This is a genomic window from Streptomyces sp. NPDC038135 (assembly GCF_055601245.1).
Genome location: NZ_JBVJXS010000001.1, coordinates 520,965 through 576,844, shown reverse-complemented (window position 1 = coordinate 576,844; position 55,880 = coordinate 520,965). Strand labels below are relative to the sequence as shown.

Annotated in this window: 52 protein-coding genes and 1 riboswitch (2 of these 53 cut by a window edge); of the genes, 33 read left to right on the top strand and 19 right to left on the bottom strand. The window is 72.9% G+C overall.

The features are described 5' to 3' along the window. From ACZ7JA_RS02705 to ACZ7JA_RS02660, 10 genes are all read left to right on the top strand, one after another. Positions 1 to 424, top strand: partial view of a helix-turn-helix domain-containing protein gene (locus ACZ7JA_RS02705; RefSeq protein ID WP_470806916.1) — the 3' end only. 767 nt of this gene lie to the left of the window's left edge; the window shows 424 of its 1,191 coding nt (coding positions 768–1,191); the start codon falls outside the window, past its left edge; it ends in the stop codon at positions 422 to 424. A 538-nt stretch (positions 425 to 962) separates the two neighbouring features. Continuing rightward, positions 963 to 1,952, top strand: coding sequence for a malate dehydrogenase (locus tag ACZ7JA_RS02700; RefSeq protein WP_351670263.1), 990 nt, complete (start codon positions 963 to 965; stop codon positions 1,950 to 1,952). A 172-nt stretch (positions 1,953 to 2,124) separates the two neighbouring features. Then, the gene (locus ACZ7JA_RS02695; RefSeq protein ID WP_389445998.1) at positions 2,125 to 3,900 is read left to right on the top strand and encodes a hypothetical protein; all 1,776 of its coding nucleotides are present in this window, start codon (positions 2,125 to 2,127) and stop codon (positions 3,898 to 3,900) included. Continuing rightward, a complete protein-coding gene (locus ACZ7JA_RS02690) occupies positions 3,887 to 4,240 on the top strand; it encodes a hypothetical protein (RefSeq protein ID WP_389446001.1) in 354 nt (117 codons plus the stop codon). The genes ACZ7JA_RS02695 and ACZ7JA_RS02690 overlap by 14 nt, the downstream gene beginning before the upstream one ends. 10 nt (positions 4,241 to 4,250) lie before the next feature. Then, on the top strand, positions 4,251 to 5,402 hold the full coding sequence (locus tag ACZ7JA_RS02685) for a hypothetical protein (RefSeq protein WP_470806914.1): 1,152 nt from the start codon (positions 4,251 to 4,253) through the stop codon (positions 5,400 to 5,402). 180 nt (positions 5,403 to 5,582) lie between these two features. Then, entirely contained in the window at positions 5,583 to 7,103 is a 1,521-nt protein-coding gene (locus ACZ7JA_RS02680; protein WP_351670251.1) for an aldehyde dehydrogenase family protein, read from the top strand. A 74-nt stretch (positions 7,104 to 7,177) separates the two neighbouring features. After that, positions 7,178 to 8,710, top strand: coding sequence for a GMC family oxidoreductase (locus ACZ7JA_RS02675; protein WP_351670248.1), 1,533 nt, complete (start codon positions 7,178 to 7,180; stop codon positions 8,708 to 8,710). Continuing rightward, the gene (locus ACZ7JA_RS02670; RefSeq protein WP_351670245.1) at positions 8,707 to 9,864 is read left to right on the top strand and encodes a quaternary amine ABC transporter ATP-binding protein; all 1,158 of its coding nucleotides are present in this window, start codon (positions 8,707 to 8,709) and stop codon (positions 9,862 to 9,864) included. The genes ACZ7JA_RS02675 and ACZ7JA_RS02670 overlap by 4 nt, the downstream gene beginning before the upstream one ends. After that, on the top strand, positions 9,864 to 11,810 hold the full coding sequence (locus ACZ7JA_RS02665; RefSeq protein ID WP_470806911.1) for an ABC transporter permease: 1,947 nt from the start codon (positions 9,864 to 9,866) through the stop codon (positions 11,808 to 11,810). Before ACZ7JA_RS02670 ends, ACZ7JA_RS02665 begins: the two co-directional genes overlap by 1 nt. Position 11,811: 1 nt before the next feature. Then, a complete protein-coding gene (locus ACZ7JA_RS02660) occupies positions 11,812 to 12,771 on the top strand; it encodes an ABC transporter substrate-binding protein (protein WP_351670239.1) in 960 nt (319 codons plus the stop codon). 6 nt (positions 12,772 to 12,777) lie between these two features. Here the strand turns inward: ACZ7JA_RS02660 and ACZ7JA_RS02655 are convergent, their stop codons facing one another. Next, a complete protein-coding gene (locus ACZ7JA_RS02655; RefSeq protein ID WP_470806909.1) occupies positions 12,778 to 13,500 on the bottom strand; it encodes an isocitrate lyase/PEP mutase family protein in 723 nt (240 codons plus the stop codon). A gap of 26 nt (positions 13,501 to 13,526) precedes the next feature. Continuing rightward, on the bottom strand, positions 13,527 to 14,027 hold the full coding sequence (locus ACZ7JA_RS02650) for a carboxymuconolactone decarboxylase family protein (RefSeq protein ID WP_389303781.1): 501 nt from the start codon (positions 14,025 to 14,027) through the stop codon (positions 13,527 to 13,529). Positions 14,028 to 14,073: 46 nt separating this feature from the next. On the opposite strand from ACZ7JA_RS02650, the gene pdxR reads away from it, so the two are divergent. Beyond that, a complete protein-coding gene (pdxR, locus tag ACZ7JA_RS02645; protein ID WP_389303783.1) occupies positions 14,074 to 15,462 on the top strand; it encodes a MocR-like pyridoxine biosynthesis transcription factor PdxR in 1,389 nt (462 codons plus the stop codon). A gap of 183 nt (positions 15,463 to 15,645) precedes the next feature. Here the strand turns inward: pdxR and ACZ7JA_RS02640 are convergent, their stop codons facing one another. Continuing rightward, positions 15,646 to 16,476, bottom strand: coding sequence for a DMT family transporter (locus ACZ7JA_RS02640; RefSeq protein ID WP_389304113.1), 831 nt, complete (start codon positions 16,474 to 16,476; stop codon positions 15,646 to 15,648). A 119-nt stretch (positions 16,477 to 16,595) separates the two neighbouring features. Between ACZ7JA_RS02640 and ACZ7JA_RS02635 the strand changes: the two genes are divergently transcribed. Continuing rightward, positions 16,596 to 16,937 (top strand): hypothetical protein, encoded by a 342-nt coding sequence (locus ACZ7JA_RS02635; protein WP_351670227.1) that lies wholly within the window; start codon positions 16,596 to 16,598, stop codon positions 16,935 to 16,937. A 12-nt stretch (positions 16,938 to 16,949) separates the two neighbouring features. Continuing rightward, positions 16,950 to 18,134: a glutathionylspermidine synthase family protein gene (locus ACZ7JA_RS02630; protein WP_351670224.1), complete on the top strand. Its 1,185-nt coding sequence runs from the start codon at positions 16,950 to 16,952 to the stop codon at positions 18,132 to 18,134. Between the two features lie 41 nt (positions 18,135 to 18,175). Here ACZ7JA_RS02630 and rocD read toward each other — a convergent pair whose 3' ends face one another. Continuing rightward, the gene (gene rocD, locus ACZ7JA_RS02625) at positions 18,176 to 19,450 is read right to left on the bottom strand and encodes an ornithine--oxo-acid transaminase (protein WP_389303785.1); all 1,275 of its coding nucleotides are present in this window, start codon (positions 19,448 to 19,450) and stop codon (positions 18,176 to 18,178) included. Positions 19,451 to 19,494: 44 nt separating this feature from the next. Then, positions 19,495 to 19,583, top strand: a riboswitch (ZMP/ZTP riboswitch). A 32-nt stretch (positions 19,584 to 19,615) separates the two neighbouring features. Here rocD and ACZ7JA_RS02620 point away from each other — a divergent pair. Next, complete coding sequence (locus ACZ7JA_RS02620) at positions 19,616 to 21,067, top strand: glycine hydroxymethyltransferase (protein ID WP_389303786.1); 1,452 nt, start codon at positions 19,616 to 19,618, stop codon at positions 21,065 to 21,067. Between the two features lie 3 nt (positions 21,068 to 21,070). On the opposite strand, the gene ACZ7JA_RS02615 is transcribed toward ACZ7JA_RS02620, so the two are convergent. Beyond that, entirely contained in the window at positions 21,071 to 21,751 is a 681-nt protein-coding gene (locus tag ACZ7JA_RS02615; protein ID WP_470806905.1) for a hypothetical protein, read from the bottom strand. A gap of 168 nt (positions 21,752 to 21,919) precedes the next feature. On the opposite strand from ACZ7JA_RS02615, the gene trpS reads away from it, so the two are divergent. Together trpS and ACZ7JA_RS02605 are read left to right on the top strand one after the other, a co-directional pair. Beyond that, entirely contained in the window at positions 21,920 to 22,930 is a 1,011-nt protein-coding gene (gene trpS, locus ACZ7JA_RS02610; RefSeq protein ID WP_470806904.1) for a tryptophan--tRNA ligase, read from the top strand. 147 nt (positions 22,931 to 23,077) lie between these two features. Beyond that, positions 23,078 to 23,656, top strand: coding sequence for a 2'-5' RNA ligase family protein (locus ACZ7JA_RS02605; protein WP_351670209.1), 579 nt, complete (start codon positions 23,078 to 23,080; stop codon positions 23,654 to 23,656). A gap of 46 nt (positions 23,657 to 23,702) precedes the next feature. On the opposite strand, the gene ACZ7JA_RS02600 is transcribed toward ACZ7JA_RS02605, so the two are convergent. Then, positions 23,703 to 24,458 (bottom strand): decaprenylphospho-beta-D-erythro-pentofuranosid-2-ulose 2-reductase, encoded by a 756-nt coding sequence (locus tag ACZ7JA_RS02600; protein ID WP_351670206.1) that lies wholly within the window; start codon positions 24,456 to 24,458, stop codon positions 23,703 to 23,705. Positions 24,459 to 24,599: 141 nt separating this feature from the next. Here ACZ7JA_RS02600 and ACZ7JA_RS02595 point away from each other — a divergent pair, with 141 nt between their 5' ends. Then, the gene (locus ACZ7JA_RS02595; RefSeq protein ID WP_351670203.1) at positions 24,600 to 25,508 is read left to right on the top strand and encodes a YihY/virulence factor BrkB family protein; all 909 of its coding nucleotides are present in this window, start codon (positions 24,600 to 24,602) and stop codon (positions 25,506 to 25,508) included. On the opposite strand, the gene ACZ7JA_RS02590 is transcribed toward ACZ7JA_RS02595, so the two are convergent. Then, positions 25,456 to 26,688, bottom strand: a complete 1,233-nt coding sequence (locus ACZ7JA_RS02590) for a D-alanyl-D-alanine carboxypeptidase family protein (protein WP_470806901.1) — start codon at positions 26,686 to 26,688, stop codon at positions 25,456 to 25,458. The two genes, ACZ7JA_RS02595 and ACZ7JA_RS02590, sit on opposite strands and share 53 nt — an antisense overlap. A 172-nt stretch (positions 26,689 to 26,860) precedes the next feature. Between ACZ7JA_RS02590 and ACZ7JA_RS02585 the strand changes: the two genes are divergently transcribed. The 3 genes from ACZ7JA_RS02585 to ACZ7JA_RS02575 all read left to right on the top strand — a co-directional run bounded on the left by ACZ7JA_RS02585 (position 26,861) and on the right by ACZ7JA_RS02575 (position 30,199). Beyond that, entirely contained in the window at positions 26,861 to 27,100 is a 240-nt protein-coding gene (locus tag ACZ7JA_RS02585; protein WP_351670197.1) for an SCO4848 family membrane protein, read from the top strand. Between the two features lie 16 nt (positions 27,101 to 27,116). Beyond that, complete coding sequence (locus tag ACZ7JA_RS02580; RefSeq protein ID WP_389446021.1) at positions 27,117 to 28,418, top strand: metallophosphoesterase; 1,302 nt, start codon at positions 27,117 to 27,119, stop codon at positions 28,416 to 28,418. A 236-nt stretch (positions 28,419 to 28,654) separates the two neighbouring features. Further along, positions 28,655 to 30,199: an ABC transporter substrate-binding protein gene (locus ACZ7JA_RS02575; protein WP_351670191.1), complete on the top strand. Its 1,545-nt coding sequence runs from the start codon at positions 28,655 to 28,657 to the stop codon at positions 30,197 to 30,199. Between the two features lie 18 nt (positions 30,200 to 30,217). Here the strand turns inward: ACZ7JA_RS02575 and ACZ7JA_RS02570 are convergent, their stop codons facing one another. The 9 genes from ACZ7JA_RS02570 to ACZ7JA_RS02530 form a co-directional block, all read right to left on the bottom strand. After that, complete coding sequence (locus ACZ7JA_RS02570) at positions 30,218 to 31,003, bottom strand: TetR/AcrR family transcriptional regulator (RefSeq protein WP_351670188.1); 786 nt, start codon at positions 31,001 to 31,003, stop codon at positions 30,218 to 30,220. A gap of 9 nt (positions 31,004 to 31,012) precedes the next feature. Beyond that, positions 31,013 to 31,507: a thiol-disulfide oxidoreductase DCC family protein gene (locus ACZ7JA_RS02565; protein ID WP_351670185.1), complete on the bottom strand. Its 495-nt coding sequence runs from the start codon at positions 31,505 to 31,507 to the stop codon at positions 31,013 to 31,015. Beyond that, positions 31,504 to 31,911 carry a hypothetical protein gene (locus ACZ7JA_RS02560; protein WP_351670182.1) on the bottom strand — a complete coding sequence of 136 codons (408 nt, stop codon included), beginning with the start codon at positions 31,909 to 31,911 and terminating at the stop codon, positions 31,504 to 31,506. The genes ACZ7JA_RS02565 and ACZ7JA_RS02560 overlap by 4 nt, the downstream gene beginning before the upstream one ends. Before the next feature lie 107 nt (positions 31,912 to 32,018). Further along, positions 32,019 to 32,429: a VOC family protein gene (locus ACZ7JA_RS02555; protein WP_351670179.1), complete on the bottom strand. Its 411-nt coding sequence runs from the start codon at positions 32,427 to 32,429 to the stop codon at positions 32,019 to 32,021. 176 nt (positions 32,430 to 32,605) lie between these two features. Further along, a complete protein-coding gene (locus ACZ7JA_RS02550) occupies positions 32,606 to 33,385 on the bottom strand; it encodes a succinate dehydrogenase iron-sulfur subunit (RefSeq protein ID WP_351670174.1) in 780 nt (259 codons plus the stop codon). Continuing rightward, positions 33,385 to 35,139 carry a succinate dehydrogenase flavoprotein subunit gene (sdhA, locus tag ACZ7JA_RS02545; protein WP_351670171.1) on the bottom strand — a complete coding sequence of 585 codons (1,755 nt, stop codon included), beginning with the start codon at positions 35,137 to 35,139 and terminating at the stop codon, positions 33,385 to 33,387. The genes ACZ7JA_RS02550 and sdhA overlap by 1 nt, the downstream gene beginning before the upstream one ends. A gap of 19 nt (positions 35,140 to 35,158) precedes the next feature. Continuing rightward, positions 35,159 to 35,641 (bottom strand): succinate dehydrogenase hydrophobic membrane anchor subunit, encoded by a 483-nt coding sequence (locus ACZ7JA_RS02540; RefSeq protein ID WP_351670168.1) that lies wholly within the window; start codon positions 35,639 to 35,641, stop codon positions 35,159 to 35,161. 5 nt (positions 35,642 to 35,646) lie between these two features. Then, the gene (sdhC, locus tag ACZ7JA_RS02535; RefSeq protein WP_308290908.1) at positions 35,647 to 36,027 is read right to left on the bottom strand and encodes a succinate dehydrogenase, cytochrome b556 subunit; all 381 of its coding nucleotides are present in this window, start codon (positions 36,025 to 36,027) and stop codon (positions 35,647 to 35,649) included. 188 nt (positions 36,028 to 36,215) lie between these two features. Next, positions 36,216 to 36,788, bottom strand: a complete 573-nt coding sequence (locus tag ACZ7JA_RS02530; protein WP_351670165.1) for a 2-oxo-4-hydroxy-4-carboxy-5-ureidoimidazoline decarboxylase — start codon at positions 36,786 to 36,788, stop codon at positions 36,216 to 36,218. Positions 36,789 to 36,942: 154 nt separating this feature from the next. Between ACZ7JA_RS02530 and ACZ7JA_RS02525 the strand changes: the two genes are divergently transcribed. The 4 genes from ACZ7JA_RS02525 to ACZ7JA_RS02510 all read left to right on the top strand — a co-directional run bounded on the left by ACZ7JA_RS02525 (position 36,943) and on the right by ACZ7JA_RS02510 (position 40,557). Further along, positions 36,943 to 38,568, top strand: coding sequence for a beta-N-acetylhexosaminidase (locus ACZ7JA_RS02525; RefSeq protein ID WP_470806897.1), 1,626 nt, complete (start codon positions 36,943 to 36,945; stop codon positions 38,566 to 38,568). Between the two features lie 77 nt (positions 38,569 to 38,645). Further along, positions 38,646 to 39,314, top strand: a complete 669-nt coding sequence (locus ACZ7JA_RS02520; protein WP_450745696.1) for a DUF4328 domain-containing protein — start codon at positions 38,646 to 38,648, stop codon at positions 39,312 to 39,314. Positions 39,315 to 39,403: 89 nt separating this feature from the next. Further along, the gene (locus tag ACZ7JA_RS02515) at positions 39,404 to 39,961 is read left to right on the top strand and encodes a hypothetical protein (protein WP_351670156.1); all 558 of its coding nucleotides are present in this window, start codon (positions 39,404 to 39,406) and stop codon (positions 39,959 to 39,961) included. A gap of 206 nt (positions 39,962 to 40,167) precedes the next feature. Continuing rightward, positions 40,168 to 40,557, top strand: a complete 390-nt coding sequence (locus ACZ7JA_RS02510) for a hypothetical protein (RefSeq protein WP_404024307.1) — start codon at positions 40,168 to 40,170, stop codon at positions 40,555 to 40,557. Positions 40,558 to 40,649: 92 nt separating this feature from the next. On the opposite strand, the gene ACZ7JA_RS02505 is transcribed toward ACZ7JA_RS02510, so the two are convergent. Next, positions 40,650 to 43,256 (bottom strand): FG-GAP-like repeat-containing protein, encoded by a 2,607-nt coding sequence (locus tag ACZ7JA_RS02505; protein ID WP_389446421.1) that lies wholly within the window; start codon positions 43,254 to 43,256, stop codon positions 40,650 to 40,652. 286 nt (positions 43,257 to 43,542) lie between these two features. On the opposite strand from ACZ7JA_RS02505, the gene ACZ7JA_RS02500 reads away from it, so the two are divergent. The 5 genes from ACZ7JA_RS02500 to ACZ7JA_RS02480 all read left to right on the top strand — a co-directional run bounded on the left by ACZ7JA_RS02500 (position 43,543) and on the right by ACZ7JA_RS02480 (position 47,891). Next, positions 43,543 to 44,037: a hypothetical protein gene (locus tag ACZ7JA_RS02500; RefSeq protein WP_450750953.1), complete on the top strand. Its 495-nt coding sequence runs from the start codon at positions 43,543 to 43,545 to the stop codon at positions 44,035 to 44,037. A gap of 112 nt (positions 44,038 to 44,149) precedes the next feature. Beyond that, complete coding sequence (locus ACZ7JA_RS02495) at positions 44,150 to 44,785, top strand: RNA polymerase sigma factor (protein WP_351670144.1); 636 nt, start codon at positions 44,150 to 44,152, stop codon at positions 44,783 to 44,785. A 121-nt stretch (positions 44,786 to 44,906) separates the two neighbouring features. Continuing rightward, positions 44,907 to 45,782, top strand: a complete 876-nt coding sequence (locus ACZ7JA_RS02490) for a hypothetical protein (protein WP_470806895.1) — start codon at positions 44,907 to 44,909, stop codon at positions 45,780 to 45,782. A gap of 262 nt (positions 45,783 to 46,044) precedes the next feature. Next, positions 46,045 to 46,707, top strand: a complete 663-nt coding sequence (locus tag ACZ7JA_RS02485; RefSeq protein WP_351670138.1) for an RNA polymerase sigma factor — start codon at positions 46,045 to 46,047, stop codon at positions 46,705 to 46,707. Beyond that, a complete protein-coding gene (locus ACZ7JA_RS02480) occupies positions 46,707 to 47,891 on the top strand; it encodes a hypothetical protein (RefSeq protein ID WP_470806893.1) in 1,185 nt (394 codons plus the stop codon). The genes ACZ7JA_RS02485 and ACZ7JA_RS02480 overlap by 1 nt, the downstream gene beginning before the upstream one ends. Positions 47,892 to 48,113: 222 nt before the next feature. Here ACZ7JA_RS02480 and ACZ7JA_RS02475 read toward each other — a convergent pair whose 3' ends face one another. Continuing rightward, positions 48,114 to 48,998, bottom strand: coding sequence for a L,D-transpeptidase family protein (locus ACZ7JA_RS02475; RefSeq protein ID WP_470806892.1), 885 nt, complete (start codon positions 48,996 to 48,998; stop codon positions 48,114 to 48,116). 81 nt (positions 48,999 to 49,079) lie between these two features. Here ACZ7JA_RS02475 and ACZ7JA_RS02470 point away from each other — a divergent pair, with 81 nt between their 5' ends. After that, the gene (locus ACZ7JA_RS02470) at positions 49,080 to 50,660 is read left to right on the top strand and encodes an acyl-CoA mutase large subunit family protein (RefSeq protein WP_470806890.1); all 1,581 of its coding nucleotides are present in this window, start codon (positions 49,080 to 49,082) and stop codon (positions 50,658 to 50,660) included. 69 nt (positions 50,661 to 50,729) lie between these two features. Continuing rightward, complete coding sequence (gene leuE / locus ACZ7JA_RS02465) at positions 50,730 to 51,380, top strand: leucine efflux protein LeuE (RefSeq protein WP_351670126.1); 651 nt, start codon at positions 50,730 to 50,732, stop codon at positions 51,378 to 51,380. A gap of 168 nt (positions 51,381 to 51,548) precedes the next feature. Here the strand turns inward: leuE and ACZ7JA_RS02460 are convergent, their stop codons facing one another. Further along, a complete protein-coding gene (locus ACZ7JA_RS02460; protein WP_351670123.1) occupies positions 51,549 to 52,721 on the bottom strand; it encodes an acyltransferase family protein in 1,173 nt (390 codons plus the stop codon). Positions 52,722 to 52,985: 264 nt separating this feature from the next. Here ACZ7JA_RS02460 and ACZ7JA_RS02455 point away from each other — a divergent pair, with 264 nt between their 5' ends. Beyond that, entirely contained in the window at positions 52,986 to 54,443 is a 1,458-nt protein-coding gene (locus ACZ7JA_RS02455) for a hypothetical protein (protein WP_351670120.1), read from the top strand. Next, positions 54,440 to 55,880, top strand: the 5' portion of a protein-coding gene (locus ACZ7JA_RS02450; RefSeq protein ID WP_470806889.1) for a glycosyltransferase. Its footprint extends 875 nt past the window's final position; the window shows 1,441 of its 2,316 coding nt (coding positions 1–1,441); the start codon lies at positions 54,440 to 54,442; the stop codon falls past the right edge of the window. The genes ACZ7JA_RS02455 and ACZ7JA_RS02450 overlap by 4 nt, the downstream gene beginning before the upstream one ends.

Sequence of the window (55,880 nt, the reverse complement as noted above, 5' to 3'; positions counted from 1 at the left end):
CTTCCTGTACACGCACCGGGGCGGCGGCAAGGCCGAGGGCGCGACGAAGCGGCCCTCCCCGGCCGTCAGCACCAGCCCCGGCCTGCCCGCCGGGGTGAAGTGCGCCGGCTCCGCCTGCACCGGCAAGGACGCGGAGGCGATGGGCTGCAGCGGCAGCCTGGTGACCACCGCGAAGACGGCCACCGTCGGCGCCACCACCCTGGAGGTCCGCTACAGCCGGACCTGCGGCGCCGCCTGGGGGCGGATAACCGGCGGCGTCCAGGGCGACCAGGTCCAGGTCTCGGCCGGCAAGGCGCGCCAGAAGGGCGACATCACCACCGCCGGGGACACCATCGCCTACACGCCGATGGTCGCCGTGAAGGACGCGGCCGAGGCCGAGGCCTGCGCGACCCTCGCCTCCGGGCAGACGGGCTGCACGAAGTAGCGGCCGCGGGACGGCGCACCGGCAGCACTGGCGGACCGGGGCGACGGGAGGGGCGTACCGGCAGACCGACGGAAGCGGCGGACCGGCAGGAGGCCGGCGCCGGGGCGGACCGGCGGCCGGGGCGGCAACGGGGCGGACCGGCGGGAGGCCGGCGACGGGGCGGACCGGCGGGCGGGGCGGCAACGGGACGGACCGGCGGGCGAGGCGCAAGCGGAAGGACCCGTTCGGGTGGATTTCCGGGGCGGGACGCATGGGCCCCGGCATGCCGGGAACGCGATCCGTACCCCCACGGGAGTCCGGCAGTCCGGTCCCCCCGGCGGCCGTCCCCGTCCCCTTCCCCCGGACGGGCGGCCGCCTCCTCCGTGCCCCCGTGACCGCCCCTGCGACCCGGCAGCACGACTTGTGGGCTGGGCCACAGGGCCCCGGACGTCTCGCATGGCGGATGCGCGATAGCCTGACCGCTGGATTCTCTTGACGCCAAGAGATCGATCATCCGGGGCCGTGCCGCCCCACCGCCAGCTGTCATACGGAGAACGCCATGACCCGCACTCCCGTGAACGTCACCGTCACCGGCGCGGCCGGCCAGATCGGTTACGCCCTGCTCTTCCGCATCGCCTCCGGCCAGCTGCTCGGCGCGGACGTGCCGGTCAAGCTGCGCCTCCTGGAGATCACGCCCGCGCTGAAGGCCGCCGAGGGCACGGCCATGGAGCTGGACGACTGCGCCTTCCCGCTCCTTCAGGGCATCGAGATCAGCGACGACCCGAACGTCGCCTTCGACGGCGCGAACGTGGCCCTGCTCGTCGGCGCCCGCCCCCGCACCAAGGGCATGGAGCGCGGCGACCTGCTGGAGGCCAACGGCGGCATCTTCAAGCCGCAGGGCAAGGCCATCAACGACCACGCCGCGGACGACATCAAGGTCCTGGTCGTCGGCAACCCGGCCAACACCAACGCGCTGATCGCCCAGGCCGCCGCGCCGGACGTACCGGCCGAGCGCTTCACCGCGATGACCCGCCTCGACCACAACCGCGCGCTGACCCAGCTCGCGAAGAAGACGGGCTCGACGGTCGCCGACATCAAGCGCCTGACGATCTGGGGCAACCACTCCGCCACCCAGTACCCGGACATCTTCCACGCCACGGTCGCCGGCAAGAACGCCGCCGAGGTCGTGAACGACGAGAAGTGGCTGGCCGAGGACTTCATCCCGACCGTCGCCAAGCGCGGCGCCGCGATCATCGAGGCCCGTGGCGCCTCGTCCGCCGCCTCCGCCGCCAACGCCGCCATCGACCACGTGCACACGTGGGTCAACGGCACCGCCGAGGGCGACTGGACCTCCATGGGCATCCCGTCGGACGGCTCCTACGGCGTCCCGGAGGGCCTGATCTCCTCCTTCCCGGTCACCACCAAGGACGGCAAGTACGAGATCGTCCAGGGCCTGGACATCAACGAGTTCTCCCGCGCCCGCATCGACGCCTCCGTCAAGGAGCTCGAGGAGGAGCGCGAGGCGGTCCGCGGTCTCGGCCTCATCTGAGCACGACCGCGGCGGCGACGCCGTGCACCCGAGCGGCCCCGCTCCGGTTCTCCGGAGCGGGGCCGCTCGCGTGCGTACGCGAACCCGGGCCGGTGTCACACCGTTGCCCTATGCTGATGGCTCGTCAACTCATCTCTTCACGGAGTGACTTACCACGCCTCGGGGGAATCGCGTGAACACCGCATCCGTGCCGCAGCAACCGCAGCCGACGCCTGCGACGGCGCCTTCCGCAGCGCCGTCCACCCCTCCGCACGCCAGCGAGGCCACCCGGCTGCTGTGCGCGGGCACGTACCTGGACCCCGGTTACCGGGACCGGGTGATCGACGAACTGCACCTCAACGAGCAGCGGTTCGTGGCGCCCTCGCTCGGTCTCGACGCCGCCCGCGTCCTCGCGCACGCCCTGCGCGCCCGCAGGCAGGAGCTCCAGTGGGCCGGGGCGATCTTCGGCCTGTGGCTGCTGGGAGCGGTGCTGACCCAGGGCCTGCTGGCCCTCTACGTGCTGCCCAGCCTGTACCTCGCGATCGGTGTCTGGATCCGGGGCCGCGCGCCGGTGGCCCCGCTGTACCGGACGGTGCCGGCCTTCTTCTTCCGCTGGTGGGGCCGCATCCTGCTCGCGGTGATGGCGGTGTTCACGGTGATCGCCGCGTTCGCCGGCGGGGACGACGGCCCGTCGTCCGGTTCCTACGGGAGTTCGTACGACCCGTACGACTCGTACGGGACCTCCGACTCGCCCGGCCTGAGCGACGTCTTCCTGCCCGGCTCCGGCGACGCCGGGACCCACTTCAAGCCCTGGCAGGCCTGGGCCGCCCTGGTGGTCCTCGCCCTCGTCGCGGTGTGCCTGGCGGGTCAGCGGGGCCAGTTCGCGCGCGTCCTGGCCGGCGAGCTGTCCCCGCAGCGCTTCCCCGACGCCGCCGACGACCCCGCCGAACAGGGCGAGAACCGGCGCTTCCAGTGGCTCAGGCACCGCATCCGCACGGAACAGCACGCGCCGCTGATCATGTACCACGAGGCGCGCCCGTTCTGCGGGGCCGGGCAGGCGCAGCAGGACTGGGTGCTGGCCGTCGAGCTGAAGCCCGACGCGCTGAAGAAGCGGCAGCAGCCGATCAGCAACCGGCTGGTGCTGGAGAAGATCCGGCCGCTGGTGGAGCGGCTCCGGCTGCCCGCCGAGTACGCGGGGCCCGGGGTGCGCGACCGGCTGCGCTGGCTGGAGATCGACGAGTGCGTGTTCCTGCCCGCCGAGGGTCTGCTGCGCCGCGACGACGCGCCGTACCAGCAGCAGGCCTTCGAGCAGCACCGGGCGCACGCGGTCGAGGAGGGCGCCGAGAAGCGCCGGCACTTCCTGCGCATCCGCGTCGGCGGCTGGGAGGAGGAGCTGGTCGTCACCGTCTTCGTGCGCGTCCACACCCAGGGCCGCATGCTCATGCTGGAGATCGCGCCGCACGTGCTGCAGCCGGTGCGCCCGCTCTTCAAGGAGGCCGACCGCGCCGCCCACCGGTACCGGCACAACAGCGCACTGGGCAAGGCGGTCTGGGCCGTCGCCCGGGTGCCGGTCTCGCCGGCCCGGTCCCTGATCGTCCTCGGCAGGGCGGTGGCGTACGGCTGGCGGCTGCTCACCGGCGGGTACGCGAACGCGCTGCCGGACGGTCCCGCACTGTCCGTCCGGGAGCTGGGCTCGGCCGACGCCGGTTCGCAGTTCCAGGAGATGGACGCCTCCCGCTACCTGAAGAGCATCCAGGACCGGGTGGCGAACGGCGTGCGCGCCGCGCTCGCCGAAGCCGGCTACCAGACCGGCGAGTTCGTCCAGCAGATCAACAACATCAGCAACGGGGGCGTGCACATCGGCCGCGTCGAGGGCAGCACCTTCGCCGTCGGCGACAACTCCTCCGCCTCCTCCACCAACGGCGGCGGCGAGCCGCGGAAGGGAGCCGACGCACATGGCGACGAATGAGCCGGGGGTCAGCATCGGCGACGTCTCGCACAGCACCTTCGCCATCGGCGACCACGCGCACGCCGAGAGCCACCACGGCACGGCCGCGCCGCGCGACGCGGCGGCCGAGGAGCTGCTGCTCGCCGTGCGGGAACTGCGCGCCGACCTGGCACGGGTGCGGGCCGACGAGCGGACGGCGGAACTCGACGCCGCCCTCGCGGACACGGAGGACGAGATCACCCGCACCGGCCAGGCCGCCCCCTCCCGGCGCGAGCGCCTGCGCCGGCTGCTCGACGACTCCCAGGCGCTGGTCGGCCTGCTCGCCTCGGCGGGCACGCTGGCCGGCCTGGTGGGGCTGTGAGGCGGACGCCATGAGCGGGGGAGCGCGGTACTGGAACGAGGAGACCCAGCGCTGGGAGGACAGCGAGGGAGGTCAGGCCGGCGCACCGGTGACACCGCCGCCGCCGGCCATGCCGGACCGGGCGCCCGGGTGGCCGCCGGCCGGACCGCGGACGGCCGCCGAGGGCGGGTCCGTCCCGCCCGACCCCGTCCCGCCGGACTCCGTCCCTCCGATGCCGTCGGCGCCGTTCGCGCCCGCGGCGCCCGAGCAGGCGCCGGCCGCACCGCCGGCGCCGTGGCCGGACCCGTCCGGCGCCCCGCACGGGTCCTGGCCGGGCGCCTCCGCCGGCCCGCCGGGCGGACCGGGCGGCCTCGAAACGGGTGGCGGCGGTGCGGGCTGGTCCTCGCCCGAATGGCCCGTGCCGACCGTGCCGCCCGGGCCGGCGCAGGCGCGCACCGGCGGGCCCAGCCGCAGGACGGTCTGGGCCGTCGTCGTGGGCGCCGCCGTGGTCGGCGTCGCCACGAGCCTCGTCCTCACCCTCGTGGTCGGGTCGGATGATCACGACCGGCCCGCACCGGCGGCCGGCTCGCCGAGCGCCTCCGCGGTCACGGACTCACCGGCGCCGTCCGGCGACCCGTCCGGCTCCGCGTCCCCCTCGCCGGAGGAGACCACGCCCTCCGCCTCGGCGAGCCCGCTGCCCGCGGACTGGGAGTCCTACGACGACGCCGAGGGCTTCCGGATCGCACGGCCCAAGGGCTGGTCGCGCTCCTCGCTTCCCTCCTCCTACGGCATCAGGATCGTCAACTACCGCAGTCCGGACCGCGAGCACCGGCTGCAGATCTACCAGGTGGCGGAGGCGTCCCCGGACGAGTCGTTCGCGACGTACCTGTCCGGCCAGACCGCCAAGCCGCCGGGGTTCAAGAAGCTCGCCCTGCTGAATCTCGACGAGGGCGACTTCGTCGGCTCGCGCATGGAGTACGTGGCCGACAGCATCAGGAACGAGCCGGACGTCGGCCGCTGGCACGTCTACGACGAGCGCTTCATGGCCGTCGACGGACGGATCTACGCCGTCGCCGCCTACGGCCCCGACAAGAACGGCGGCGCCGACGAGCTGAGGCTGCTCGACACCGCCCTGAGCGGGTTCTGCCCGCCCGACACGGGCTGTGACGCACCGATGGACTGAGCGCCGCGCCGTAGATAACCCGTTTCTGTCCGTTTTCGCACGAATTTTCAGTGACGCCGCGCACTGTGGGCCACTGATTCGGCATGCATGCCCGGGGTCGTGGGCAGGCGGCGACGGTCCCTGAGCACGCCGCCTGCGTGACACACGGGCACCGAACAGGAACGGAAGGCAATACCGATCATGGCGGACAGAACGGAACGACAGGACCAGGCGACCATTCACGCGGGAGGGGAATGGTCCACGGCGGCCTCCGGCGCGACGCGCGAGATCCTCGACCCCGCGGACGCCCGGCGGTTCGCCCTGGTCGCGGAGGGCGACGAGAAGGACGCGGAACGGGCGGTGGCCGCCGCCCGGCAGGCGTTCGACCACGGGCCGTGGCCGAGCACGCCGGTCGCCGAGCGCGCCGCGCTGCTGCGCCGCGTCGCCGGCCTCCTCGTGCGCGACCGCGAGGAACTCGGCCTGCTGGAGAGCCGGGACGCGGGCAAGACCGTCGAGGAGGGCCGCGTCGACATCGACTGCGTCGCCGACGCCTTCCGCTACTTCGCCGACCTGGTCGCGGGCGAGGCCCCCGGCCGGGTGGTCGACGCGGGCTCACCCGACGTCCACAGCGTCGTGGTCCACGAGCCGGTCGGCGTCTGCGCGCTGATCACCCCCTGGAACTACCCGCTGCTCCAGGCGAGCTGGAAGATCGCCCCCGCGCTCGCGGCCGGCAACACCTTCGTCGTCAAGCCCAGCGAGATCACCCCGATGACGACCATCGCGCTGATCGACCTGCTCCGCGAGGCCGGTCTGCCCGACGGCGTCGCCAACCTGGTCACCGGCCCCGGCCACACCGTGGGCGCCCGGCTCGCCGAGCACCCCGACGTCGACCTGGTCTCCTTCACCGGCGGCCTGGTCAGCGGCACCAAGGTCGCCCAGGCCGCCGCCCCCACCGTCAAGAAGGTCGCCCTCGAACTCGGCGGCAAGAACCCCAACGTGGTCTTCGCCGACGCCTGCGCCACCGAGGAGGGCTTCGACACCGCCGTCGACCAGGCCCTCAACGCCGCCTTCATCCACAGCGGCCAGGTCTGCTCGGCGGGCGGCCGGCTGATCGTCGAGGAGTCCGTCCGGGAGCGCTTCGTCACCGAACTCGCCCGCCGCGCCCAGCGGATCAGGCTCGGCCGGGGCACCGAGGACGGCGTCGAGTGCGGCCCGCTCGTCTCCGCGCAGCAGCGCGCCAAGGTCGAGTCGTACGTCGCCTCCGCCCTCGAGGAGGGCGCGGTGCTCCGCTGCGGCGGCAAGCGCCCCGAGCCGTCCGAGACCCGTCCGGAGAGCGGCTACTTCTACGAGCCGACCGTGCTCGACGCCTGCCACCGCGAGATGCGCGTCGTACGCGAGGAGGTCTTCGGCCCGGTCCTCACCGTCGAGACCTTCCGCACCGAGGACGAGGCGGTGTTCCTCGCCAACGACACCGAGTACGGCCTCGCGGGCGCCGTCTGGACCGCCGACGCGGGCCGCGCCCGGCGCGTGGCGGGGCGGCTGCGCCACGGCACCGTCTGGATCAACGACTTCCACCCCTACCTGCCGCAGGCGGAGTGGGGCGGCTTCGGCAGGAGCGGCACCGGGCGTGAACTCGGCCCCGCCGGCCTCGCCGAGTACCGCGAGACCAAGCACGTCTACCAGAACCTGGCGCCGAAGCCGGTGCGCTGGTTCGCCGGCTGAGCCCCCACCAGCCCCGCCGGCGAACCGCTTTCCGCACCCTGAACTTCCTCCCACCCCCCAGGAGTAACCACCCGATGCCCGATCACACCCACGAATTCGACTACGTCGTCATCGGCGGCGGAACAGCCGGTTCCGTCATCGCCTCGCGGCTTACGGAGAACCCGGACGTGACCGTCGCCGTCATCGAGGGCGGCCCCAGCGACGTCGGCCGCGACGACGTGCTGACGCTGCGCCGCTGGATGGGCCTGCTCGGCGGTGAACTCGACTACGACTACCCGACCACCGAACAGCCCCGCGGCAACTCGCACATCCGGCACAGCCGGGCCCGGGTGCTGGGCGGCTGCTCGTCCCACAACACCCTCATCTCCTTCAAGCCGCTGCCGTCCGACTGGGACGAGTGGGAGGAGGCCGGCGCCAAGGGCTGGGGCGCCGTGCCCATGGAGGCGTACTTCGCCCGCCTGAAGAACAACATCGTCTCCGTCGACGAGAAGGACCGAAACGCCATCGCCCGCGACTTCGTCGACGCCGCGCAGAGCGCGCTCGGCGTCCCGCGCGTCGAGGGCTTCAACAAGAAGCCGTTCACCGAGGGCGTCGGCTTCTTCGACCTCGCCTACCACCCCGAGGACAACAAGCGCTCCTCCGCGTCGGTGGCGTACCTGCACCCCGTCATGGACGAACGGCCCAACCTCCACATCCTGCTGGAGACCTGGGCGTACCGGCTGGAGCTTGACGGCACCCGCGCCGAGGGCGTGCACGTGCGCACCAAGGACGGCGAGGAACTGCTGATACGGGCCCGCAACGAGGTCGTGCTGTGCGCGGGCGCCGTCGACTCGCCCCGCCTGCTGATGCACTCCGGCATCGGCCCGCGCGAGGACCTGGAGGCGCTCGGCATCCCCGTCGCGCACGACCTGCCCGGCGTGGGCGAGAACCTGCTCGACCACCCGGAGTCGGTGATCGTCTGGGAGACCGACGGGCCGATCCCGGAGAACTCCGCGATGGACTCCGACGCGGGCCTGTTCGTGCGCCGCGACCCCGGACACCAGGGCCCCGACCTGATGTTCCACTTCTACCAGATCCCGTTCACCGACAACCCGGAGCGACTGGGCTACCGGCGGCCGGAGTTCGGCGTCTCGATGACTCCGAACATCCCCAAGCCGAAGAGCCGCGGCCGCCTCTACCTCACCAGCGCCGACCCGTCCGTGAAGCCCGCGCTCGACTTCCGCTACTTCACCGACGAGGACGACTACGACGCGCGGACCCTGGTCGACGGCATCCGCATCGCCCGCGAGATCGCCAAGACCGAGCCGCTGGCCGGCTGGCTCAAGCGCGAGGTCTGCCCCGGCCCCGAGGTCCAGGGCGACGCCGAACTGAGCGAGTACGCCCGCAAGGTCGCGCACACCGTCTACCACCCGGCCGGTACCTGCCGCATGGGCGCCGCCGAGGACCCACTCGCCGTCGTCGACCCGGAGCTGCGCGTGCGCGGCCTCGACGGCATCCGTATCGCCGACGCCTCCGTCTTCCCGACCATGACGGCGGTCAACCCGATGATCGGGGTGCTCATGGTCGGGGAGAAGGCCGTCGATCTGATCGGAGGTGACGCGCGATGACGCTCACCGTTCCCACCCGTAAGCCGCCCACCACGGACGCCCCCGTCTTCTCGGTCGACGGACTGTGGAAGGTGTTCGGCCCCAAGGCCGGCCGGGTCCCGGGCGACCCGGAGCTGAGCGCCCTCGGCCCTGCCGAGCTGCGCTCGCGCACCGGCTGCACGGCCGCCGTCCGGGACGTCTCCTTCGACGTCCGCAAGGGCGAGGTCTTCGTGGTGATGGGCCTGTCCGGCTCCGGCAAGTCCACCCTCGTGCGCTGTCTGACCCGGCTCATCGAGCCCACCGCCGGAACCATCGCCATCGACGGCGAGGACGTGCGCGCCATGGACCGCACCCGGCTGCGCGAACTGCGCCGCCACCGTGCCGCGATGGTCTTCCAGCACTTCGGCCTGCTCCCGCACCGCACGGTCCTCGACAACGTCGCCTACGGCCTGGAGATCCAGGGCGTCGGCCGGTCCGAGCGGCGCGAGCGGGCCGCCGAGGTGGTCGCCAAGGTCGGCCTCGAAGGCATGGAGAAGCGCCGTCCCGCCCAGCTCTCCGGCGGTCAGCGCCAGCGCGTCGGACTCGCCCGCGCGCTCGCCGTCGACCCCGAGGTACTCCTCTTCGACGAGCCGTTCAGCGCCCTCGACCCGCTGATCCGGCGCGACATGCAGGAGGAGGTGGCCCGCCTGCACAGCGAGGAGGGCCGCACGATGGTCTTCATCACCCACGACCTCTCCGAGGCGCTGAAGCTCGGCGACCGGATCGCCCTGATGCGCGACGGCCGCGTCGTCCAGCTCGGCACGCCCGAGGAGATCGTCTCCGCCCCGGCCGACGACTACGTCCGCGAGTTCGTCCGGGACGTGCCGCGCGAACAGGTGGTGACCTGCCGCAGCGCCATGCGCCCCGCGTCCCTCGAGGAGGCCGGCAGCGGTCCCGCCGTCCGCCCGGAGGCCACCGTCGCCGAGGCCATCGAGGCGGTGGCCCGCGCCGGCGCCCCGGCCCGCGTGATGAACCAGGGCAAGTGCGTCGGGGTGGTCGGACACGAGCAACTGCTGGGCGTGGTCGCCGGCACCGGGTCCACGCCGGCCGCCGGGGTCGGCGCCGGCGCCGCCGTGCCCGCCCAGGGCGAGGAGGCGACCCCGCCCGCCCTCAGCACCGGCACGGAGGGCGTCTGATGGCAACGGTCACCACAACAGCCCCCCGTACGCACCTCCCCGGCGTCCTGAGACACCGCGCCGCGGCGAAGCTCCTCGTGCTCGCCGTGGCCGCGGCGGTCGTCGTGCCCCTCGTCAACAGCCGCTGGGGCAGCGCGTCCTGGCCCGGCGCCCTCACCGTCGACCTCTCCAAGCCCCTGGCCTCCGCCAGCGACTGGGTGATCGACAACCGCGACAGCCACCCGCTGTTCCTCTACTTCTTCGGCTACATCAGCAACGCGGTCGTCCTGTCCGTGCGCGCCGTCTACCTCGCCCTGCTCGCCGCGGGCTGGGCCGGCGTCACCGCCCTCGGAGCCCTGGTCGCCTGGCGCGTCGCCGGTGTCCGGCTGGCAGCGGGCACCGCCGCCGCCCTGCTGGCCTGCGGCGTGCTCGGCATGTGGGTGCCGACCATGCAGACCCTGGCCCTCATGGTGGTGGCCGTCCTCGTCTCCGTGGCCGTGGGCGCCCTGCTCGGCCTGGCCGCCGGCCTCTCCGACCGGCTGGACCGCGCGCTGCGCCCGGTGCTGGACACCATGCAGGTGCTCCCGGCGTTCGCCTACCTCCTCCCCGTCGTCCTGGTCTTCGGCATCGGCGTGCCCGCGGCCGTGCTCGCCACCGTCGTCTACGCCGCCCCGCCGATGGCCCGGCTCACCGCGCTCGGTCTGCGCGGCGCGGACCCCGAGGTCCTGGAGGCCGTGGAGTCGCTCGGCGCCACCGCGCGCCAGCGGCTGCTGACGGCCCGCATCCCGCTGGCCCGCAAGGAACTCCTGCTCGGCCTCAACCAGACGATCATGATGGCCCTGTCCATGGCCGTCATCGCCTCCGTCATCGGCGCCGGCGGCCTCGGCGACCGTGTCTACCAGGCCCTCGCGTCCGTCGACGTGGGCGCGGCCCTCGCCGCGGGCATCCCGATCGTGCTGCTGGCGGTCGTCCTGGACCGCGTCACCGCCGCGGCCGGCGACGGCGTCCGGGCGGCCGACCGCCCGCGCACCATCGGCTGGCCCTACGCCCTCGCCGTCACCGCGGCCGTCGCCCTGGCCACCCGCCTGCTCGGCGCCCTCGACTGGCCCGGCGGCTGGACCCTGCCGATCGCCGAGCCCGTCAACCGCGCCGTCGACTGGATGACGGCCCACCTGTACTCCGGCGTCCCGGTCGTCGGCGGCACCGCCGACTGGGCGGGCCACTTCACCACCTGGGTGCTCGACCCGGTCCGCGACGGACTGCAGTGGCTGCCCTGGTGGGCGGTGCTGCTGATCGTCGCCGCCCTCGCCTGGCTGATCGGCACCTGGCGCACCGCCCTGACCGCCGTCCTCGCCATGGCAGCGATCGGCGTGCTCGGGGTGTGGAAGCCGTCCCTCGACACCCTCTCCCAGGTGCTCGCCGCCGTCGCCGTCACCCTCGTCCTGGGCCTCGCCACCGGCATCGCCGCGGCCCGCAGCGACCGCGTCGAACGCGCGCTGCGGCCCGTGCTGGACGTCTTCCAGACGATGCCGCAGTTCGTGTACCTGATCCCGGTCGTCGCCCTGTTCGGCGTCGGCCGCGCCCCGGCCGTCGCCGCGGCCGTCGTGTACGCGCTGCCGGCCGTCGTCCGGATCACCGCCCAGGGCCTGCGCCAGGTCGACCCGGCCGCCCTGGAGTCCGCGCGCTCGCTCGGCGCGACCGGCCGCCAGCAGCTCTGGCAGGTGCAGCTCCCGCTGGCCCGCCGCTCGCTGCTGCTCGCCGTCAACCAGGGCGTGGTCCTGGTTCTCGCCGTCGTCATCATCGGCGGCCTGGTCGGCGGCGGCGCCCTCGGCTACGACGTCGCCTTCGGACTCGCCCAGGGCGACCTGGCGACCGGCCTGGTGGCCGGCGCGGCCATCGTCTGCCTGGGCCTGATGCTCGACCGGGTGACCCAGCCCACCGAACGGCGCGCGAAGAAGGGAGCGTGACATGCGATTCCGTACGACTCTCACGGTGGCCGCGGGCGTGTCCGCGCTCGCGCTGCTGACCGGCTGCGGCGCCGCCGACATGACCAAGCAGGCCAGCCCGTTCGCCAACGCGCGGGGCTCGAAGACCGTCACCCTGTCCGTCCAGTCCTGGGTGGGCGCCCAGTCCAACGTGGCCGTCGCCCAGTACCTGCTGGAGCACAAGCTGGGCTACCGCGTCGACACCGTCCAGGTCGACGAGGTGCCCGCGTGGGACGCGCTCAGCCAGGGCCGGGTCGACGCCATCCTGGAGGACTGGGGGCACCCGGACCAGGAGAAGCGGTACGTCGAGGACAAGAAGACGATCGCGCCCGGCGGCGGCCTCGGGGTGACCGGCCACATCGGCTGGTACGTCCCCGCCTACCTGGTCAAGCAGCACCCGGACATCACCGACTGGCACAACCTGAACAAGTACGCCTCCCTCTTCCGCACCGCGGAGAGCGGCGGCAAGGGCCAGCTCATGGACGGCTCCCCGTCCTACGTCACCAACGACAAGGCGCTGGTGAAGAACCTGAAGCTGGACTACCAGGTCGTCTTCGCCGGTTCCGAGGCGGCGCAGATCACCCAGATGAAGCAGTTCGCCAAGGAGAAGAAGCCCTTCCTGACGTACTGGTACGCGCCGCAGTGGCTGTTCAAGAAGGTCCCCATGACCGAGGTGAAGCTGCCGCCGTACAAGGAGGGCTGCGACGCGGACCCGGCGAAGATCACCTGCGCCTACCCGCACACCCCGCTGCAGAAGTACCTGAACTCCGGCTTCGCGAAGTCCGGGGGCGAGGCGGCGGCCTTCCTGAAGAAGTTCAAGTGGACGACCGAGGACCAGAACGAGGTCTCCCTGATGATCGCCGACCAGAAGCTGAGCCCGCAGGACGCGGCGAAGAAGTGGGTGGACAGCCACCCGTCCGTCTGGAAGAAGTGGCTGTCCTGACCCGGCTCAGCGCAGTCCGGCGACGATCTCGCCCAGCGCGGCCGCGGCCCGCCGCTGGAGTCCCGGACCGAACGTGACGCGGGTGGCCCCGAGTCCGCCGAGCACGGCGGGCGAGGGGCCCTCGCCGTCCAGCCGGGCCGCCATGTTGATCGGGCCCTGGATGCCGGACCGCAGCAGGGGCAGCACATCGGCCGGCGCGAGGATCGGGTACACGCAGTCCGCGCCCGCCGCCACGTACAGCGCGGCACGGGCGATGGCCTGCTCCGGGTCGCCGTCGCCGTGGACGAAGGTGTCGACCCGGGCGTTGACGAACAGCCGGTCGGCGGCGGCCGAGCGGACCCCGGCGAGGTAGTCGGCGTGCTCGTGCGGGTCCTTGAGGACACCCCCCGCTCCCGAGTCCTCGAGGTTGCAGCCCACGGCCCCCGCCTCCAGCAGTCGCTCCACCAGTTCGGCCGGCGCGAGCCCGTACCCGCCCTCGACGTCCGCCGACACCGGCACGTCCACCGCCCGGGCGATCCGGGCCACCGCCGCGAACATCTCGTCGGCGGGGGTCTCGCCGTCCTCGTAGCCGAGGGAGGCGGCGATGCCGGCACTGGGCGTGGCCAGCGCCGGGAATCCGGCCTCGACGCACGTCCGGGCGCTCGCCGCGTCCCACGGGCCGGGCAGCAGAAGCGGGTCTCCCTGGGGGCGCCGGCGGTGCAGCGCGCGGAACAGGTCCGCCCCGCTCACGGCCGGCGGCCCCTCGGCGGGGCGGCTCACCCGTGCTGTCCCGGCTGGTAGTGGCCCGGCGCCATCCGGGTGGTCACGCCGAAGCGGTTCCAGGCGTTGATCACCGCGATCGCGGCGATCAGCCGCGCCAGCTCGGCCTCGTCGAACCGCTTGGCGGCCCGCTCGTACACCTCGTCCGGCACGAAGCCGTCGGTCAGCACGGTGACCGCCTCGGTCAGCTCGATCGCCGCCAGCTCCTTCTCGGTGTAGAAGTGCCGGGACTCCTCCCAGGCGCTGAGCTGCACGATCCGCTCCACGCTCTCGCCCGCCGCCAGAGCGTCCTTGGTGTGCATGTCGAGGCAGAAGGCGCAGTGGTTGAGCTGTGAGGCGCGGATCTTCACCAGCTCGTACAGCTTGGGGTCGAGGCCCTGCCTCGCGGCGGTGTCCAGGCGGACCATCGCCTTGTAGACCTCGGGCGCGTGCCGGGCCCACTCCAGGCGCGGGGTGTGTTCGGTGGCGTACTCGACGGTTTCCTGTGCGCTGCTCATGGTTCGACCCTAGGAGCCGGGCAGCCCAGGAGTATGGTCCATTCCCATGGCGAATTCCTGGGCCAATCTGGGCGTCGACCTCCATCTGGAGCCGGCCGGGACCAGCGGGCTGCGCCGCGGTCTGACCGACGCGCTGCGGGACGCGGTCCGCACCGGCCGCCTCGCCCCCGGCACCCGGCTGCCGTCCTCCCGCTCCCTCGCCGGCGACCTCGGCATCGCCCGCAACACGGTCGCCGAGGCCTACGCCGACCTGGTCGCCGAGGGCTGGCTCACCGCCCGCCAGGGCTCCGGCACCCGGGTGGCCCCACGGGCGGTGATCCCGCCGGCCGCGGACGCGCCCCGGCGCCGGCCACCGGGCCGCCCGGCGTACAGCCTCCTGCCCGGCAGCCCCGACCTCACCGCCTTCCCGCGCACCGAGTGGCTCAAGGCGGCCCGCCGCGCCCTGGCCGCCGCCCCGTCCGACGCCCTCGGCTACGGCGACCCGCGCGGACGCCCCGAACTGCGCACCGCCCTGGCCGGCTACCTCTCCCGCGTCCGGGGCGTCCGCGCAGACCCGGAGACGATCCTGATCACCGCCGGTTTCTCGCACGCCCTGCGCGTCCTCGGCACGCTGCTGCGGGCCCGCGGGGTGCGCTCGGTGGCGGTGGAGTCCTACGGGCTCGACGCCCACTGGGGTCTGCTGCACGACGCGGGTCTCGCCACGCCCGCCCTGCCGTACGACGAACTGGGCACCGACACAGGCGCGTTGACCGGCGAGGGCGCCGTCCTCCTCACACCCGCCCACCAGTTCCCCATGGGCACGGCCCTGCACCCGGACCGGCGGACGGCGGTGGTGGAGTGGGCGCGGCGCACCGGCTCCCTGGTCCTGGAGGACGACTACGACGGCGAGTTCCGCTACGACCGCCAGCCCGTCGGCGCCCTCCAGGGCCTGGACCCCGGCCGGGTCGTCCACCTCGGCACCGCCAGCAAGTCCCTCGCCCCCGGTCTGCGGCTGGGCTGGATGGTCCTGCCGCCCTCGCTGGTGGAGGAGGCGGCCGCGGCCAAGGGCCGGATCGACACCGTGGGCGTGCTGGACCAGCTCACCCTGGCCGAGTTCCTCACCTCCGGCGCCTACGACCGGCACGTCCGCTCCGCCCGGCTGCGCTACCGGCGCCGCCGTGACGCCCTCACCGCCGCCGTCGCCGAGCGCGCGCCCGGCGTCCGGGTCACCGGGATCGCGGCCGGCCTGCACGCGGTGCTGCGGCTGCCGCCCGGCAGCGAACAGCCGGTGGTGCAGGCCGCGACCTGGCAGGGCCTGGCCCTGCACGGCCTGTCCTACCACCGGCACCCGCAGGCCCTCGCCGAACCGGCCGACGCCCTGGTCGTCGGCTACGGGACCCCACCGGACAGCGCCTGGCCGGCAGCCCTGGAAGCCCTGTGCCGGGCCCTGCCGTGACGACAGGGCCTGTCACCCACGAGCGGGCACTTCCCGGGTCCTCCTCCGACTCCGGCGGCTGCCTCCGGTCCTGATCCGGATCGGAGTCGGCCCCCTTCGGCCCCGCCCCCCCCCGCGGACGTCTCCGGGTCCAGAGCCGGCCCAGGCCGCGTTCCTCCGGTCCGAAGCCGGCGCTGGGTCGTCTCACTCCTCCGCGGCCGCCGTGGCCGGTGCCTCGCCGAAGCGGGCCAGGGCCAGGGCGCCCGCCACCGCGACCGCGAAGCCGAGCGCCGCCAGCCAGCCCAGGCCCTCCCGGGTGCGGTCGCCGAGCCAGACGACGCCCACCGCCGCCGGGCCGATCGTCTCGCCGATCACCATGCCGGCCGTCGCGGTGGTCACCGAGCCGCGTTGCAGGGCCGACGTCAGCAGCACGAAGGCGGCGCCGCCGCCGATCAGGAGGGCGTAGGACGCCGGGTTCGTGAGCAGATGAGCCGGACGCAGCGAGTCGACCAGCCGGACCGCCACCTCCACCACCCCGAACCCGAAACCCGCCCCGAGACCCAGCACGAGGGCCCGCATCCGCCCCGACAGCCGCCCACCCAGCAGAGCGAGCACCGCCATGCCGGCCGCCGTCGCGAGCATCGCCCATCTCAGGGCGGGCGAACCGCCCTCCTCGCCCTCCGGTCCGGCCGCCAGCCCCAGCATCGCGAGCCCGGCGCACACCACGCCCACCGCGCCCCACTCCGTGCCGCTGAGCCGCACCCGCAGCAGACGTGCCGCGACCACGGCCGTCACCGCCAGGCTGGCGGCGAGCGCCGCGCTCACCGCGTAGATGGGGATCGAGCGCAGCGCCGCGATCTGGAACAGGAAACCGAGACCGTCCAGCGCGAGACCCGCCAGGTACCGCCACTGCCGCAGGGCCCGCAGCAGCAGGGCGACCTCGCCGCCCCCGCCCGTGCCGGCCTGCCGCGCGGCCATCGCCTGCAACACCGTCGCGGTACCGAAGCAGACCGCCGCGCCGAGGGCGCACACCATTCCGAACAGCACGAACCGACTCTAGGCGAGCGCGAGATCGCCGGGCCCCTTGCGGGGACCCGCGCACCCCCGCCTAGGCTGACCGCCGCACACCGCACAGCAGACGGGGGATCCACCACATGGCGAACACACGCGCGCAACTGCGCTCCACCACGGTCGTCCTCGGCGGCATGGGCCTGCTCGCCGCCGCCCTCACGGCCTGCTCCTCCTCCCCGGACAAGCGCTGCGTCGACCGGGACAGCTACCGCCTCGCCAAGGGCTACCAGGTCGTCTCCGACAAGAACTGCAAGTCCGCCAAGTCCACGGTGAACGGCTCCTGGTACTACGGCGGAAAGAAGAAGGGCTCCTGGGTGAGCGGCGGCTCCTTCACCAAGCCGAGCAAGGGCTCGGGCGGGTCCTCGGGCGGCGGCGGGGTGCACCGCGGCGGCTTCGGCGGCGGCAAGGGCGGCTCCGGCGGCTGACCGGCACACACCATGGAACGCCGAACCATCACCCCCCGCCCCGGCTGGCAGCGGACGGTCGAGGAGCAGGGGCTCGTCTATCCGCTCACCCGCCACCCCGACGGCTCCCTGCGCCCCTACTGGGACGAGAGCGCCTACTACGCCTTCACCCTGCCCGAGATCGAGGCGCTGGAGGAGACCGTCGCGGAACTGCACCGCATGTGCCTGGCCGCCGCCGGGCACATCGTGGCGAAGGACCGTTTCGCCGAACTCGGCGTCACCGACCCGCGGGTCGTCGCGGCCGTCACCGAGGCCTGGCACCGCCGCGCCGAACTCCCCACCGTGTACGGCCGGTTCGATCTCCGCTACGACGGCGCCGGCCCGGCGAAACTGCTGGAGTACAACGCGGACACCCCCACCTCGCTGGTCGAGGCCGCCTCCCCCCAGTGGTTCTGGATGGAGGAGCGCTTCCCCGGTGCCGACCAGTGGAACTCGCTGCACGAGCGCCTGGTCGACGCCTGGCGCGAGCAGGCCGCGCTGCTCCCGCCGGGCAGCCCGCTGCACTTCGCGCACTCCTCGGCCGACGAACTCGGCGAGGACCTGATGACGGTCGCCTATCTCAAGGAGACCGCCGAGCAGGCCGGACTCGAGACCGACTGGATCTCCATGGAGGAGATCGGCTGGGACACCCTCTCCGGCCGGTTCGTGGACAACGGACTCCGGTTCATCCGTGCCGTGTTCAAGCTCTACCCCTGGGAGTGGCTCACCACCGACGCGTTCGCCGGGCACGTCCTCGACACCCTCGACAACGGCGGCGGCAGCGGCACCACCCTGTGGATCGAGCCCGCCTGGAAGATGCTGCTGAGCAACAAGGCCCTGCTGGCCGTCCTCTGGGAGCTGTACCCCGGCCACCCGAACCTGCTCCCCGCCCACCTCGACGGCCCGCGCGAACTCGCCCGCACCACCGGCTACGTGGCCAAGCCCCTGCTGGGCCGCGAGGGCGAGGGCGTCACCGTGCACGAGCCGGGCGCGCCCCCGGCCGTACGCGACGAACCCTGCTGCTACCAGCAGTTGGCCCCGCTGCCCGCCTTCGACGGCAACCACGTCGTCCTCGGCGCCTGGACGGTCCGGGACGAACCGGCCGGCCTGGGCATCCGGGAGTCCTCGGGCCTGATCACCGACGGGTACGCCCGCTTCCTGCCGCACGTCATCCTCTAGCCGCCGCCGGGGCCGGGCCCGGACGCTCCGGCGCGCGGCCCTCAGCCGCCCAGCACGGCCTCCAGCCGGTCGAGCCCGAAGTCCAGGTCCTCCTCGGCGATGACCAGCGGCGGCGCGATCCGGACGGTCGAGCCGTGGGTGTCCTTCACCAGCACGCCCCGCTCCATCAGCCGCTCCGACACCTGACGCGCGGTGCCGGCCCGCGGCGCGACGTCCACGCCCGCCCACAGTCCGCGCCCGCGCACCGCCGTCACCGCGTCCCCGCCGAGCAGCCCGCGCAGCCGCCGGTGCAGCCGCTCGCCCAGCTCGGCCGCCCGCGCCTGGTACTCGCCGGTGCGCAGCATCGCGATCACCTCCAGCGCCACCGCGCAGGCCAGCGGGTTCCCGCCGAACGTCGACCCGTGCTCGCCCGGCCGGAAGACACCGAGCACCTCCGCGCTCGACACCACCGCCGACACCGGCAGGATCCCGCCGCCCAGCGCCTTGCCCAGCACGTACACGTCCGGCACCACCCCCTCGTGCTCGCACGCGAAGGTACGCCCGGTCCGCCCCAGACCCGACTGGACCTCGTCCGCGACGAAGAGCACGTTCCGCTCCCGGGTCAGCTCCCGCACCCCGGCCAGATAGCCGGCCGGGGGCACGATCACCCCCGACTCGCCCTGGACCGGCTCCAGCAGCACGGCGACGGTGTTCTCGGTGAGCGCCCGCCGCATCGCGGTCAGGTCGCCGTACGGGACGATCTCGAACCCCGGTGTGTACGGCCCGAAGTCCGCGCGGGCCTCCGGATCGGTCGAGAAGCTGATCACCGTCGTCGTACGCCCGTGGAAGTTGCCGCCCGCGACCACCACCTTCGCCATCTCCGCGGGCACCCCCTTCACCCGGTAACCCCACTTCCGCGCCGTCTTCACCGCGCTCTCCACGGCCTCCGTGCCGGTGTTCACGGGCAGCACCATCTCCATGCCGCACAGCTCGGCCAGCTCGGTGCAGAAGGCCGCGAACCGGTCGTGGTGGAAGGCGCGGGACGTCAGCGTCACCCGCGCGAGCTGCCGCTCGGCCGCCTCGACGAGGCGCGGGTGGCCGTGCCCGAAGTTCAGCGCGGAGTACCCAGCCAGCAGGTCCAGGTACCGGCGTCCCGCCACGTCCGTCAGCCACGCCCCCTCGGCCGTGGCCACGACGACCGGCAGCGGACGGTAGATGGGCGCGCTGTGCGCCTCGGCGGCGGCGATGAGGTCTTCAGCAGTGGGCACGGCCTCTCCCGGATACGACGGTGACTCTCCCGGACACGACGGTGGCCCCCTTCCTATCCCCGCTCGCATGGTGGACGCGGGATCTCCCGGTTCCGGCGCGCCCGGTAGGCTGATCAGCGGGTCGTGACTGGCGCGCAGGGATGGGACGGACCATCGGGGAGCGGCCCGACGGGAAACAGTGCCGTGCGCCTGGGCCGAACGTGAACGCTGAACGCACGCCGTCCGGAGGTCCCCATGCCAGAGCAGAAGTCCCTCTCCACCGAGTCCACGGCCTTCCGCGCCGCACTCGACGTCATCCGCACGGTCGAACCGCGGGTCGCCGACGCCATCGGCCAGGAGGTCACCGACCAGCGCGCGATGCTCAAGCTGATCGCCTCCGAGAACTACGCCTCCCCGGCCACCCTGCTGGCGATGGGCAACTGGTTCAGCGACAAGTACGCCGAGGGCACGGTCGGCCGCCGCTTCTACGCCGGCTGCCGCAACGTCGACACCGTCGAGTCCCTGGCCGCCGAGCACGCCCGCGAGCTGTTCGGCGCCCGGCACGCCTACGTCCAGCCGCACTCCGGCATCGACGCCAACCTCGTCGCCTTCTGGGCCGTCCTCGCCGACCGCGTCGAGGTCCCCTTCCTGGAGAAGACCGGCGCCCGCCAGGTCAACGACCTCACCGAGGCCGACTGGGCCGAGCTGCGCCAGGCCTTCGGCAACCAGCGCATGCTCGGCATGTCCCTGGACGCCGGCGGCCACCTCACCCACGGCTTCCGCCCCAACATCTCGGGCAAGATGTTCGACCAGCGGTCCTACGGCACCGACCCGGCCACCGGCCTCATCGACTACGAGGCGCTGCGCGCCCAGGCCCGCGAGTTCAAGCCGCTGATCATCGTGGCCGGCTACTCCGCGTACCCGCGCCTGGTGAACTTCCGCGTCATGCGGGAGATCGCCGACGAGGTCGGGGCGACCCTGATGGTCGACATGGCCCACTTCGCCGGCCTGGTCGCCGGCAAGGTCCTCACCGGCGACTTCGACCCGGTCCCGCACGCCCAGATCGTCACCACGACCACCCACAAGTCCCTGCGCGGCCCGCGCGGCGGCATGGTCCTGTGCGACGACTCCCTGAAGGACCAGGTCGACCGCGGCTGCCCGATGGTGCTCGGCGGCCCGCTGCCGCACGTGATGGCCGCCAAGGCCGTCGCCCTCGCCGAGGCCCGGCAGCCCTCCTTCCAGGACTACGCCCGGCGCATCGTCGACAACTCCCGCGCCCTCGCCGAGGGCCTGTCGCGCCGCGGCGCCACCCTGGTCACCGGCGGCACGGACAACCACCTCAACCTGATCGACGTGGCCGGCTCCTACGGCCTCACCGGCCGCCAGGCCGAGGCGGCCCTGCTGGACGCCGGCATCGTCACCAACCGCAACGCCATCCCGGCCGACCCGAACGGCGCCTGGTACACCTCCGGCATCCGCGTCGGCACCCCCGCCCTGACCACCCGGGGCCTCGGCACCGCCGAGATGGACGAGGTCGCCGGCCTCATCGACCGTGTGCTCACCACCACCGAGCCCGGCACCACCAAGTCCGGCGCCCCCTCCAAGGCCCAGCACATCCTCGACCCGAAGATCGCGGACGAGATCTCCCGCCGGGCGACCGACCTGGTCGCGGGCTTCCCGCTCTACCCCGAGGTCGACCTCGGCTGACCCTCACAGGTCGATCAGCTCCTGACGAGGCTCCTCGCGCGGCGGCCCGGTGCGACGCCGGTCCGCCGCCCGGCGGACCAGGAGAGTGCCGGCGGCCCCGGCGGCGAGCCCGCCGGCGGCCGCCCACCACAGCTCGACGGCGGACCACGACCGGCTCCGGCTCGGGGCGGCGGGCGCCGGCGCGCCGAGTAGCCCCGCACGGTCCAGCCGGTCGTAGAGGTCCCGCCGCGCCGGGTGCCGGCGGATGTCGTCGTCCTGCACGTCCGGCGCGGGGTCCGTGCCCACCCAGGGCGTGCCGTCCCCGGCGAGGAAGAGCTGGTCCACCCGCTCGACGGCCGTGTCCCCGCCCGGCGCCCGGCTGGTCTGCGGCCAGCCGCCCACACCGGTCAGGCCCCACACCACGGTGACCCGCACCCGCGGGTACCGCCCCCGGGTCCAGGCCCGGGGCACCGGCCGCGTGCCCGTGTACCCGGGCCGCAGCAGCTCGTGGAGCCGGTCGAAGGACGGCTCGCCGGAGGCCACCGCCCGCGGCGCGCCGTCGCCGTTCGGAATGATCATCACCACATCGGGTGGATCGGTTTCCGCCGCCCGCGCCGCCCCCGGCGCCCCCAGGGCGAGCGCTCCCGCGACCGCCGTCGCCCAGGCGGCCCGCGCCCGCCTCGGCCGTGTCCCCCGTACGCCCATGGCCCCTCCCCTTCGGTGTCCCACCCTTGTCACACCCCGCGGACCGGATCGCGCCCCGCCTGTTTCCCACCCGTTCCGGATCGCCGCCCGTTACCTGAGAGAATGGTGAACATGGCCAACGACCGCCCACCCGTCGCCCACCACCACCCTCAGGGGAATGGCTCCGCCATGCTGCGTTCTCCGCGCGTGCTCTCCGGAATCCAGCCCACCGCGGGCTCGTTCCACCTCGGCAACTACCTCGGCGCCGTCCGCCAGTGGGTGGCCCTCCAGGAGTCCCACGACGCGTTCTACATGGTCGTCGACCTGCACGCGATCACCGTCCCGCAGGACCCGGCCCAGCTCCGCGCCAACACCAGGCTGGCCGCCGCGCAGTTGCTGGCCGCCGGTCTCGACCCGGACCGCTGCACCCTCTTCGTGCAGAGCCACGTCCCCGAGCACGCCCAGCTCGCCTGGGTCATGAACTGCCTCACCGGCTTCGGCGAGGCCTCGCGCATGACCCAGTTCAAGGACAAGTCCGCCAAGCAGGGCGCAGACCGGGCCTCCGTCGGCCTGTTCACGTACCCGGTCCTGCAGGTCGCGGACATCCTGCTCTACCAGGCCAACGAGGTGCCGGTCGGCGAGGACCAGCGCCAGCACATCGAGCTGACCCGGGACCTGGCCGAGCGGTTCAACGGGCGGTTCGGCGAGACCTTCACCGTCCCGAAGCCGTACATCCTCAAGGAGACGGCGAAGATCTACGACCTGCAGGACCCGACGGTCAAGATGAGCAAGTCGGCGTCCACCCCCAAGGGCCTGATCAACCTGCTCGACGAGCCGAAGGCGACGGCGAAGAAGGTCAGGAGCGCGGTCACCGACACCGACACGGTGATCCGCTACGACACCGAGAACAAGCCGGGCGTCTCCAACCTCCTCACCATCTTCTCCACCCTCACCGGCCGCACGATCGACGAGCTGGAGAAGGACTACGAGGGCAAGATGTACGGCGCGCTCAAGACGGACCTCGCGGACGCCATGGTGGAGTTCGTGACGCCGTTCCGGGAGCGCACCCAGCAGTACCTGGAGGACCCCGAGACGCTCGACTCGGTCCTGGCCAAGGGCGCGGAGAAGGCGCGGGCCGTGGCCGCGGAGACGCTCGCGCAGGCGTACGACCGCGTGGGTTTCCTGCCGGCCAAGCACTGAGCGGTACCGAGGCGTGCGACCGCACGCGCACCCGAGCGGGCGGAGCGCTGCACATCACTGCCGCCGCGCCTGCCCACGGGACACCCGTGGCCGTACAGTCGATAACCGACGGGCGAGAAGAAAACAGACACGACGAGGGGAGACGACGTGGGGACCGTAACGATCGGCGTGTCGATCGCGGTCCCGGAGCCTCACGGCAGCCTGCTCCAGGAGCGGCGCGCGGGCTTCGGCGACGCCGCGGCTCACGGCATCCCCTCGCATGTCACCCTGCTGCCGCCGACCGAGGTGGACGAGGCCGACCTGCCGGCGGTGGACGCCCACCTGAGAGGGGTCGCGGCCGCCGGGCGACCGTTCCCGATGCGGCTGTCCGGGACCGGTACCTTCCGGCCGCTGTCGCCGGTCGTCTACGTGTGCGTCGTGCAGGGCGCCGAGGACTGCTCCTGGCTGCAGCAGCGGGTCCGCGACGCCTCCGGGCCGGTGCCGCGGGAGCTGCAGTTCCCGTACCACCCGCACGTGACGGTCGCGCACGGCATCGACGAGGCGGCCATGGACCGCGCGTTCGAGGAGCTGGCCGGCTTCGAGGCGGAGTGGCCGTGCACCGGGTTCGCGCTGCACGAGCAGGGCGCCGACGGGGTGTGGCGCAAGCTCCGGGAGTACCCGTTCGGCGGATCCGTGGTGCCGCCGCAGGCGGGGCACCTGGACCGCGGCACGATCGCCAGCCGGTAGCCGCCGCCTCCCCCCACCCGCGGAAGACTCCCGCACGGGGCTCCCCCTAGAGGGGCAGTCTGCGGAAGACCGTCCGCGGCGCGTGCCGCAGCACCGCCATCACCAGGCGCAGGAAGCCCGGCACCCACACGGTCTCCGAGCGGCGGCGCAGGCCCAGTTCGACGGCCGTGGCGACCGCCTCGGGCGTGGTGGCGAACGGCGCCCTGGGCAGGGCGGCGGTCCTGGGCGTGACGACGAAGCCGGGGCGCACGACCATGACATGCACCCCGGTGCCGTACAGCGCGTCGCCGAGACCCTGCGCGAAGGTGTCGAGCCCGGCCTTGCTGGAGCCGTAGATGAAGTCCACCCGGCGGGCGCGTTCGCCGGCGATGGAGGACAGGACCACCAGCGAGCCGTGGCCCTGGGTCTGCAGCGCGCGGGCCGCCACCAGGCCCGCCGACACGGCTCCGGTGTAGTTGGTCTGCGCGACCTGGACGGCGCGCAGCGGTTCCCGCTCGTCGTGGGCCTGGTCGCCGAGGACGCCGAAGGCCAGCAGCACCAGATCGACGTCGCCCTCGGCGAACACCTTGCCGAGTACCGGCTCGTGGGACTCGGGGTCCAGGGCGTCGAAGGCGAGGGTGTGGACGTCCGCGCCCAGCGCGCGCAGACCCTCGGCCGCCCGCTCCAGGCCGGGCGAGGGGCGGCCCGCCAGCCGAACGGTCCGGGCGCCACGGGCGATCAGGCGGCGCACGGTGGCGAGCGCGATCTCGGAGGTGCCGCCGAGGACGAGCAGGGACCGGGGGAGGGGTTCGAGGTCGGGCATGCCGGCGACCGTACCGCCCCCGCCCGGGCGACCGGCCGGAGAACATAACCCCGTTCGGCGGAACGGGTGATTAATGGGATGTCACTCAATAGTGTTGCCGCGCCCGCACATCGGGTCCTGGTGGCGGGGCAGAGACGCAGCATGGACTGGCTGAAGAAGCTCCCCGGTGTCGGGCCGATCGTCACCCGGCTGATGATCACGCACGCCTGGCGTTCCTACGAGCGCCTGGACCGGGTGAAGTGGACGCGACTGGCCGCCGCGATGACCTTCGTCAGCTTCGTCGCGCTGTTCCCGCTGCTGACGCTGGCGGCCACCGTCGGCGCCGCCACGCTCAGCCAGTCGCAGCAGCGGACCCTGCAGGACAGGATCGCCGAGCAGATCCCCGGCATCTCCGACCAGCTCGACATCAACGCCCTGGTGGAGAACGCCGGCACCGTCGGGGTGATCGCCGGCGCCCTGCTGCTGTTCACCGGCCTGGGCTGGGTCGGCCAGGTGCGCGACTGCCTGCGCGCGGTGTGGGAGCTGCCGGACGACGAGGAGAACCCGTTCCTCGCCAAGGCCAAGGACGCGGGCATCCTGATCGGTCTGGGCGGCGCGGTCGTCGCCACCCTCGCCATCTCCACCGTGGCCTCCGCGATGGTGGGCCGGCTCAGCGACGCCCTCGGTCTCGACCGGGCGGGCTGGGGGCACGTGCTGCTGCAGATCATCGCGTTCGCCGTGGCCGTGCTCGCCGACTTCCTGCTGCTGCTCTACGTGCTGACCCTGCTGCCCGGCACCGAACCCCCGCGCCGCCGTCTGCTGGTGGCCGCACTGACCGGCGCGGTCGGCTTCGAGCTGCTGAAACTGCTACTCAGCGGCTACATCCAGGGGATCGCCTCGAAGAGCATGTACGGCGCGTTCGGCGTGCCCGTGGCCCTGCTGCTGTGGATCAACTTCACCGCGAAACTCGTCCTGTTCTGCGCCGCCTGGACGGCGACGCCGAGCAAGGACGCCGGGATCACGAGCGCGGCCGACGGCGCATCAGATCCGGCAGCGGCCAACGGCGGTTGATCAGGAACACCCCGCCCCCGAGCAGCGCCAGCAGTCCGCCGGCGACGGCCAGGGCGGTTCCGGCGCCGGTGGCCCCGGTCCCGCCCGGGGCGCTCGCGGCCGGCCGCCTGCCGGAGCCGCCGGGCCTGTGCGCCTGCCCCGCCGAGGCGGTGGCGCCCGGCTGGGAGGTGGACTGCGCGCTCTTCGGCGGGACCAGCTCGCCCACCGGGCGCACCTTGCCGGCCGCCCGGAAGCCCCAGTCGAACAGCTTCGCGGTCTCCTTGTAGACCTCGTTGTGCTCGTGCTTCTCCGGGTTCATCACCGTGACCAGCAGCACCTTGCCGTGGCGTTCGGCGACGCCGGTGAAGGTGGCGCCGGCGTCGGTGGTGTTGCCGTTCTTCACCCCGGCGATGCCCTGGTAGACGGGCACGTCCGTGTCGCCGCTCAACAGCCGGTTGGTGTTGCGGATCTCGCCGGACTCGAACTTCGCCGACACGGTCGAGCAGTACTCGCGGAAGTCCTTCTTCTGCAGCCCGGAGCGGGCGAACAGCGTCAGGTCGTACGCCGACGACCGCTGCTCCGGCGCGTCGTACCCGTCCGGGCTGACCACGTGCGTGTCCAGGGCCTGCAGCTCGTCGGCGTGGGCCTGCATGTCCGCGACGGTCCGGTCCACCCCGCCGTTCATGGCGGCCAGCACGTGCACGGCGTCGTTGCCCGAGCGCAGGAAGACCCCGAGCCACAGGTCGTGGACGGTGTAGGTGTGACCCTCCTTTATCCCGACCACGCTCGAACCGGCGCCCATGCCCGCGAGGTCGGACGGGACCACCTTGTGCTCCATCGTCTTCGGGAACCGGGGCAGCAGGGTGTCCGCGAACAGCATCTTCAGGGTGCTCGCCGGGGGCAGCGGCCAGTGCGCGTCGTGCGCGGCGAGGACCTCGCCGGACTCGGCGTCGGAGACGATCCAGGACCGTGCGGTGAGGTCCTCGGGAAGCGCGGGCACGCCGGCCGCGAGGTTCACCTGGGTCCCCGGCTGCCCCAGCCGCGCGCCGCCCACCTGCGACATGAGCGCCGGGGGAGTGGCCGTCGGGCTCGTGGAGGGCGTCGGGGCCGCGAACGCCACGGGCGTGGTGACGGAGAGGGACAGCAGCGCGGCGGAGGTGGCCAGCAGGCGTCGCCCGAGGGCCTTCTTCGGTGGGGGCACGGTCGGAAACGTACCGGCCGAGGACACCGAAGTCCCGCCCGGCACCCCACCCCGGCCACGGAACGCGGGCGCGGACAGCGATACTGAACGCATGCCGTGCTCATCCGGGGGACAACCCCCGGACCCCCGGCCGGCCGCCGGGGCACGGCGTCGTGTCGAAAGGTCAGTCTCCGTGAAACTCAGCCGCCCGGTCTCCTGGTTCCTGCTCGCCTTCGGGGTGTGGAGCTGGGTCATCTGGATCACTTTCGTCAAGAACCTGGCCGAGGACGGCAGCGGACTCGCCTTCGACGACGGCCACCCGACCGCGTACTTCTGGGTGCATCTGCTGCTGGCGATCGTCTCCTTCGTACTGGGGACGGTCATCGGGCTCATCGGGTTGCGCGGACTGCGCGCACTGCGCCGGAAGTCATAGCGGGAGACACTGCAGCGTGGTCATCGTCTTCGTCCTCATCGCGGCGGCCGTCCTGGCCGTGCTGGTGCTCGGGCACTGGTACGTGTGGCGCCGTCTGGTCCGCGACACCACCCGCGGCCCGGGCCCGGCCCGCCGCGCCGGCACGGCGGTGTTCGTCGCCGGCCCGCTGCTGATGGTCGGCGCCCTGGTCGCCGAACGCTCCGGCGCCCCTTTCTGGCTCCAGCGCACCCTCGCCTGGCCCGGCTTCCTGTGGATGGCGCTGGCGCTGTACCTGCTGGTGGCGGTGGTGGCCGGCGAGGTCGTACGGCCCCTGGCGGCACGGCTCCTGGCGCGCCGGGCGCGGACCGCCGAGACCCCCGTGCGGGAGCCGGAGACGGTGCCGGCGGCGCCTCGGCCGGCGCCGGCCGAGCCGGATGTGCCGGACGTGCCGGATGTGCCGGAGGACCAGGCCGGCCCGGAGCCCGCCGGGCGGGCGCCGCGCGAGGCGCACGCCCCCTCCCGGCGGCTGTTCGTCTCCCGGGTCGTGGGCGGAGCCGCCGCGGCCGCCGCCGTCGCGACGGTCGGGCAGGGCACGTACGGCGTGCTGCGCGGGCCGCGGGTCAAGCGCGTCACCGTGCCGCTGGCCCGGCTGCCGCGCGCCGCGCACGGGTTCCGGATCGCCGTCGTCAGCGACATCCACCTCGGGCCCGTCCTCGGCCGCGGTTTCGCGCAGCGGGTCGTCGACACCGTGAACGCCACCCAGCCCGACCTGATCGCGGTCGTCGGCGACCTGGTGGACGGCAGCGTGAAGGACCTCGGCCCGGCCGCGGCGCCGCTGGCCCGGCTCAGCGCACGGCACGGGGCCTACTTCGTCACCGGCAACCACGAGTACTTCTCCGGCGCCGAGCAGTGGGTCGCCGAGGTGCGCACCCTCGGCCTGCACCCGCTGGAGAACGCCCGCACCGAGCTGCCGTACTTCGACCTGGCCGGGGTCAACGACCTCCAGGGCGAGAGCGAGGGCCGGGGCCCGGACTTCGCGAAGGCGCTCGGCGACCGGGACCCGGCCCGCGCCTGCGTGCTGCTCGCCCACCAGCCGGTGCAGATCCACGAGTCGGTGCGGCACGGCGTCGACCTCCAGCTCTCCGGCCACACCCACGGCGGCCAGCTCTGGCCGGGCAACCTGATCGCGGCCGCCGCCAACCCCACCGTGGCCGGCCTCGAACGCTACGGCGACACGCAGTTGTACGTCAGCCGGGGCGCCGGCGCCTGGGGGCCGCCCACCCGGGTCGACGCGCCCTCGGACGTGACGGTGATCGAGCTGGCCGCCACGCGCGCCTGACCCGCCCCGCGGCGCCTCACGGAAACCGCTCCCACCTTCCTGTGAAGGCGCTGTGGAATTCGGCGGAAACAACGCCTCGGTAAGTTCTCCCTCATGGGGGCCGATAGCCCTTCCCCCCGCTCAAACAGGTGTGATTAGGTGAGCCGCGCCACTAGGGGAGTGGCCGTTTTTCTGTGCTGGGCCAGGGGTAGGGCCCTGGCAGGCCTGGGAGGGGCACCACCATGCGATCTGTTCGCATGCGCATTCTCGTGACGCTGCTCGTACTCGCCGTCGTGGGGATCGGCGGCTGGCAGTTGCTGCCGTCGCAGGGCGACAAGAACCGGACGATCACCGTCGGCACGACCGACGCCGTCACCTCACTGGACCCGGCCGGCGCCTACGACGCCGGTTCCTGGGCCCTGTTCAGCAACGTCTTCCAGACCCTGCTGACCTTCGAGCCGGGCGGGGTCAAACCCGTCCCGGACGCGGCGAAGAGCTGCGCCTTCGAGGGCGGCGGGCTGAAGACGTACCGGTGCTCGCTGCGCGGCGACATCACCTTCCCGAGCGGGCGGAAGCTGACCGCCGAGGACGTGAAGTACTCCTTCGAACGGGTGAAGAAGATCAACTCGGACGTCGGCCCGGCGTCCCTGTTCTCCACCCTCGGCTCGGTGTCCGCCGACAGTGCGACGTCCGTGACCTTCCACCTGTCGTCCCCGGACGCCACCTTCCCGCTGAAGGTCGCCACCGGCGCCGGCTCGATCGTGGACAAGGACGCCTACCCGGCCAGGGCCCTGCGCACCGGCACCGGTGTCGACGGCACCGGCCCGTACACGCTGACCTCGTACACCAAGGACCAGAAGGCCGTCCTCGCGCCCTACACGAAGTACCAGGGCTACCTCGGCGGCACCGGCCGCCCCATCGAGCTGCGCTACTACGCCGACTCCCAGAAGCTGCAGACCGCCTGGCAGCACAAGCAGGTCGACGTCGCCACCCGGACGCTGCCGCCGCAGGTCCTGTCCGAGCTGAACCCGAGCGACCCCACCCAGCGCGTCACCGAGTCCGACAGCTCCGAGACCCGCAACCTGTACCTCAACACCCGCGCCGCCTCACCGCTGCACGACGAGCGGGTGCGCCGCGCCATGGCCTGGCTGGTCAACCGCGAGCAGCTCGCCGCCAAGGTGTACGACGGCACGGTCGACCCGCTGTACTCGCTGATCCCGACCGGCATCATCGGCCACACCACGTCCTTCTTCGACACCTACCCGACGCAGAGCACCGCGAAGGCGCGGGAACTGCTCACCCAGGCCGGGGTGACCCTGCCGGTGCGCTTCACCTTCGGCTACGGCAGGGGCCGGGGCGCGGGCGCGGAGGAGGCCGCGGAGCTGAAGCAGCAGCTCGAGAAGGGCGGCCTGTTCAAGGTGGACGTCCAGGGCTACGAGTGGACCGACTTCCAGAAGCGCTGGGCCGCCGGGAAGATGGACGCCTGGGCGGTCGGCTGGGTGGCCGACTACCCCGACCCGGACACCTTCGGCTCCCCGCTGATCGGCACCGGCTCCACCATGAGCACCGGCTACAGCAGCAAGGCCGTCGACGCGCTCATCCGGAACAGCCAGCAGTACGCCGACCGCTCGCGGACCTCGAACGACTTCCGCGCCATCCAGGGGGACGTGGCGGCCGACGTGCCGCTGATCCCGCTGTGGCAGCGCAAGGAGTACGTGGTCAGCACCGAGGACGTCGGCGGCGGCCAGTACCTCTCGGACGGCACGGGCGTGTTCCGCCTGTGGCGCCTGCAGTGGATCTGACGCCCCGCGGCCGAGGGGTCAGTCCTCGGCCCCGTCCTCGTCCGCGCGGCCGGCCTCGTGTCCGGCCGCGCGCCCGGCTCTGGCCGAGGGGTCCGGAAGTGCCCTCGTCATCCCCGGCAGGAAGTCCGTGAACAGCTCGTGGACTTCCAGCACCAGGGGGCGCAGCACCCGGAACCGGGCCAGGGCGACCCCGCGGGCGGTCAGCCGCGCGCCGCGCCGCGCCAGCCGGTAGCTGCGCTCGCGGCCCTCGGTCCGGTCGAAGACCCAGTACAGGACGAGGCCCATCTGGGACAGCCACATCAGTTCCGGCAGCACGTCCCGCAGTTCGGGCGCCACCTTGGACCTGGAGCCGGCCAGCACCTCCCGGTGGACGCTGATGGCCTGCTCCCGGGCGTGCTCGCTCTCCGGGGAGAACGGGCTGAGCGGGCTGTCGGGGTCGGCGGCGTTCTTGAAGAACTGGACCGCGAACTCGTGGTACGGCCGGGCGATGTCCAGCCACGCGGTCAGCACGCCCGCGAGCCGGGCCTCCAGGTCGGTCTCCCGGTTCAGGACCTCCCGGACCGCCACCTGGTGCTCGGCGGCGATCCGGTCGTAGAAGCCCTGGATCAGGTGCTCCTTGCCCTCGAAGTAGTAGTAGGCGTTGCCGACGGAGACGCCGGCCTCCTTGGCGATGGCCCGCATGGTGGTCTTGTCGTAGCCGCGCTCCTGGAAGAGCCGCATCGCGGTCTCCAGGATGAGCGCGCGGGTCTGCTCGGACTTGGTCTGGGGGCCGGCCTCTTCGGGGCCTTCGTTCTTCGCGGGCACGACAGGAGCCTAACCAGTGGGGCAGGCGCCGCCGGAACAGGACGGCGGGTTGTAGGTCCAGCCCGCCCGCGGGTCGTACGACCATCCGTCGGCCCGCGGGTACGCCCGCCCGCCCCACTGCGCGCCCCGCCACTTGGCGGCCGCCAGCACCGCGCCCCGGGCCAGCTTGTAACCGGCCGGGGTGCTCAGCCGGTGGGCGAGCGGGCGGTGTTCGCGCAGCGCCCACAGGACGACGATCCAGGCTCGGGACGCCTGGTAGACCTGCCCGGAGTCGCCGATCACGGTGACCTCCTGGAGGGTGGCGGCGTGGTCGAGCCCCGGGTAGCGCCGGCGGGCCTCGTCCGAGCCGGCCGGAACCAGTTCCAGCGGCACCAGCTTGGGCTGCCTGACGAGCCAGTCGCGCAGGTGCGTGCACAGGGCGCACTCGGCGTCGTAGAGGACGGTGAGCCCGCGGACCGGGACGGACGTGGCGTCCCGGTCCTGCGCGGAGGTCACCGCGCTCACGCCCCGGCCGTCGGCGGTACCCAGGCCTGCGGGGGGACCGGGGGCTGCTGCTCGCGGTCCATCAGCCCGCGCCGCCGGATCCTGTTGAGCACGTACACGTTGCCCAGGTGCATCACACCGAGCACCAGCAGCACCACGCCGAGCTTGGCCGACAGGGCCTCGAAGATGCCCCGGGTGTCCTCGATGTCGCCGCTGTCGTTCAGGTACAGCGCCACGAAGCCCAGGTTGACCAGGTAGAAGCCGACCACCAGGAGGTGGTTGACGGCGTCGGCGAGCTTCTCGTTGCCGCGCAGCACGTCGGACAGGAAGACCCGGCCGTTGCGGCTGAGCGTGCGGGCCACCCAGACGGTCAGCGCGATGCTGACCGCCAGGTAGATGACGTAGGCGATGACGGTGCGGTCCATGCCCCACCCCTTCTTGAACGCGTTCAAAACGCTGACAGGAAGGACTCTAGCCCTGCTTTTGAACATGTTCAACTCAAGGGTGCGACGGATCGCGCCGGCTTCGCGCGTCAGCTCCGGCGACCCAGCTCCGGGCGCTTGCTGTAGTCGGTGAACCCGAGGACGTTCCCCCAGGGGTCGGCGATCTCCACGGTCCAGCCGGTGGCCCCCGGGAACGGCTCGTCGAGCGGCATGATGCCGGCGGCGGCCAGCTCCCGTGCCGCGGCCCGCGCGTCCGGCACCTCCAGCCACAGCCGCGGCGACGGCCACGGTGGCGGCCGGTGTCCCAGCGCCTCCTCGGCGCGCAGCAGGATCGCCGGCATCTCGCCGCCGACCTTCAGCTGGGCGATCCCCGCCTCGTCGAGCCGGAACCCGACGGTGAACCCGGCCCGCTCGTAGAAGCCGACGGCCTCGCCGAGGTCGCCGACGGGAAACAGCGCGTTGTCGAACCCGAGCAGTTCGTACGACCCTTTGTCTGACATGTCGTCACATTAGGGCTCAAACCCGACCATACGCGAGGAGCCCCACCGAAACTCGTTCGGCGGGGCTCCCGGAAACGCGGGATCATCCTGTCACCCGCCGGCCCGGGAAACGCGAAGGGCCCCGCTTCCGGTGGCTGACCGGGAGCGGGGCCCAACTCGCAAGAGGCGGAGGGAGATCAGTAGCGGCGCGTGATCAGCGCGCGCTTGACTTCCTGGATCGCCTTGGTGACCTCGATACCGCGCGGGCAGGCGTCCGTGCAGTTGAAGGTCGTGCGGCAGCGCCACACGCCGTCGCGGTCGTTGAGGATCTCCAGGCGCTGCTCGCCCGCCTCGTCACGGCTGTCGAAGATGAAGCGGTGGGCGTTCACGATCGCGGCCGGACCGAAGTACTGGCCGTCGTTCCAGAACACCGGGCAGGACGACGTGCACGCGGCGCAGAGGATGCACTTCGTGGTGTCGTCGAAGCGCTCGCGGTCCTCGGCGGACTGCAGACGCTCGCGCGTGGGCTCGTTCGTGTCCTTCGTGACGAGGAAGGGCATGACGTCCCGGTACGCCTGGAAGAACGGCTCCATGTCCACGACCAGGTCCTTCAGGACCGTGAGGCCCTTGATGGGCTCGACCGTGATCGGCTTCTCGGGGTTGATGTCCTTGATCAGCGTCTTGCACGCCAGGCGGTTCTTGCCGTTGATCCGCATGGCGTCGGAGCCGCAGATGCCGTGGGCGCAGGAACGGCGGAAGGTCAGGGTGCCGTCGATGTCCCACTTGATCTTGTGCAGACCGTCGAGGACGCGCTCCTTGGGGTCGATCTCCAGCTGGAAGTCTTCCCAGGACGCCTCCGCCGAGACCTCCGGGTTGAAGCGGCGGATCCGGAAGGTGACGGTGATGTAGGGGGAGTCGGCGAAGCCGGGCTCGGGCTGGCCGGCCGCGTCCGCCTTGTCCAGAACAGGGGTAGCCATCAGTACTTACGCTCCATCGGCTGGTAGCGGGTCTGGACGACCGGCTTGTAGTCGAGACGGACGGTTTCCGAGCCGTCGGCCCCGACCTCGCGGTACGCCATGGTGTGCCGCATGAAGTTGACGTCGTCGCGGTTCGGGTAGTCCTCGCGGTAGTGACCGCCGCGGGACTCCTTGCGGGCGAGCGCGGAGACCGCCATGACCTCGGCCAGCTCGAGCAGGTTGCCCAGCTCGATCGCCTCGAGGAGGTCCGTGTTGAACCGCTTGCCCTTGTCCTGGATCGCCACGTTCTTGTAGCGCTCGCGCAGCTCGGCGATCTTCTCGACGGCCGTCTTGATCGTCTGCTCGGTGCGGAACACCATGACGTTGGCGTCCATGGTCTCCTGCAGCTCGCGGCGGATGGTGGCCACCCGCTCGTTGCCGGTGGAGTTGCGCAGCCGCTCGATCTGCTCGACGACGAGCGACTCCGGGTTCTCCGGCAGCTCGACGAAGTCGACCTTCGCCGAGTACTCGGCGGCGGCGATGCCCGCGCGGCGGCCGAACACGTTGATGTCCAGCAGCGAGTTGGTGCCCAGGCGGTTGGCGCCGTGCACCGACACGCAGGCCACCTCGCCGGCCGCGTAGAGGCCCGGGACGACGGTGGTGTTGTCCGCCAGGACCTCGCCCTGGACGTTCGTCGGGATGCCGCCCATGGCGTAGTGCGCGGTCGGCTGGATCGGGATCGGGTCCGTGTAGGGCTCGATGCCGAGGTACGTCCGCGCGAACTCGGTGATGTCCGGGAGCTTGGCGTCGAGCTGCTCCGGCGGCAGGTGGGTGAGGTCGAGGTAGACGTGGTCGCCCTCGGGACCGCAGCCGCGGCCCTCGCGGATCTCCGTGTAGATGGAGCGGGAGACGACGTCACGGGACGCGAGGTCCTTCATGACCGGCGCGTACTTCTCCATGAAGCGCTCGCCGTCCTTGTTGCGGAGGATGCCGCCCTCGCCGCGCGCACCCTCGGTGAGGAGGATGCCCATGCGCCAGATGCCGGTCGGGTGGAACTGGAAGAACTCCATGTCCTCCAGCGGCAGGCCCCGGCGGTAGACGGCGGCCTGGCCGTCACCGGTGAGGGTGTGCGCGTTGGAGGTCACCCGGAAGAACTTGCCGGTGCCGCCGGAGGCGTAGATCACGGCCTTCGCCTGGAAGAGGTGGATCTCGCCGGTGGCCAGCTCGTACGCCACCACGCCGGCCGACTTCTTGACGCCGTCGACCTCGGTGATGAGCTGGTCCAGGACGTAGAACTCGTTGAAGAACTCCACGCCCTCCTTGACGCAGTTCTGGTACAGCGTCTGGAGGATCATGTGGCCGGTGCGGTCCGCGGCGTAGCAGGACCGGCGGACCGGGGCCTCGCCGTGGTTGCGGGAGTGACCGCCGAAGCGGCGCTGGTCGATCGTCCCGTCGGGCGTCCGGTTGAACGGCAGGCCCATCTTCTCCAGGTCGAGGACGGCGTCGATGGCCTCCTTCGCCAGGATCTCGGCGGCGTCCTGGTCGACCAGGTAGTCACCGCCCTTGACCGTGTCGAAGGTGTGCCACTCCCAGTTGTCCTCCTCCACGTTGGCCAGCGCGGCGGCCATGCCGCCCTGCGCGGCGCCCGTGTGGGAGCGGGTGGGGTAGAGCTTGGTCAGGACCGCGGTGCGGCTGCGCTTCGTCGACTCGATGGCCGCGCGCATGCCGGCGCCGCCGGCGCCGACGATGACTGTGTCGTACTTGTGGATCTTCATGATTCTCGCAGCCCCGTGCCTAGCGGATGTTCGGGTCGAAGGTGAAGATCACCAGCGTGCCGAGCAGGATGGTGAACACCGTGGCGGTGTAGAGCAGAGCCTTCAGCCACAGCCGGGTGTTCGGGCGCTCGGCGTAGTCGTTGATGACCGTGCGCAGGCCGTTGGCGCCGTGCAGCATCGCGAGCCACAGCATCAGCAGGTCCCAGACCTGCCAGAACGGGGACGCCCAGCGGCCGGCCACGAAGGCGAAGCCGATCTTGGAGACGCCGCCGTCCAGGACGAGCTGGATCAGCAGGTGGCCGATGACCAGGACGACCAGCACGATGCCGGACAGGCGCATGAACAGCCAGGCGGCCAGCTCGAAGTTCCCCCGGGTGGACTTGGGGGTCTTCTTGGTCCGCAGACGCGGCGCCTCGATCACCGGGGCCGGGTTGTCGACGGAGTACACCGGGGCGCCCTCGACGGGGCCGACTCCGGACGCGGGGGTTTCAGTCGTGGACATGAGTGTCAGCTCCCGAACAGGGCACGAGCGGCGTGGCCGAGGACCGGGTAGAGCGCGCCGATCATCAGGACGATCCAGACGCCCATCACGGTCCAGAACATCTGCTTCTGGTAGCGGGGGCCCTTCGACCAGAAGTCGACGGCGATGACGCGCAGGCCGTTGAGCGCGTGGAAGAGGATGGCGGCGACGAGGCCGTACTCCAGCAGCGCGACGATCGGCGTCTTGTAGGTCGCCACGACCTTGTCGTAGGCCTCGGGGGAGACACGGACGAGTGCGGTGTCCAGCACATGCACGAACAGGAAGAAGAAGATGAGGACGCCGGTGACTCGGTGAGCCACCCAGGACCACATTCCTTCCCGTCCGCGGTACAGCGTTCCAGCCGGCACGGAAGAACCCTCCGGGAGCGGGGACTAGGGCCGCGCCGGCTTCACGGTCGGTCGGGCCCGGCCGGGTACGGTCCACCGGCCCTCAGCATCGTATCCATGCGGCGGGGCGAGGCTTACGGGGGGCCTACTTGTGTGATCAAAGTGGCACCGGACGGGCTAGGCGTGCGGCATTCGGGCGGTGTGTGCGGTCATATGCCGGAAGCGGGCGTGTTGTGGCTGGTCGCGCCGCTGGTCGGGCCCGTCGGGGAGTGGGGCGCGGGGCCCGCCAGGAACGCCGCGAGCCGGTGCCTCGCCAGGCGTCGCAGCTCCTCCGCCGCCCTGACCCGCTCCTCCTCCGGATCGTTCGCCAATCGTGACCGGATGCCTTCGAGGATGCGGTCGATGACCTCGTACTCCGGGGTGTCGCCGAGAAAGATCACGAACGTGTGCCCGAATTTCGCCTCGTACGCCGCGTGCGCCGCGCTCAGCGCCATGTGCGCCGCCTGGTACGTGTCCTCCGGCAGCACGGGCAGCGGCTCGCCCGCCAGGGCCCCGGACAGCTCGGCCGCGGGCAGGTCGTACGTCGCCTCGTCCGCCGCCGCCAGCAGGGCGTCCAGGTCGGGGTACGGGCGGTGCTCGGCGATACGCCCGGACCAGCGCGGATTGCGCAGGCAGCGCTGCAGCATCGCGCCCGCCTCGTCGGCGGGGGCGGCGTTGAAGGCGTCCAGCGGCGTGGGGAGGTACGGGAGACGGTGCGCAGGCAGCGTGGGTCCTCGCGTCACAGGTGGTGTGGCAGGGGATCTTGTGAAGGCTGTGTCGCTACGTTATCGAGAGTGGTCACACTGTGTCCGACGAGTATCTGAATTTCACCCGTACGGAAGAGTTTCGGAACACCTCGATGACGGGTGACGGGCCGATCGGTCGTACGTTGGCTGAGTGACCCAGCACAGGCGCCGGGCGTCGGCGCAGCAGGTGAGGCGGAAGCGGGCGGTGGTCGCCGCGGCTTTCGCGGGGACCGTCGCGCTCGGTGTGGGCGTGGGCGTGTGGGCCTCGGCGGACACCGGCAAAAGACCGGCCGGGGATGTGGCGCAGGCCCCGTCGGGCCGGGCGCCGAGCAGTCCCTCGCCCAGCCGCTCCTATCCGCTCTCCCAGGCGCCGCGCACCATACCCGCGGTCAGCTCCCACACCGCGGCGCGCGGCCCCGGCTGGCGCCCGAAGAAGGGCGAGCGGGTCGTGGTGAGCGATCCGTCCCTGGCCGACGAGGGCCGGCTGACCGCCGGTGAGCTGGGGCTGACGTACGCCGGGGAGAAGAACGACAAGCGGGCCGGGGACGTCCGGCTCACGCTCGGGAAGGGCGGTGGCAACCCGGAGTCGTACACCATGACCGTCCGCGACGGCCGGGTGGACATCAGCGGGCCCACCGAGAGCGGCGTGTTCTACGGCACCCGCACCCTCAAGCAGGAGGTCCACGGCGGCGGCACGGCGCCGGAGGGCGTCGTGCGCGACCGGCCCGCGAAGCCGGTGCGCGGCTTCAACCTGGACATAGCCCGCAAGCCCTACAGCGAGTCCTGGATCGAGGACCGGATACGCGAGCTGGGCGACCTGAAGTTCAACGAGCTGGGACTGCACTTCTCCGACGACCAGGCCTTCCGGATCGAGTCCAGCAGCCATCCCGAGATCGTCTCGCCGGACCACCTGACCAAGGCGCAGGTCAAGCGGATCGTGGACCTGGCGAAGAGCCGGCACATCACGGTCGTGCCCGAGATCGACTCGCCGGGGCACCTCGGCGCGGTCATCGCCGCCCACCCCGACCTGCAGCTGCGCAACGCCAACGGGGTCGCCACCCGGGGCGCGATCGACATCTCCAAGCCCGGCTCCGCCAAGATCGTCGACGACCTGCTGAACGAGTACGCCGGCGTCTTCCCGGGCAACCAGTGGCACCTCGGCGGCGACGAGTACCAGGCGCTGACGGTGTCGGACCCGCAGGCCTCGTACCCGCAGCTCGCGGCCGCCGCCCGGCAGAAGTACGGCTCCGGCGCGACCGTCGCCGACCTCGCCACCGGCTGGCTCAACGACCGCGCCGCCACCGTCCGCGCCCACCACCGGACCATGCGCGCCTGGAACGACGGCTTCTTCCGCGACACCTCCGTGCGGCCCGCCAAGGACCTCCAGGTCGCCTACTGGACCGGCAAGGAGATCGGCGCCCGGCAACCGGTGGAGTACCTGCGCGACGGCCGCAAGGTGCTCAACTACAACGACGAGTTCATGTACTACGTCCTCGGCCAGCCGCAGACCTTCGTCTACCCCACCGGGCAGCGCATCTACGAGCAGTGGAACCCGCGCGTGCTGCGCGGCACCACCGCCGTCCCGTCGAGCTACGACGGCCAGATTCCCGGCGGCTCGTTCGCCGTGTGGAGCGACATCCCGGGCGCCCAGACCGAGGCGCAGGTCGCCGCCGGCATCCGGATGCCGCTCCGGGCCACCGTGCAGAAGCTGTGGGACCCGGACAAGCCGGCGCTGTCCTGGGCCGAGTTCAAGGCGCTGGCCGACCGGCTGGGCTGACCGGCTGACCGGCCGCCGGGCACGGTATCTTCCGTCTGCCGCACCACGCGGGGTGCGGGGACACGGGGGGCTCGATCATGTCCGCAGCGCGCCTGCGCTCACCACAGGGCCTCGGCCGGGCCACCGTCGTCCTGCTCGGACTGGTCGTCGCCGCCGACCTGTTCGCGCTGTGGGCCGGAGTGCTCGAGATCCGGGTGGCCGGCGACGTCCTGAGAGGGATCGACGACGACGCCGCGCTCCGCCGGGGCGAGCGGTCCGAGCACCTCTACGAGCTGTCCCGCGCCGCACAGGCGCTCGCGCTGCTCGCGACGGCGGCCGTGTTCCTGTGCTGGTTCCACCGCGTCCGGGTCAACGCGGAGGTCTTCGACCCCGCCAGGCACGCCAAGGCGCGCGGCTGGGCGATCGGGGGCTGGTTCTGCCCGGTGGTGAACCTGTGGTTCCCGCGCCGTGTCGCCCTCGACGTCTGGGACGCCAGTGCCTCCTGGGCCGAGCGGCCCGGACACGGCCTGGTCAACTCCTGGTGGACGCTGTGGATCGTCTCGCTCTTCGCCGACCGGCTGGCGGAATGGCGGTACGACACGGCCAGGGGGGTGGTGGGCTGGCGGCACGCCCTGCGTCAGGTGCTGGTCGCCGACGCGCTCGACATCGCCGCCGCCGTGCTCGCCGTGCTGGTCGTCCTCAAGGTGACCCGCATGCAGCGCGAGAGGGCACGCGCCGGTGCCGACTTCGTCACGGCTCTTGGCTGAAAAGCTTCGTCTGTGACACCCTCGGCCCGTTGCACGCAGTAAGGGGAAGTGTGGGCTCCGTACAGGGCGCCCGGGCGAGGGAGGCTTCCATGAGCCTGGTGGAACTGATCGCGCAGGCCGGCGAACGGGGGCTGGCCGTGAGCGGACTGGCTTGTTTGGACCGGTGCGTGCCCCTGCTGGGCGGTGACGACGAGGTGCTGCGCCCGCTGTGGGCGAGCGTCGCCGAGGGCTCGGACTGGGCCGCGGGCCTGGAGAAGGCGCGCGGCGCGCTCGGCCCGGAGGACTCCGACGAGGACGAGGCCGCGCACCTCGCCCACCTCATGCTGGACGAGGCCCCGGCCGAGCGCACCCCCGAGGCGGTACGGGCCTGGGCGGACGCCTGCTCCGTCGCCTCCCTGCGCATCCACCGGCTCCTCGACCCCGCCGCCGACGGCCCGGACGACACCGGCGACGTGGAGGCCGGCCGCGCCGGCGACGCCGAGGGCCTGCCCCCGCTCGTCGCCGCCGAACTGCGCCGCCAGACCGTCGTCCTGGAACTCCTCGCCGAGCACGGCGCCAACGGCTTGCGCCGGGCCCTCGACGTGTCGGTCGAAGGCCGCCGGGTGCTGACCGCCGTGGTGTCCCGCCGGGCCCGCGGACGCGGCTGACCGGCCCGTCCAGGACCGGCGGTCCCCGGCCGCAGGACGAACCGCCGCACAGCGGGCCGGCGGTCCGCCAAACCCGGCTCGTGGGCGGGTCCTGTGTCCGTCCTGCGGTGGCGGTGCGGCGGTCCTGCGCCGTTTGCCGGAACCGGCCGGATCGCTGTGACGGATGCCCCGCGCGGCCCGCTTCTCCCTATGTGACAGCGCACTACGTGACAGCACAGGAGACCCGGCCGCACGCCGCGGCCAAGCCCGCGCGCTGGGCCGCGGACACGGTGGCGGCCATGCGCGAGGGCGCGCGGCTCAGGCTCGACTACTCGGTGCAGAGCCTGTGGCGGGTGGACCGGATGATCGACGGCATCCGCCGCGAGGGACCGCCGTACGCGGCGGTCGAGCACGCGTTGCGCGGCTTCGGCGCCTACGCCGGCGAGGTCGTCGTCCGCCGCACCGGCGCCCAGTGGTGGTCGTCCGGCGGCGAGCACTGGGTCCGCACGCCCGACGGCCGCCTGTGGGACCCCATCGACGAGGCCCGCCGCGCCTACGCCGGCCACGGCTCGCTGCGCCTGCTCTGCCGGGACGCCACGAGCGGGCAGGCCGGCTGACACCGGCGCGCGGGGCCGCGTACCGGCCCCGGACGCGCACCGGCCGGGACCCGCCGCCTGGCGGAAGTCCCGGCCGGTGCGCCGCGCGGGGGTTACGGCGCCAGCGTCACGCCCAGCCCGGCGCCCGTCGGGGTGCCGAGGATCGTCCTGCTCAGGACCGCCGTCTGGCCGAAGCCGAGGCCCGAGCCGTTGCTCGGCAGGTACATCAGGATGCCGTTGCCGCTGTCCTCGCCCGCCACGCCGAACGTCAGGTCGGCGCGCCCGTAGCCGGACAGGTCGGTCAGGGACACCGACGAGCCGAGCTTGTCGCCGCTCTCGGAGTCGCCGGGCACGCCCGAGGTGTCCTGCGAGACCGCGATCGCGCCCGAGCCGGTGAGGCCGGAGGCGCCGCCCTTGATGAGGAGCGCCGAGCCGGCGTCGGAGCGGTTGGCGCCGCTGCGGGTGAGGTCCTCGCCGGGCAGGCCGGTGAGGACGTCCGGGTAGCCGTCGCCGTTGTAGTCGCCGACCGAGACGGAGGCGCCCATCGCGTCGCCGGACTCGTTGCCGCCGGGGACGCCCGAGGTGTCCTGGTGGACGGTGACCATGCCGGTGGTGGTGAACCCGGTCGAGGAGCCCGGCACCAGGGTGACCTGGCCGCCCGACTTGCCCCCGGACTCGCTCGTGTACGGCTGGCCGATGACGATGTCGTCGTAGCCGTTGCCGTTCACGTCGCCGGCGGCGATCGACCGGCCGCCCTTGACCGAGATGACGCCCGCCTTGGTCAGGCCGGTCGCCGAGCCGGCGAACCGCACGACCCGGCCGATGCCGCCCGCGTCCCGGTAGTTGAGGGCGACGTCGGCGTAGCCGTCCCGGTTGAAGTCGCCGGTCGCGGCGTCCAGGTAGGCGACGGAGCCGGTGGCGGTGGTCAGCGTGCCGGACGTGGTGGCGCCGCCGGTCAGCCGGACGTTGTAGTTGCCGCCCTTGCCGGTGCCGGCCGAGAAGACGTCCGCCTTGCCGTCGGCGTTGAAGTCGCCGACCGCGACGGTGGAGCCGAGCTTGGCGCCGGTCGCCGTGACGCTGCCCGACGTGGTGTAGGAGAAGCCCGTGTCGAGCGCGGGACCGTACATCACGGTGACCGCGCCCCGGTCGGCGTGGCCGCTGGTGTCGTCCTCGCCGGGCACGCCGATCGCGAGGTCCGCGTAACCGTCGCCGTTGACGTCGCCCCAGGCGGTCGCGGCGCCGAAGCTGTCACCGGACTCGGACGAGCCGGGGACGCCCGGGCTGCTCTGGGTGAGCGTGAGCTTCCCGGCGCTGACGGGACCGTCCACCCCGCCCGGCACGACCGTCAGCGAGTTCGCCTTCGGCGTGCCCGCCACCAGGTCGGCCAGGCCGTCTCGGTCGCGGTCGGAGGTCGGCAGCGCGTGCGAGATGCCCGGGGTCTTCGCCAGCGCGGCGATCAGGGGCAGCTTGGCGTACAGATTGTCGCCGGGGCAGGCGGTGGCGTTGGTGTCCCGGTGGCCGAAGACCCGGGGCAGCGTGATGCTCTGGCCCTTGTCGACCAGGTTGCCGTCCTGGCCCTTGGGGCTGCCGGAGGTCAGCGTGACCTTGCCGGTCGGGTCGACGCCGTACATGCCGAACTTCCACGCCACGATCCGGGCGATCGAGTCGAGCGCGGCCCGGGACGGCTTCGCGGACACGTAGTTGCCGATGTAGGAGATGCCGACCGTGTTCGTGTTGAACCCGATGTCGTGCGCGCCCACCACCGGCAGGTCCATGCCGCCGCTGCGGCCCTCGAAGATCTGGCCGCAGCGGTCGACGACGAAGTTGTAGCCGATGTCGAAGTAGCCGCGGGAGAAGTGCTCCTGCTGGATGGTGCGCATCCGGGCCCGCGAGTCGGCGCAGGACACCGTGTTGTCGCTGTCGACGCCGGTGTGGTGGATGACGGCGGCCTTGATCTCCGTGCCGTAGCTCGGCGTGCCGTCGTAGTCCGTGGAGGCGCCCCACTCGGCCTGCGTGACGACCGGCGGCTTGACGACCGTGGAGGGACGCGGCGCCGGGACCGTGCTCGACGGGGACGGGGAGACCGAGTCGGACACCGACGGCGAGGCGGACGCGCCGGTGGAGTCGGACACCGAGGGCGACGGGGACGTCGTGTCCGGGGCCGACGCCGTGTCACTTGGCGCCGGCGAGTCCGTCGGCGAGGACGGGTCGGACGGCTCCGGTGACGTGGTGTCCGCGGCGAACGCGGCCGGCCGCGTGCCGCCCGCCGGGTCGGTGCCCGGGTCGAGCAGCTTGACGTCCATCCCGGCCGGGAGCCCGGGGGTCGCGTTGCCGTCGGCGTCGACCACCCGCACCGCGACGCCGTCCGCGTCGCCCGTCCACATGGATCCGGTGCCGCCCCGCGCCTTGGCCCGCGCGCCCTCGGCGCCGTCGGCGGAGAACGGGTCGTCGGGCAGCTTCGCCCAGTCCGACCACTTCCCCGTCTCCCGGGAGCGGTAGCGGAGCTCCGGTGTGCCCTTCAGTTCGGCCCGCTCGTTGTCCCAGGTGAGCAGCGCGGCGCTGAACCGCTCGGTGTCCCGCTTGCCCAGCCCGCGGCGGCCCCCGCCCTGGTCCGCCAGCTTCACCGTGTGCACGGAGGCCCTGCGGCCCGCGCCCTTGCCGTCGTTGTGCGCACCCGGGTCCGCGACCGCGTAGGTGACGGCGCCGGCACCCCCCAGCACCACGGCTCCGAGCGTCAGCCACGCCCGTCGCTTGAGACTGAGAGGTCTGTACGCATGGGTCCTGCGAGGACTCAACTGTCCCACCCCTAGAGAATGAACGGTGGCATCAACTGCCACACGGGTAACACCTGTACAGCGCACGGAGGTTGCGGAACGTCACCCGGCCCGGCGCCGGTCCGTGACCGGTCTCCCGGCGGCCGCTCGCGGTACGGTCGGTCCGGACGGTCGCCCGGGCACCCGGTGACATCAGGGGTCCGGCATCGGCGAGCGGATCGGGCGGTCGGCAGTGGGACACATACGCGTACTCGCCGCGGGCGTCGCGGTGTTCGCCTCGCTCGCCCCGCTCACCTCGTGCGCCTCGCCGGACGGCGGCGGGGACGGCCAGGGCCGGTGTTCCGCGCGGTCCGACCCGGCGCCGGTCGAGAAGCGCTTCCCCGTCTTCGGCACCCCGGAGCGGGCGCACTGGTGCGGCGTGGTCCTGAACGCCGGCGACGGACGCGTGCCGGGGCCGACGGACGTGCGGCTGGTCGGCGTCGTCGAACTCGCGCCCGAGGCCTTCGCCGGGGTCGTCGAGGACCTCGGGGAGCACCCGGTCGCGCACGCCCCGGAGGGGCTGCCAGACGAGATCGCGGAGTTCCTTCCCGACGGGGCCCGGTGGCGGCGCAGCGACCGCCTCGACCGGTCCCTCACCCAGGGGCGGTACAGCGGTTCCTTCCATGTCGACACGGCCCACCGCGCGGTCCTCCTGGACTGCGTCGACCCCGTCCCGCCGGAGCACTGAGACGGCGTCGCCCCGGACGCCGCCGTCGTGGCTGTGACAAAACCGTGAGCTGCGGCGCTGATGACCTTGGGGCTCGGGGAAGGCCCGTGCCCGGTTCGGACGAGGACGGTTCTTGGGCCAGGGAGGCGAACCCCGCCGCGTACAGGCGTACGACGGGGAACTGGGCGCTGCCGTCGCGCGGGCCCAGGACGGGGACGAGGCCGCGTTCGCGGCGGCGTACCGGATGGTGCAGCCGGGCCTGCTCGGTTACCTGCGCGGTCTGGTCGGCGACGACGCCGAGGACGTGGCCTCCGACGCCTGGCTGGAGATAGCCCGCGACCTCGGGCGGTTCAAGGGCGACGGCGCCGGGTTCCGCGGCTGGACGGCGACCATCGCCCGCCACCGGGCCCTGGACCACCTGCGCAGGCAGCGGGTGCGGCCCCGGTCGGCGGGGGTCCTCGAACAGGACGTGCTGGACCTGCCCGGACCGCACAGCACGCACGACCAGGCGCTGGAGTCCATCTCCACCCGGCGGGCCCTCGAACTGGTCCGCGCCCTGCCCCGCGACCAGGCCGAGGCCGTCCTGCTCCGGGTGGTCGTCGGCCTCGACGGCCCGTCCGTGGCGCGGGTCCTCGGCAAGCGCCCCGGCGCGGTCCGCACCGCCGCGTACCGCGGCCTCAAGCGGCTCGCCCGTCAGCTCGGCGGGTCCGGCGCGGCGGACGAGGGTGTGACGGATGACGGCCCCCGGACGCTGGGTGAGTCGACGTGAACGGCGGCGGCCCGCGGCCGTATAGATCAGATGGAAGCAGCGTCGGCGACGGAGCCGGCGGAGGCAGTGGCACGAGGCCGGCCGGGCGATCCGGCGGGCCTCACCAGGGACGGGAACAAGCATGGGTGAACGGCTGAGCGGCGAAGGGCCGCCCGGCCGCCGGCGCGGACACCCCGGCGGTACCGTCCTGGGCTCCGCGCCGGCCGGTCCGGACGCCGGGTTCGAGGCCCGCATCGCCGCCGCACTCCGCGGGGACGGCGCGGACGGCGTAGACCCCGAGGCCGAACGGCGCGCCGTGGCCGCCTTCCGCGCCGCCCGCGCCTCCGGGCAGCGGCCGGCGCGCACCCGGCGCCGGGACGACTGGCGGCCCGGGCGGCCGCGCCGCGCGCGGCTGTCGGTGCGGACCACGCTCTCCGTGTTCCTCGCGAGCCTCGCGCTGGGCGGCGTCGCCTTCGCGGCGATCGGTTCCCCCGGGTTCGCCGGGCACGACGACGGCGGCGGCACCGGCCAGCGCCCCGCGCGGCCGCCGGTGAGCACGGCGCCCCGGCAGCAGGCCGCCGAGCCGGCCGGCACCGCGTCCGCGGCACCCTCGGGCCGTCCGGACCGCCCCGCCACGACCCAGGACCTGCGCGCGCACTGCCGCGCCTACGAGCAGGTACGGGGCCGGGGCAAGGCCCTGGACTCGACGGCCTGGCAGCGGCTCGTCGTCGCGGCGGGCGGCGAGGACGACGTCGCCGGCTACTGCGCGGCACGGGCCGCGGGCTCCGCCCGGCCGATGTCACCCGCGCGGACGGGCCGCCCGGACAACGGCACGGGCAACGGCACTGGAGACGGCACTGGGAACGGCGCCGACAGCGGCTCGGGCAACGGGTCCGGCAACGGCGCCGGCAGCGGGACCGCCGGCGGCTCGGGCGACAGCTCGGACAACAAGGCGACCAGCGGCGGGAGTTCGGGCCAGAAGGCGGCCGGCCCCGATCGGACCGACGGGAAGAACTGACCCTCGCCCGGGGCGGAGGTCCGGGGCCAGGGCAACGGCCGGGGCCGCCACCCCCCACAGGAGAGGCCCCGGCCGTCGCGCTTCACGGGCCGCGCGGCGGCCCGTACTTCCTTCAGCGCCAAGGGTGCCTTTTCTGTCACACCCCGTCGCTCCCTGATGTGTCACGAGTTAGTTGCATCTTCTACAGACATGGACGTGGGCGGGTTTCTCGCCGTAACGTGCCTTTCGCGCCGGACCGAAGACATGGCGTAAAGGGAGTGCGGTGCTGGGGGACGACGCGGAGCTGACCACCGCGGTGCGTGCGGCACAGGACGGGGACGAGACCGCGTTCCGGACGGTGTACCGCGCGGTGCAGCCGAGACTGCTGGGCTATGTGCGCACGCTGGTCGGCGATCCGGACGCCGAGGACGTGGCCTCCGAGGCATGGCTCCAGATCGCCCGGGACCTCGACCGCTTCAGCGGCGACGCCGACCGCTTCCGCGGCTGGGCCGCCCGGATCGCCCGCAACCGCGCGCTGGACCACATACGCATGCGCGGCCGCCGCCCCGCCATCGGCGGCGACGAGACGGAACTGACCGGCCGGGCCGCCGACTCCGACACGGCCGGCGAGGCCATCGAGGCCCTGGCCACCGACAGCACCCTCTCGCTCATCGCACGCCTTCCGCAGGACCAGGCCGAGGCGGTCGTGCTGCGCGTGGTGATGGGCCTCGACGCCAAGTCCGCGGCGGAGACGCTCGGCAAGCGCGCGGGCGCGGTGCGCACCGCCGCGCACCGCGGCCTGAAACGGCTCGCGGAGCTCCTCGGCGGCGATCCGGAATCGGCGGGCGTCCTCGACGGACTGCCGCCCCAGCGAGAACCGCGTGGCCGCGCGGTGACGTCCGCCACTGTGACGCATACGCGTCCGCGGACGCAGAAGGACATGTGATGGCCGACGAGCGCTGTGTTTCTCCGGGAGACGACCCCCGGGCCCCTGACGAGTGGCTCACCGGTGAAACGGCGGAACGTCTGCTGCGTGGCGAGTCGCCGGCATCCTTCGACCCCGCGGTCCGTGACCAGGCAGAACGGCTCGCCGAAGTGCTCGGCGCGCTCTCCGTGCCGGCGTCCGCCGCCGGTGCCGAACTGCGCGGCGAGGAGGCCGCGCTGGCCGCGTTCCGCAAGGCCCGCGAGGCCGCCGAGGCCGAGCGCACCGCGGCCGCCTTCGGCGACGGCGCCCCCGGCGGGAAGGCCGCGCCCGTCGCGGCCGGCGCCGGCGAGGGCCTGGTCCGCATCGGCGCCCCGGCCCGTTCCGGAAGCCGCTCGCGCCGTCCGCGCTGGGCCCGGCCCGTCCGTCTGACGCTCGCCGCGGCGATGGCCGCCGGCACCCTCGGCGGGGTCGCCGTGGCCGCCGGCAGCGGAGTGCTGCCCATGCCCTTCCACAAGGACCGCCCGGCCCCCGCCGCCTCCGTCTCCGCCGACGAGACGCACGGGCGGCCGCGCGTCTCACCCTCCGCCCCGGCCCCCCAGGGCCCCGGCGCCGGCACACGCACCCCCGGCGCCGGTCCCGGCGCGTCCGCCGGCGGGGCCCCCTCGGGCGGCGCCACCACCGGCGCCGACAGCGGCGGCACGCCCGGCGGGACCACCGGGAGCTGGTGGCGGGACGCCGCCACGGCCTGCCGTGACATCCGGAACGGCAAGAGCCTGGGCGCCGGCCGCAAGCGGGCCCTGGAGGGCATGGCCGGCGGAGCCGCACGGGTCGGCAGGTACTGCGACGCCGTCCTGGCGGCCAAGCCCGGCGCCGGCGGGGACGACAACGCCGGTGACGACTCGGGCGACGGCTCGGGCAAGGGCGAGAGCGACGGCAAGGGCAAGGGTGACGGCAAGAACAAGGGCGGCGGCAAGAACAAGGGCGGCGGCAAGGGCGGCACCGGCCAGGGCGACGAGAACGGCCAGGGCGGGGACGAGGACGGCCAGGGCGGTGACGGGGACGGCCGAGGTCACGGCCGGCACGGCGGCGGCCGGCAGCGGGGCGCGGCGGCGTCCCCCTCTCCCTCGGACCGCACGCACCTGGCCCCCGGCCGGCGCGGCGCCGCTCCGGTCCCCTCGCCGAGCCCCACGTACTCCGCCCTCTGAGCGCTCGCCCTCGGCTTCCTTCACCGCTGTGACCTGCGGATTCATCAACGGCGAAATTTTTTTCGCGACAGGTGTGACGTTTCTGGCCCGCGCGGCGCAGTAATGAGTGAGCCGACTGGTCATCGGCCGTCGCACTGAGCCGGGGTTCCCCCCGTACCTACGGCTCGTGCATATGGCGCGGGCGGGACACGTTCCCCCGGTCCCGCCCGCGCCCCGAATCCCTCACCAGTGGACGACGACCTTGTCGCCCACCCGCGCCTGTGCGAACAGCGCGGCGATCGCCGCCTCGTCCCGTACGTTGACGCACCCGTGCGAGCCGCCCGCGTAGCCCCGGGCCGCGAAGTCGTACGAGTAGTGCACCGCCTGGCCGCCGCTGAAGAACAGGGCGTACGGCATGGGGGAGTCGTAGAGCGTCGACACATGGTGCCGTGACTTCCAGTAGATGTGGAACACACCCTCGCGGGTCGGCGTGTACTGGCTGCCGAAGCGGACCGACATCGTCTCGAGCGTGCGCCCGTCGACCATCCAGCGCAGCGTCCGGCTGGTCTTGCTGATGCAGAGCACCCGGCCGGTCAGGCAGCGCGGATCGGGCGCGTCGGCCGGCTGACCGCCCATCAGGTACAGCTCCCACTTGCCGGGCCGGTGGGTCATGCCCACCAGCCGCTGCCAGGTGACGGTGTCCAGCTCGCCGGTCCGCGGCAGCCCGCGCCTGCCCTGGAAGCCGCTCACCGCCCGCTCGGTCAGATCGTCGTACGACCCGGTCGGCCCGTCGGCCAGCCAGTCGACCTGGCGCAGCCGCGCCTGCAGTTCGCGCACGCCCGTGCCGCTGTCGCCGCGCGACCACAGCACCCGGGGCGCGGGCCCGGCCGGCCGGGAGGCGGGCGCCGAGGAGGCCGACGGCCCCTGTCCACCGGTCCCGGCCCGCCCGCCGGACTCGGCCGTCCGGGTGGCGGCCGGAGCGTGGCTGGACGGAAGCTGGATGCGCACCGGCAGGTGGTGCTTGCCGTCGGCGTCCGCGGGCTGCACGGTGCAGCCGCTGAGCGCGGCGAGGGCGGCGGTCGAGACGAGTGCGGCGAGTACGGCGGCAGATCTCCCCGGGATCCTCATGCCGGAGATGCTTCCCCGCGTGACCGCCGCCGAACTACGGGGCATGGTGAGGTGGTGTCGGAACGTACTGCGGAGGCATCCATGGCACGTGAGTCGGAGTCGGGGCTGCCGATCGAGCCGGTCTACGGACCCGGCGACCTGACCGGCTGGGACCCCGCCGGGAAACTCGGCGAACCGGGCGAGTACCCGTACACGCGCGGGGTGTACCCGACGATGTACACCGGCCGGCCCTGGACCATGCGCCAGTACGCCGGCTTCGGCACGGCGGCGGAGTCCAACGCCCGCTACCGGCAGCTCATCGCCCACGGCACCACCGGCCTCTCCGTCGCCTTCGACCTGCCCACCCAGATGGGCCACGACTCCGACGCGCCCCTCGCGCACGGCGAGGTCGGCAAGGTCGGCGTGGCCATCGACTCGATCGAGGACATGCGGCTGCTGTTCGACGGCATCCCGCTGGACCAGGTCTCCACGTCGATGACGATCAACGCCCCGGCGGCCCTCCTGCTGCTCCTCTACCAACTGGTCGCGGAGGAGCAGGGCGTATCGGCCGACCGGCTGACCGGCACCATCCAGAACGACGTCCTGAAGGAGTACATCGCGCGCGGGACGTACATCTTCCCGCCCAAGCCCTCGCTGCGCCTGACGGCGGACATCTTCAAGTACTGCGGCGCCGAGATTCCCAGGTGGAACACCATCTCCATCTCCGGCTACCACATGGCCGAGGCGGGCGCCTCGCCCGCGCAGGAGATCGCCTTCACCCTCGCCGACGGCATCGAGTACGTCCGCACGGCCGTGGCGGCGGGCATGGACGTGGACGACTTCGCGCCCCGCCTCTCCTTCTTCTTCGTGGCCCGCACGACGCTGCTGGAGGAGGTCGCCAAGTTCCGCGCGGCGCGCCGGATCTGGGCGCGGGTGATGAGGGAGGAGTTCGGCGCGCGGAACCCCAAGTCCCTGATGCTGCGGTTCCACACCCAGACGGCGGGCGTCCAGCTCACCGCCCAGCAGCCGGAGGTGAACCTGGTCCGGGTCGCGGTGCAGGCCCTCGGGGCCGTCCTCGGCGGCACCCAGTCGCTGCACACCAACTCCTTCGACGAGGCGATCGCCCTGCCGACGGACAAGAGCGCCCGCCTGGCCCTGCGCACCCAGCAGGTGCTGGCGCACGAGACGGACGTGACGGCGACGGTCGACCCCTTCGCCGGCTCCTACGCGGTGGAGCGCATGACCGACGACGTGGAGGCCGCCGCGCTGGACCTGATGCGCCGGGTCGAGGACCTCGGCGGCGCGGAGGCGGCCATCGAACAGGGCTTCCAGAAGTCCGAGATCGAGCGCAACGCGTACCGCATCGCCCAGGAGACCGACTCCGGTGAGCGCGTGGTGGTCGGCGTCAACCGCTTCCGGCTCGACGAGGAGGAGCCCTACGAGCCGCTGCGCGTGGACCCGGCCATCGAGGCCCGGCAGGCGGAGCGGCTGGCCCGGCTGCGGGCCGAGCGGGACCAGGGCGCGGTGGACGCGGCGCTGGCCGCGCTGAAGAAGGCGGCGGAGGGCGAGGACAACGTCCTGTACCCGATGCGGGAGGCGCTGCGGGCGCGGGCGACGGTGGGCGAGGTGTGCGACGCCCTCCGGTCGGTCTGGGGCAGCCATGTGCCCTCGGACGCCTTCTGAGCCCGGGGCCCGTCTCGCCCTCCGAAATCCCCGGCCGGAGTGTCGTACCCGCGTGCGACACTCCTTGCCATGTTCGGCGTCATCGATCTCCCCACCTACCTGGCAGGACTCGTGCTCATCGTCCTGCTGCCCGGCCCCAACTCGCTCTACGTCCTCTCCGTCGCCGCCCGGCGCGGTGTGCGGTCGGGCTATACCGCCGCCGCCGGCGTGTGGTGCGGGGACACCGTGCTGATGACGCTGTCCGCCGCCGGGGTCGCCTCGCTGCTGCAGGCCAACGCCGTGCTGTTCGGCATCGTGAAGTACGCCGGCGCCGGCTATCTGACCTGGCTGGCGATCGGGATGATGCGGTCCGCCCTGCGGATGTGGCGGACCCGGCGGGAGAAGGCGGTCGAGGAGACCGCCGCGGTCGTCGCGGCCGAGGAGCGGCCGTTCCGCCGCGCCCTCGTGGTCAGCCTCTTCAACCCCAAGGCGATCCTGTTCTTCGTCGCCTTCTTCGTGCAGTTCGTGGACCCGGGGTACGCCTACCCGGCCCTCTCCTTCGTCGTCCTCGGCGCCTTCGCGCAGGCGGCCAGCTTCCTGTACCTGAGCGCGCTGATATTCGGCGGCACCCGCCTCGCCGCCGCCTTCCGCCGCCGCAAGCGGCTGTCGGCTACGGCCACCTCGGCGGCGGGCGCCCTGTTCCTCGGCTTCGCGGTCAAGCTGTCGCTGGCGAGCGCGTAGGACCCGGGCCCGCCGGGCCGCCCGTCCGGGCGGCCCGGGGACGCACCGGGGCCGCGCGGCCGGTCGGCTCCGGCCGGTGTCCGCCCCGAAGGGCGGGGGCGGAAGCCAAGGAGAGGTGAACGGACGACCAACGTCCCGATCGCCCGCCCGGCCGGTATTCAGCCGCATTCATTTCGGCAAGGTGAACGGCGCCGGAATTCCCGGTGTACGGGTTTTCTTCAATGCCCTTCTCAGTCGCGGGCCGAATGGTTTCTCCACGAACCGGTGCATCAGCCAGGCCAGCGCCAGCATGCCCAGCACGGTCACCGCGAGCGTCGGATACGGGGGCAGCCCGAGGCCCCGGTGCAGCACCCGGATGACGAACCAGCCCAGGTGCTCGTGGACCAGGTAGAACGGGTAGGTCAGCGCGCCGGCCGTGGCCAGCCAGGGCCAGTTCGCCCGCCGGGTCCAGCCCAGCGCCACGGCCGCCACGGCGGCGAAGGCGAGGGTGACGACCAGCAGGATCACGAGCGGGCTGCGGACGAAGTCGCCGTGCGCGCCCGGGTGCCACAGCCCGCTCGTCGCGGTGCTCTGCCCCAGCAGCCAGGAGACGGCAACGATGCCCCACAGCAGCAGGTCGCCGCCGAAGCGGTGGATCAGGTAGAGGGCGAGACCGCCGATGAAGAAGGGTGCGTACTCCGGCATGACGATCTGTTCCGTCAGCGCGTTGCCGCTGGTGCGGCACACCACCGCCGCCAGCGTCCACACGGAGGCGAACAGCACCACCCGGCGGTAGGTGACCCCGGGCAGGACGACGAAGAGGGCGAACAGCGCGTAGAAGCGCACCTCGACCCAGAGCGTCCAGCACACGCCGAGCACCCGCGGCGCGCCCATGGGCTGCTGGAGCATCGTCAGGTTGACCAGGAACTCGTCCGGCCGGACCGCGTGCACCACGGCGGGCAGCACCAGGGCCGCCCCGGTGACCAGCACCAGGGCCACCCAGTAGGCGGGGTAGAGACGGGCGACCCGGGACCGGAAGAAGTCGCCGAGGCCGCGGCCCCAGCTGCTCATGCAGATGACGAAGCCGCTGATGACGAAGAAGAACTGGACGCCCAGACAGCCGTACGCCGCCACCTGCGACAGGGTCGGGAAGACGCGCGACGGGCTCTGGTGCCAAGACTCCGAGACCGTGCCGCCGCGTCCGGCGTAGTGGTAGAGGCAGACCATCAGCGCGGCCACCAGCCGCAGGCCGTCGAGGGCGTGCAGCCGGCCCCGCCCCTCGGCGCGGGCGGCGGGGGACGGGCCCGCCTCGGGCACCGGGAGAGCGGGAGCGGCGGTGAGGGAAGGCGAAGAAGCAGGCATGATGCCCCAGAACCTAGTCGATAAACCGCTGATAATCCCGGTCCCTTTTGTGAAAGTCCCCGGTGCGCGGCTATCGCATCACCGGTACCTGGGCGAATCACGGAAACGGCTTGGTTGACAGCCCAACCATTCGCCGTGCCGTCCGAATTCGTTAACCCGGACGTCGTTTTGGCTTCCTAGTTTCTCCATCAACCCCCACGTTTCGGCAAACCCATGGCATGCCGCCGTATACACAGTCTTTGCTTGGTACACATCAGGAGAGCTATGACGAGGGTCCAGAACCGGCGGACGCCCGCTAGTGGAGGGGGAGTGGAGGACTGCCTGCGCGCCTGTGCCGTTCACAGCGGCAAACTCGTGGGCAGCCTCGACCGCCGGCGCACGGAACTGGCCGAGCAGCTTCGCAGGCTGCTCGTGGTGGCCAGCACCACCGGCACCGCCGCCCCCGCGCCCGCCCCGGCCGGCGGCGCGACCGCGCTGCTCAAACGGGCCGTCAAGGGCGCCGCCGTGCCCGCCGGCGGCATCGGCAACGACCTGCTGGACGCCCTGCTGGCCGTCGCGGGCAAGGCGCTGGAGTGCGGCTACGACGACGAGCTGAACCTCGCCCTGCGGATCAGCGACACCGTCCTCGCCCAGCGCCGCAACTCCCGGGCCGGCTGGCGGCTGCGCGCCCGCGTCCTGGAGGCGCTCGGCGAGGAGCGCGAGGCCGTCGAGGCGTACGAGCGCTACCTGGAGCTCACCACGGAGGACGGCTTCGGTGTGGCCGCCCGGATCACCGGGCTGCGCCGGGCCGCCGAGCGCGAGCGCGAGCTGCTCGCGCTGCTGGAGCGCCGGTGCCCGCGCGCCGCCGACTTCGCCGCCGGACCCGCCACCGACGTCTGGGCCGAGGGCCTCGCCCTGCACGCGGGCGGTGACTGGGAGGCGGCCGAACCCCGGCTGGTGGGCGCCCTGCTGGCGCTCGCCGCCGAGCAGGCCCCGGTCGCCGACCGGCAGGAACTGCTGTCCCAGTACCTCGAACTGCGCACCGGCGTCCCCGGCGACGACCTCACCGAGGCCGTCGCCCTCTACGCCGAGCAGCGCCGGGTCCGGATGCGCGGCCCGGTCGCCGACCCCACCGTCGGCGGGGTGAACTGGATCGGCCTCGGCGAGTTCCGCAACCTGATCGCCGGCAAGTCCGTGTGCCTGGTCGCCAACTCCGGCCGCGTGGGCGAGAGCGGCCTCGGCGGCCGGATCGACGACTACGACCTCGTCGTGCGCTTCAACTCCTACCGCATCGAGCCGAAGCACACCGGCGGCCGCACCGACATCCATGCCACCATCCACAAGCACGGCTTCAACTGGGACAAGCCGGTGACCACCCGGCTCGTCTTCGGCGGGGTCTCCGGCGACTGGAAGCACTCGCTGCGCAACCGCCTGGTGCCCGGCGCCCAGCGGTACCTCGGCGACGAGTCGCTGCGCTGGCCCGTCCGCAACATCGGCCGGCTCGGCAACGACGTCTGGTCCGGCATTCCCACCACCGGCTTCAACATGCTGTGGCTGCTGGACTTCCTGGACGTCAGCCCCACCCTCGACCTGATCGGCTTCGACTTCTACGAGAGCGGCGCCTACCGCGTGCCGGAGGCCATGAAGCTCGCGATCACGTCCGTGCACGAGTACACCAGCGAGAAGGCATGGGTCATGGAGCGGGCCCAGAGCGTGACCGACATGAGGATATCCCTGCGATGACCACCGCCACCCCGGTAATACCGGAGACCTCCGCGCACGCGCTGACCAAGAAGCGGCGCATCGCCTTCGCGAGCTTCGTCGACGAGAACTACCTGCCCGGGTTCCTCGTCCTGCTGCGCAGCCTCGCCCTGTCCAACCCGGGCGTCTGCGAGGACTTCGTCGTCCTGCACGACGACCTCAAGCCGTCCTCCGTCGCCCGCATCCGCGCGCTGCACCCGAGGATCGTGCTGCGCCGCGTCGACGCCGCCCACTACGACTCCTACGTCAAGGGCGACCAGGACAACTACCTCGTCCGCAAGGCGTACTTCATCCTCGACGTCTTCCGGCTGCGCGACTACGACACGGTCATCACCCTGGACACCGACATGGTCGTCCTCGGCGACCTGGGCGAACTGCTCGCGCTGCGCGAGGGGCTGGCGGCCGTCCCGCAGTTCTTCTACGGGCAGCACAAGCTCAACTCCGGACTGCTGGTCATCCAGCGCGAGTACCTCTCCGACGCGTTCTGCGCGCGGCTGGACGAGGTCGGGCGCGGCGGCGGCTACGAACTCGACAAGCACGACCAGGGCATCCTCAACGCCGTGCTCGACGGCGACTTCGTCCGCCTGGACACCCGCTACAACTTCGTCAAGCGGCGCCTGTCCGGCGACCTGCCGGTCCCGGACGACACCGCGATCCTGCACTTCACCGGCCGGCACAAGCCCTGGCAGGGCGGCGAGGCCGGGTACCAGCAGGCCGAGGAGCGCTGGCGGGAGTTCGAGCTGTCCGACGCCGAGTTCCACACGGCCTACCTGGGCCGAGGCGGCACCCTCCACCACGACCTGCTGGTGCATTACGGCACCCCGCACGTACGGCGCACCGGGGACGTGGAGGCAGCCCGCAAGGTCGCCGCCGCGCACATCGCGGCCGGCGAGTACCAGGACGCCGTCGACCTGCTGAGCGGTGTGCGCATCCCGCTGGACGAGGCCTGGCCGCACGAGGTGTTCGGGCACGCCCTGATGAGCGTCTCCCGCTACGCGGAGGCGAAGACCCAGCTCCTGCTGGCCACCGCCGCCCCCAACCGGGCCGCCACCGCCTACGCCCGCCTCGCCCAGATGGCCTGGGTGCACGGCGACAACGCCGAGGCGCTCAGGCACGCCACCGCCGGCCTCACCGTGGATCCCACCCACCGCCCCAGCCGGCTGTGGGCCCAGCGCGCCGCCGCCGTCCCGGCCCAGGAACAGGGCGCCGCCGAGGACCAGCTCGCCCACGTCGCCTTCTACATGGACCGGCAGGGCAACGCGGGCGACAAACTGCTGCCCGAGACCGTCCGGCTCGCCTTCGGCCCCGACACCACCTCCCGCCGCTGGCACTCCGTCCACGCCCACCGGCTGTTCGACCAGGCCGCCCTGGAGCGGGTCAACGCCCGGCGCGGCCTGGTCATCGGCGGCGGCGGACTGT

What these genes read in the sequence shown, in the direction of transcription:
- ACZ7JA_RS02700 (WP_351670263.1), top strand. Translation starts at nt 963, where the DNA reads ATGACCCGCACTCCCGTGAACGTCACCGTCACCGGCGCGGCCGGCCAG.
- ACZ7JA_RS02690 (WP_389446001.1), top strand. Translation starts at nt 3,887, where the DNA reads ATGGCGACGAATGAGCCGGGGGTCAGCATCGGCGACGTCTCGCACAGC.
- ACZ7JA_RS02685 (WP_470806914.1), top strand. Translation starts at nt 4,251, where the DNA reads ATGAGCGGGGGAGCGCGGTACTGGAACGAGGAGACCCAGCGCTGGGAG.
- ACZ7JA_RS02680 (WP_351670251.1), top strand. Translation starts at nt 5,583, where the DNA reads ATGGCGGACAGAACGGAACGACAGGACCAGGCGACCATTCACGCGGGA.
- ACZ7JA_RS02675 (WP_351670248.1), top strand. Translation starts at nt 7,178, where the DNA reads ATGCCCGATCACACCCACGAATTCGACTACGTCGTCATCGGCGGCGGA.
- ACZ7JA_RS02670 (WP_351670245.1), top strand. Translation starts at nt 8,707, where the DNA reads ATGACGCTCACCGTTCCCACCCGTAAGCCGCCCACCACGGACGCCCCC.
- ACZ7JA_RS02665 (WP_470806911.1), top strand. Translation starts at nt 9,864, where the DNA reads ATGGCAACGGTCACCACAACAGCCCCCCGTACGCACCTCCCCGGCGTC.
- ACZ7JA_RS02660 (WP_351670239.1), top strand. Translation starts at nt 11,812, where the DNA reads ATGCGATTCCGTACGACTCTCACGGTGGCCGCGGGCGTGTCCGCGCTC.
- ACZ7JA_RS02650 (WP_389303781.1), bottom strand. Translation starts at nt 14,027, where the DNA reads ATGAGCAGCGCACAGGAAACCGTCGAGTACGCCACCGAACACACCCCG.
- pdxR (WP_389303783.1), top strand. Translation starts at nt 14,074, where the DNA reads ATGGCGAATTCCTGGGCCAATCTGGGCGTCGACCTCCATCTGGAGCCG.
- ACZ7JA_RS02640 (WP_389304113.1), bottom strand. Translation starts at nt 16,476, where the DNA reads ATGGTGTGCGCCCTCGGCGCGGCGGTCTGCTTCGGTACCGCGACGGTG.
- ACZ7JA_RS02635 (WP_351670227.1), top strand. Translation starts at nt 16,596, where the DNA reads ATGGCGAACACACGCGCGCAACTGCGCTCCACCACGGTCGTCCTCGGC.
- ACZ7JA_RS02630 (WP_351670224.1), top strand. Translation starts at nt 16,950, where the DNA reads ATGGAACGCCGAACCATCACCCCCCGCCCCGGCTGGCAGCGGACGGTC.
- rocD (WP_389303785.1), bottom strand. Translation starts at nt 19,450, where the DNA reads ATGCGAGCGGGGATAGGAAGGGGGCCACCGTCGTGTCCGGGAGAGTCA.
- ACZ7JA_RS02620 (WP_389303786.1), top strand. Translation starts at nt 19,616, where the DNA reads ATGCCAGAGCAGAAGTCCCTCTCCACCGAGTCCACGGCCTTCCGCGCC.
- ACZ7JA_RS02615 (WP_470806905.1), bottom strand. Translation starts at nt 21,751, where the DNA reads ATGGGCGTACGGGGGACACGGCCGAGGCGGGCGCGGGCCGCCTGGGCG.
- trpS (WP_470806904.1), top strand. Translation starts at nt 21,920, where the DNA reads ATGCTGCGTTCTCCGCGCGTGCTCTCCGGAATCCAGCCCACCGCGGGC.
- ACZ7JA_RS02600 (WP_351670206.1), bottom strand. Translation starts at nt 24,458, where the DNA reads ATGCCCGACCTCGAACCCCTCCCCCGGTCCCTGCTCGTCCTCGGCGGC.
- ACZ7JA_RS02595 (WP_351670203.1), top strand. Translation starts at nt 24,600, where the DNA reads ATGGACTGGCTGAAGAAGCTCCCCGGTGTCGGGCCGATCGTCACCCGG.
- ACZ7JA_RS02575 (WP_351670191.1), top strand. Translation starts at nt 28,655, where the DNA reads ATGCGCATTCTCGTGACGCTGCTCGTACTCGCCGTCGTGGGGATCGGC.
- ACZ7JA_RS02560 (WP_351670182.1), bottom strand. Translation starts at nt 31,911, where the DNA reads ATGGACCGCACCGTCATCGCCTACGTCATCTACCTGGCGGTCAGCATC.
- ACZ7JA_RS02555 (WP_351670179.1), bottom strand. Translation starts at nt 32,429, where the DNA reads ATGTCAGACAAAGGGTCGTACGAACTGCTCGGGTTCGACAACGCGCTG.
- ACZ7JA_RS02550 (WP_351670174.1), bottom strand. Translation starts at nt 33,385, where the DNA reads ATGGCTACCCCTGTTCTGGACAAGGCGGACGCGGCCGGCCAGCCCGAG.
- sdhA (WP_351670171.1), bottom strand. Translation starts at nt 35,139, where the DNA reads ATGAAGATCCACAAGTACGACACAGTCATCGTCGGCGCCGGCGGCGCC.
- ACZ7JA_RS02540 (WP_351670168.1), bottom strand. Translation starts at nt 35,641, where the DNA reads ATGTCCACGACTGAAACCCCCGCGTCCGGAGTCGGCCCCGTCGAGGGC.
- ACZ7JA_RS02520 (WP_450745696.1), top strand. Translation starts at nt 38,646, where the DNA reads ATGTCCGCAGCGCGCCTGCGCTCACCACAGGGCCTCGGCCGGGCCACC.
- ACZ7JA_RS02515 (WP_351670156.1), top strand. Translation starts at nt 39,404, where the DNA reads ATGAGCCTGGTGGAACTGATCGCGCAGGCCGGCGAACGGGGGCTGGCC.
- ACZ7JA_RS02490 (WP_470806895.1), top strand. Translation starts at nt 44,907, where the DNA reads ATGGGTGAACGGCTGAGCGGCGAAGGGCCGCCCGGCCGCCGGCGCGGA.
- ACZ7JA_RS02480 (WP_470806893.1), top strand. Translation starts at nt 46,707, where the DNA reads ATGGCCGACGAGCGCTGTGTTTCTCCGGGAGACGACCCCCGGGCCCCT.
- ACZ7JA_RS02475 (WP_470806892.1), bottom strand. Translation starts at nt 48,998, where the DNA reads ATGAGGATCCCGGGGAGATCTGCCGCCGTACTCGCCGCACTCGTCTCG.
- ACZ7JA_RS02470 (WP_470806890.1), top strand. Translation starts at nt 49,080, where the DNA reads ATGGCACGTGAGTCGGAGTCGGGGCTGCCGATCGAGCCGGTCTACGGA.
- leuE (WP_351670126.1), top strand. Translation starts at nt 50,730, where the DNA reads ATGTTCGGCGTCATCGATCTCCCCACCTACCTGGCAGGACTCGTGCTC.
- ACZ7JA_RS02460 (WP_351670123.1), bottom strand. Translation starts at nt 52,721, where the DNA reads ATGCCTGCTTCTTCGCCTTCCCTCACCGCCGCTCCCGCTCTCCCGGTG.
- ACZ7JA_RS02455 (WP_351670120.1), top strand. Translation starts at nt 52,986, where the DNA reads ATGACGAGGGTCCAGAACCGGCGGACGCCCGCTAGTGGAGGGGGAGTG.